Origin of the sequence: Streptomyces sp. NPDC001848 (assembly GCF_042891915.1) — a bacterium.
Taxonomy (GTDB): Bacteria; Actinomycetota; Actinomycetes; order Streptomycetales; family Streptomycetaceae; genus Streptomyces.
In genome coordinates, this window is the sequence record NZ_JBIATP010000002.1 from 599,870 (window position 1) to 656,121 (window position 56,252).

Consider the following 56,252-nt stretch of genomic DNA (forward strand, 5'->3'; position numbering starts at 1 on the left):
CCCGATGCTGTGATTTCCGGGGGCGACTCCCGGACCCCCGGCCGGGGCCTGGCTCAGTTCACGGGCGTGAAGTCCCTCGCCCTGATGCTGTGATTTCCGGGGGCGACCCCCGGACCCCCGGCCGGGGCCTGGCTCAGTTCACGGGCGTGGAGTCCCTCGCCCTGATGCTGTGATTTCCGGGGGCGACCCCCGGACCCCCGGCCGGGGCCTGGCTCACTTCACCGGCGTGAAGTCCCTCGCCCCGATGAACTCGGGCCGCCGGACCGGAGCCGCGAACGGCTCCACCGCCGCGTTCTCCACGCTGTTGAACACGATGAACACGTTGCTGCGCGGGAACGGAGTGATGTTGTCGCCCGAGCCGTGCATGCAGTTGCAGTCGAACCAGGTCGCCGAACCGGCCTTGCCCGTGAACAGCTTGATGCCGTACTCGGAGGCCATCTTCGTCAGCGCCTCGTCGGACGGCGTGCCCGCGTCCTGCATCTGCAGCGACTTCTTGTAGTTGTCCTTCGGCGTGGCGCCGGCGCAGCCGAGGAACGTCCGGTGCGACCCCGGCATGATCATCAGGCCGCCGTTGGTGTCGTAGTTCTCGGTCAGCGCGATCGAGACGGACACCGTGCGCATGTTCGGCAGGCCGTCCTCCGCGTGCCAGGTCTCGAAGTCGGAGTGCCAGTAGAAGCCGCTGGCACCGAAGCCCGGCTTGACGTTGATCCGCGACTGGTGGACGTACACGTCCGAGCCGAGGATCTGCCGCGCACGCCCCACGACCCGCTCGTCGCGCACCAGGTTCGCGAACACCTCGCTGATCTTGTGCACCTCGAAGACGGAGCGGATCTCTTTCGACTTCGGCTCGACGATCGACCGCTCGTCGGCGCGGATCTCCGGATCGGTGACGAGCCGCTCCAGCTCCTGCCGGTAGACGGCGACCTCGTCCTCGGTGATCAGCTCGTCGATGGCCAGGAAGCCGTCGCGCTCATACGCCTGGAGGTCGGCCAGCGAGATCGGCCCCGGCGTACCGGGAGCGCCCCACACGACCGGGTCCTGGCGCGGGACCGACACCTCGGTCGTGCCGCGGCTGGGGTAGAGATCGGTGACGGCTGTGCTGGTGGTCAGGGTCATCGGTGATTCACACCTCCTCGGTGAGCAGGGGGTAGACGCCGTTCTCGTCGTGGTCCTCACGGCCGGTGACGGGCGGGTTGAAGACGCAGAGGCAACGGAAGTCCTCCTTGACCCGCAGCGTGTGCCGCTCGTGCCCGTCCAGCAGGTACATGGTCCCGGGCGTGATCGTGTACGTCTTCCCGGTCTCGCGGTCGGTCAGCTCCGCCTCGCCCTCGACGCACACGACCGCCTCGATGTGGTTCGCGTACCACATCGACGTCTCGGTGCCCGCGTAGAGGATCGTCTCGTGCAGGGAGAAGCCGACCTTCTCCCTGGCGAGGACGATGCGCTTGCTCTCCCAGGTGCCCGACGCGGCTTTCACATGCCGGTCGGTACCTTCGATGTCCTTGAACGAACGGACGATCACGGTACTGTGTGCCTCCTCTTCAGGGGTTTGTCAGGCGGTCTCGCGGACGGCGCGGGCGAGGATGCCCAGACCCTCGTCCAGCTCGTCGGGGGTGATGGTGAGGGCGGGCAGCAGTTTGACGACCTCGCTCTCGGGGCCCGAGGTCTCCACGAGCAGCCCGAGCTCGAAGGCACGGCGCGCGACCCGGGAGGCCCGCTCCTTGTCGTGGAACTCCAGGCCCCACACGAGCCCGCGGCCGCGGTACTCCTTGATGTCGGCGAGGTTCTCCTCGGTGATCGAGATCAGCTCCTGCTCGACCTGCTCGCCGCGCGCCCGGGTCTGCTTCTCCATCGCGGACCCGTCGCTCCAGTAGGTCTCCAGGGCGGCGGTGGCCGTGACGAACGCGGGGTTGTTGCCGCGGAAGGTGCCGTTGTGCTCGCCCGGCTCCCAGACGTCCAGCTCCGGCTTGAACAGGCACAGCGACATCGGCAGCCCGTAGCCGCTGATCGACTTGGACACGGTGACGATGTCCGGCACGATCCCCGCCTCCTCGAAGGAGAAGAAGGCGCCGGTGCGACCGCAGCCCATCTGGATGTCGTCGACGATCAGCAGCATGTCCTGGCGCGCGCACAGGTCGGCGAGGGCCCGCAGCCACTCCGGGCGGGCGACGTTGATGCCGCCCTCACCCTGGACCGTCTCCACGATCACGGCGGCGGGCTTGTTGAGCCCGGAGCCCTGGTCCTCGAGCAGGCGCTCGAACCACAGGAAGTCCTGGACCTTGCCGTCGAAGTAGTTGTCGAAGGGCATCGGGGTGCCGTGCACGAGCGGAATACCCGCGCCGGCCCGCTTGAAGGCGTTGCCGGTCACGGCCAGCGACCCCAGGGACATCCCGTGGAAGGCGTTGGTGAAGGACACGATGGCTTCGCGGCCCTTGACCTTCCGTGCCAGTTTCAGGGCGGACTCGACGGCGTTGGTGCCGGTCGGGCCGGGGAACATCACCTTGTAGGGCAGGTCGCGCGGGCGCAGCACCACGTCCTGGAAGGCCTGCAGGAACGAACGCTTGGCGACGGTGGACATGTCGAGCCCGTGGGTGACGCCGTCCCGCTCCAGATAGTCGATCAACGCCCGTTTCAGTACGGGGTTGTTGTGGCCGTAGTTGAGCGACCCGGCGCCGGCGAAGAAGTCGAGGTACTCGTGCCCGTCCTCGTCGTACATGCGGCTGCCCTGTGCGCGGTCGAAGACGGTGGGCCAGCCGCGGCAGTAGCTGCGCACCTCCGACTCGAGGGTCTCGAAGACGCTGAGGTCCGGCTGGGTGATGGTCACGACGGAAACGCTCCTCGGTGTGTGGGGGAGGGGAGTCGGACTGTGGGTGTGGGTCGGGGTGGGGGGATCAGGCGGTGTGCTGCAGAGGCCCGATGCGGTAGAGGACCTCGGGGTCGTGCGGTCCGTCCGGGAACTGGCGCGTGTCGAAGAGCACCTCGCGCTCGACGGTCGCGCCGTGCCGGGTGGCGAACGAGGTGAACAGCCGCTCGGAGGCGGTGTTGCCCGGGGTGATGGTGGTCTCGATGCCGGTGACGCCGTGCTCGGCGGTGACCCGGGCCGCGACCGCGTCGAGCAGACGGGCGGCGAGGCCGCGCCCGCGGTACGCGCCGTCCACGGCGACCTGCCACACGAGGAGGGTGTGGGGGCGCTCCGGCCGCAGGTACGCGGTGAGGAACCCGACGGGCCGCCCGCCGGGCTCGGCGCGCACCACCGCCGAGGTGCCGGCGAAGTCACGGCACCACAGCAGATAGCTGTAGGAGGAGTTCAGATCGAGGGCTTCGGAGTCCTTGGCGATACGCCAGAGTGCGGCGCCGTCCGCCACCTCAGGACGGTCGATCCGCAGCGCCTCCGGCGTTTCCAGGAATTCCGCTGACAGGTCTGCTTGTGCGGCGGTCATGCGGATTCAATTTACCCGTGGAAATTCGAAAATGCATCGTCGGAGGGGGTTACGGCCGGGCGGTGGATGTGTTATCGCGCGGGCGCGCACATGCGCGCGGATCGGCGGCGCTTGCTGGGGAAATGCCCTGACATTGCAGGGCGAAACGCCCGTCCTGTGGAGTCGATCACACCCCGGCGATCCACACGAGATCTGCCCGAATTACCTCGGACGGCGTTCGCAGAATCTTTGCGTTTAGGTCGGAGCAGAGCGGGCAGAAGAATGCGGGGAGCTACCCTGGAAAGGAATTCCAGAATTACCCGGAAGGAGCCCGGAGGGCAATGCCGATTTCAGGCGCCGGTCACTCCGTCGATGCGTTCCCGAAGGATGTCGGCGTGACCGTTGTGCCGGGCGTACTCCTCGATCATGTGCACATACACCCACCGAAGGCTGACCTCCAGCCCGCCCATGGGTCCGCCATCGGGTATACGCCCCACGTCGTCGAGCGAGAGCCCGGCACACACCTCCCGCCCGCGGGCGATCTCGTCCCGCCACGCCTGGAGGGCCTCGGCGATCCCACGCCCGGGTACGAGCCGGTACCCCGTCTCCTCCTCGAACACCGGAGGCAGTCCCGCATCGCCGAACGCCCGCCGGAACCAGTTCCGCTCCACCTCGGCGAGGTGCTGCACAAGCCCGAGCAGGGTCAACTCCGACGGTTCGGCCGCCGCGAGCCGCACCTGCCGGTCGTCGAGCCCGGCGCACTTCAACTCCAGCGTGGCCCGATGAAAGCCGAGCCAGCTCTCGAGCAGCGGCCGCTCGTCACCGGTCATGAGGGGGACGGGCCGGCCGTCGGGGAGCGTCTGGGGAGCGTCACCGGTCATGGACCGAGCATCCCACCCGGCCGCCAACTCTGGCCGCACCCAAAGGAGTTGAGGCCCGGGCGGGCCCCTGGGACGGAAAGGGGCGGGTCAGGGCCCCGGGGGTGTGAGCCTCCGCGGCACGCGCCCAAGCACGGCTAGCGCCACACCGCCGCCACCGCCGCCCGAGCCGCCTCCACATCCACGTCCGCCCCGGATTCCCCCAGCGCCGCCCCCAGGGCCGCCAGAGCCGCCCCCACGGCCTCCGCCGTCGCATCGGACCCGTAGTGGTTGACCCGGATCATCTCCTTCGCCAGCGCACCCCCGCCCGCCGCCAACGGCACCTCCGGGGCGCACTCCAGTGCCCACGCGACCAGCTCAGCCGCCACCACACCGGACGGTGCCCGCAGCGTCGTGGCCACCGGCGCCGCCTCCGCCGCCTCGTACACCTACGGCTCCAGACCGCCACCGAGCGCGACCGTCCCCACCCGTGTCGCCGCCGCCGCGGACCGGTGCCGGGCCATCACCGTCTCCAGCCCGTCCGCCTCGATCCGCTCCAGGCACGCCTCGAGGGCCAGCATCTCCAGCTGCGCCGGAGCGTGCAGCAGCGCCTTGCGGCCGCCGTCGATCCAGCGCTCCTTCCAGTCGAGAAGGGAGAGGTACGACCGGCGCGGCGCACGCGGGTTCGCCGCCATCCGCGCCCATGCCCGCTCGCTCACCGACACCGCCGACACCCCCGCCGGCCCGCCCAACGCCTTCTGCGCCCCGATCACGCACAGGTCCACCCCCCACGCGTCCGGCAGCACCGGCTCCGCGCCGATGGCGGCCACGGCGTCCAGATAGAACAGTGCGCCGTGCTCCCGCACCACCGCCCCGATCTCCGCCACCGGGTTCGTGTTGCCGGTCGCCGCCTCCGCGTGCACCAGGGACACGAAGTCGATCTCCGGGTGTTCGGCGAGGGCCGCACGGATCTGCGCCGCCGTGACCGCCGTGTGGAACGGCACCGCCAGGTCGTACACCGTCGCCCCGCAGTCCCGCAGCCAGTCGCCGAAGATCTGGCCGTACGGCCCCGTGATCACGTTGAGTGCGGTCGTGCCGGGCCCGGCCGTCCCGCGGATCGCGCCCTCCAGCGGCAGCAGCGCCTCACCCTGCGTGATCACGACGTCCTGCTCGGTGGACAGCAGCCGCGCCACCCGGTCCTCGATCGAGGCGAAGCGGGCGGCGCTCAGCGGGGGGAGGTCCAGGAGGGGGTGGGTCACGGGGGGTGCTCTCTTCGCTCGCGGAGGTCGGCGGTCTCGTGCCGGTGCCGATGTCGATCTCCGTGTCGGTGTCGGTGTCGATTGACGGTCTTGAGGGTAACCGGCAGCCGTCGTCCCCCGTTTGCCGATCACTTCTCAGGCGAGTAGGCCCTCCAGCCATGGGTTCGGTTTGAGCAACCCAAACTTTTCCTTATAATCGGAACCCGCTCCTCCCCGCCCACAGGGGAAGCAGGATTCCCCACAGAGAGGTCCTCCGTGAACACGCTCTTCGGGCGCCGGGCCCGCATCCTGGCCGCCACCACCGCGACGGCCGGAGTGCTGCTCGTGGCCGGCTGCACCTCGAGCGGCAGCGGCGGCGGCGCCGGCAAGTCGGCCGCCGGCGGGGTGGAACTCGTCAAGGCCGGTCAGCTCACCACCTGCACCCACCTGCCGTACCCGCCCTTCCAGTCGGAGATCAACGGCAAGGTGCAGGGCTTCGACGTCTCGATGATCGACCTGGTCGCCAAGGACCTCGGGGTGAAGCAGGCCATCGTCGACACGCCGTTCGAGAACTTCAAGACCGGCGCGTTCCTCAACTCCGGCCAGTGCGACCTGGCCGCGGCCGGCATGACGATCACCGCCGAGCGGAAGAAGCACGTCGACTTCTCCGACCCCTACTTCGACGCCACCCAGGCCGTCCTCGTCGCCAAGAAGAGCGGCATCACCTCGCTGGCCGACATCAAGGCCAAGGGGAAGAAGCTCGGCGCCCAGGCTCAGACCACCGGCGAGGACTACGCGAAGAAGCAGGGCTTCGACCCGATCTCCTTCGAGTCCTCCGACGCGGTCCTCAACGGCCTGCGCACCGGCCAGGTCCAGGCGGTCGTCATCGACTACCCGGTCGTCCAGGGCTGGCTCAAGGACAAGGCCAACGCGGACGCCTTCAAGCTCGTCGGCAACATCAACACCGGTGAGCAGTACGGCTTCACGGTGAAGAAGGGCAACACCAAGCTCCTCGCCGCCATCAACAAGGCGATCAAGGACGCGAAGGCCGACGGCACGTACAAGAAGCTGTACGAGCAGTGGATCGGCCCCTACAACCCGTCCGCCGCCTCGCCGTCCGCCTCATGACCGACACGACGGACACGGCCAGGGCCGAGGTACAGCCCCGCAGGAAGGGGCTGACCCGGTCCCAGAAGCGCAAGGTGTCGCGCGGTGTCCAGTACGCCGTCTTCGTCGTCGCCGTGATCGCCTTCGCGGCCACGGCCGACTGGGGACGGCTGCAGAACCAGTTCGCGCAGGCGGACATCGCCCGGCAGATGTTCCCGGACGTCATCACACTGGCGCTGAAGAACACCGTGCTGTACACCCTGTCCGGCTTCGTCGTCGGCCTGGTGCTCGGCATGCTCCTCGCACTCATGCGGCTGTCGTCCGTCGGCCCGTACCGCTGGCTGGCCGGGATCTACATCGAGATCTTCCGCGGCCTGCCCGCGCTGCTGATCTTCATCTTCGTCGGTGTCGCCGTACCGCTCGCCTTCCCCGGCACGGAGATCATCGGCGGCACGTACGGCAAGGTGGCCCTCGCGCTCGGCCTGGTGTCGGCCGCGTACATGGCGGAGACGATCCGCGCCGGCATCCAGGCCGTGCCCAAGGGCCAGATGGAGGCCGCGCGTTCACTGGGCTTCTCGCCCGCCCGCGCGATGGTCTCCATCATCGTCCCGCAGGCCTTCCGGATCATCCTCCCGCCGCTCACCAACGAACTCGTCCTGCTCTTCAAGGACTCCTCGCTGGTGCTGTTCCTCGGCGTGACGCTGGAGGAGCGCGAACTGTCCAAGTTCGGCCGTGACCTGGCCAGCACGACCGCCAACTCCACGCCGATCCTGGTCGCCGGCCTGTGCTACCTGCTGGTCACCATCCCGCTCGGCTTCGTCGTCCGCCGCATGGAGGCCAAGGCCCAGGGAGCCGCCAAGTGAGCAGCACCCCCGAGATCACGATCCGCGACCTGCACAAGTCCTTCGGTGACAACGAGGTGCTGCGCGGCATCGACCTGGAGATCGGCCAGGGCGAGGTGGTCTGCGTCATCGGCCCGTCCGGCTCCGGCAAGTCCACGCTGCTGCGCTGCGTGAACCTCCTGGAGGAACCCACCAAGGGCCAGGTGTTCGTCGGCGGCACCGAGGTCACCGACCCCGATGTGGACATCGACGCCGTACGCCGCCGTATCGGCATGGTGTTCCAGCAGTTCAACCTCTTCCCGCACCTCACGGTGACCGAGAACCTGACGCTGCCGCAGCGCCGGGTTCTCCGGCGGGACAAGGCCGAGGCGGCGAAGATCGCCGCCGCGAACCTGGAGCGGGTCGGCCTGTCCGAGAAGGCGGACGCCTACCCCTCCTCGCTCTCCGGCGGCCAGCAGCAGCGCGTCGCCATCGCCCGCGCCCTCGCCATGGGTCCCGAGGTGATGCTGTTCGACGAGCCGACCTCGGCGCTCGACCCGGAGCTGGTCGGCGACGTGCTCGCCGTGATGCGCAGGCTGGCGCAGGAGGGCATGACGATGATGGTCGTCACCCACGAGATGACCTTCGCGCGCGAGGTCGCCGACCGCGTCGTCTTCATGGACGGCGGCGTGATCGTCGAGGACGGCACGCCCGAGCAGGTCATCGGCGACCCGAGCCACGAGCGCACCCGGCACTTCCTCTCCCGGCTCCTGGACCCCGCGCGGGCCGAGGTGGAGGAGGAGACCTCGGACCAGGTAGGCCGGAAGCCGTGGCAGGCGAGCGCCAACTAAGGTGCGGGGCATGAGCGATCACGCGGTGCTGCACGTGAGGGGACGGGTTCTGGTCGGACCCGAGGACGTCCGCGACGAGCTGTGGGTGGTCGGCGGCCGGATCTCGTACGACCGCCCCGCCGGCGCCCGAGACGTCCGGACCGTCGAGGGCTGGGCGCTGCCCGGCCTGGTCGACGCGCACTGCCACGTCGGTCTCGACGCGCACGGCCCGGTCCCCGAGGACGTCTCGGAGAAGCAGGCGCTGACCGACCGGGAAGCGGGCACGCTGCTGATCCGGGACGCGGGTTCGCCGTCGGACACCCGCTGGATCGACGACCGGGACGACCTCCCGAAGATCATCCGGTCCGGCCGGCACATCGCGCGCACACGCCGCTACATCCGCAACTACGCCTGGGAGATCGAGCCGGACGAGCTGGTCGCCCACGTCGCCCAGGAGGCGCGGCGCGGCGACGGCTGGGTGAAGCTGGTGGGCGACTGGATCGACCGGGACCTCGGTGACCTGTCGGCCTGCTGGCCGCGCGAGGCGGTGGAAGCGGCGATCGCGGAGGCCCACCGCCTCGGCGCGAGGGTCACCGCGCACTGCTTCGCCGAGGACTCGCTGCGGGACCTGGTGGAGTCGGGCATCGACTGCATCGAGCACGCGACCGGGCTGACGGAGGAGACCATCCCGCTGTTCGCGGAGCGGGGGGTCGCGATCGTGCCGACGCTGGTGAACATCGCGACGTTCCCGAGGCTGGCGGACGGCGGCGAGTCGAAGTTTCCCCGCTGGTCGGCCCATATGCGCCGGCTGCACGAGCGGCGCTACGACACGGTGCGGGCGGCCTACGACGCGGGGATCCCGGTGTACGTGGGGACGGACGCCGGGGGGACGCTGCCGCACGGCCTGGTGGCGGCGGAGGTGGCGGAACTGGTGACGGCGGGCATCCCTGCCGTGGCGGCCCTGTCGGCGGCGACCTGGGCCGCCCACGAGTGGCTGCGCCGGCCGGGGCTGGAGGAGGGCGCGGCCGCGGACCTGGTGGTGTACGAGACGGACCCGCGAGCGGACGTACGGGTCCTGGCGGCACCGAGCCGAGTGATCCTGAACGGCAGGGCGGTCGCCTGACCCCGGGGGTTTCTCGCCCCCGCCGCCCCTGCCCTTCCCGTCCCTGTGCGCCCCGGACCCCCGGAAATCAGCCCCTCCGGTGTTCGAGGAGCGGGATCCAGAGGGCGGAGCCCCTGAGCGGGGTCGAAGGGGCGGAGCCCCTGGAGGACGGGACGGGAAGGGGCGGCGGGGGCGAACCCCCTCACCGCGCGGCCAGCGTCACCGCCCGGTCCAGTGCCTGCAGAAAGCGGTTGACCGTCACCCGGTCCCGTACCGCCACCCGCAACCACTCCTCGTCCAGCCCCGGAAACGTGTCCCCGCGGCGCACCGCGAAGCCCAGGTCCCGCAGATGCCGCCGCACGGCGGCCGCCCGTGCCAGCCGGAGCAGCACGAACGGCCCCTCCGCCGGCTCCGCCACATACAGCCCGTCCGGCCCGAACTCCCGCAGCCCGGCCACCAGATGCGCCCGGTCCGCCGCCCCCCGGTGCGCCGCGTGCGCCGCCTCCGCCAGCGCCCGCGGCGACACGCAGGCCTCAGCCGCCGCGAGCGCCGGCGTCGACACCGGCCACAGCGGCTGTGCCCGCTCGAGTTGCGCGATGGTCTCCGGCGCGGCCAGGACGTAGCCGATGCGCAGCCCCGCCAGACCCCAGGTCTTCGTCAGGCTGCGCAGGACCACCAGGCCCGGCACGTCCGTACGGCCCGCGAGCGCCTCCCGCTCGCCCGGCACCGCGTCCATGAACGCCTCGTCGACCACCAGCACCCGCCCCGGGCGGGCCAGTTCCTCGATCGCCGACGCCGGGTGCAGGACGGACGTGGGGTTCGTCGGGTTGCCGATCACCACCAGGTCCGCGTCCTCCGGCACCAGCGCCGGATCCAGTCGGAAGCCGTCCGCCTGCCGCAGCAGCACCCGCTCCACCGCGTGCCCGGCGGCCCGCAGCGCCGCCTCCGGCTCCGTGAACTGCGGGTGCACCACGACCGGCCGCCGCACCCTCAGGGCGCGGGCGAGCAGTACGAACGCCTCCGCCGCCCCCGCCGTCAGCAGCACCCGCTCGGCCGGCACACCGTGCCGCGCCGCCACCGCCGCCCGTGCCGCCCGCCCGTCGGGATAGGCCGCGAGCCCGCCCAGCGAATCGGCGATCACCTCCCGCAGCCACGCCGGAGGCGTGTCCGCACGCACGTTCACCGCGAGGTCGGTCAGCCCCGCCCCGCCGTCACGGACCTCGGCGTCCCCGTGGTGCCGCAGGTCGTGCTGTGCCCCGTCCCGTTCAGTGCGCATGGGAGTGCGCGTGCCCCCCGTGATGGTGTCCATGACCGTGATGGTGATGTCCGTCGCCGTGACCGTGCACGTGCCCGTCGTCGTCCGGGTGGAAGTGCGGCTGCTGCGGCAACCCCACCTTGTCCTCGAAGCCGGGCAGCGCGATCCGGTACACGCACGAGTCGCAGTTCATCCGCAGGTCGCCCTTCAGCGCCTCCTCGTACCGCTCCATCACCAGATCCAGCAGCTCCGGTTCCGGACCGATGACGTCCGCCGACCGCACCTCGATCTCCGGGTGCGCCGCCGCCCATCCCTCGGCCTGCTGCCGCACCCGGTCCGGCAGGATCCCCGTGAAGAGGAAGTAGGGGAGGACCACGATCCGCTTCGCGCCCAGCTTCGCGCACCGGTCCAGGCCGCTCGGCACGTCCGGCGCCGCCAGCGACACGAACGCCGTCTCCACGCCCGCGTACCCGCGCCCCTCCCACAGCAGCCGCGCCGCCTTGTACACCTCGGCGTTGGCGTCGGGGTCGGTGGAGCCACGGCCCACCAGCAGCACCGTCACCTCGGCGCGCTCCTCCGGCGTCCGGGCCGCCCCGCCCAGCGCCTCGTCCAGCCGCCGCTCCAGGACGGACAGCAGCGCCGGGTGCGGGCCCAGCGGGCGGCCGTAGGTGTACGAGATGCCGGGGTGCCGTTCCTTCTCACGGGCCAGCGCCGCCGGGATGTCGCCCTTGGCATGGCCGGCGGACACCAGCATCAGCGGAACGGCGGCGAACCGTCGTACACCCCGGGCCACCAGTCCGGCGACCACGTCGCCCAGCGGGGGCGCGGACAGCTCGATGAAGCCGCCCGCGACGGGCATCTCGGACCGGAGCTGCAGCTGCCGTACGAAGTCGCGGAACGCCTCGGCTCCGGCCTCGTCCCGGGTGCCGTGGCCGGCGATGAGCAGGGCGGGCGGCGGGGTGGTCACGATGTCTCCTCGAGCTTCGGAACGGGGTGGTACAGCAGGGCGTTGAGCGCGGCGGCGGCGACCGCCGAGCCGCCCTTCTCGGACACGTTGCTCACGGCGGGCAGCCCGCTCTCGCGCAACGCGGCCTTGGACTCGGCCGCGCCGACGAAACCGACGGGCAGACCGATGACGAGCGCGGGGGAGGCGTCCAGCTTCAGCAGCTCCTCCAGGGCGGTCGGCGCGCAGCCGATCACCCACAGGGCGCCCGGGCCGACGTCCTCGTACGCCAGCCGGATCGCGTGTGCCGAGCGCGTCATGCCGGGGGCCGACCTGGCGTCCTTCAGGCGGCAGACCGTCTCGCGGCGCGTGATCCCGGCCGCGACCATCTCCACGTCCACCACCACCGGCGCCCCGGCGTGCAGCGCCGCGTGCGCCTTCTCCAACTCGCCCTCGTCCATGACGAGGTCGGCCGCGTAGTCGAGGTCGGCGGCGGAGTGGATGACCCGCTCCACCACCGCCCGGCTCAGCGGCGGGAAGTGCGAGGTGTCGAGGCGGGCGCGCAGCCGCCGGAAGGACTCCTCCTCGATCGGGTGGACCACACGGTTCACTTGGGCTCCTCCTGCCAGCGGTATCCGCGCGGGGTGACCATGCGGCCCGCGATCTCACGGGTCGCCGTGTTGCCCACGGTCACGACCGTCATCATGTCGACCGTCGCCGGGTCCAGTTCGGCCAGGGTCGTGAGGCGACCGGACTCGTCCGGCCGCGACGCGTTGCGGACGACACCGACCGGTGTCGTCGGCTCCCGGTGCCCGGCGAGGATCGCCAGGGCCTTCGGCAGCTGCCAGTCCCGGCCCCGGGAGCGGGGGTTGTAGAAGGTGACGACGAGGTCGGCCTCGGCCGCCGCCCGCACCCGCCGCTCGATGACCTCCCACGGGGTGTGCAGGTCGGAGAGGCTGATCGACACATGGTCGTGGCCGAGCGGCGCGCCCAGGATCGCCCCGGCCGCGAGCGCCGCCGTGACGCCGGGCACGCCGACCACGTCGATGTCGTCGGACGCCTCGGCGAGCGCGGGCGAGGCCATCGCGTACACGCCGGCGTCGCCGCTGCCGATCAGCGCGACCGCGTGCCCGCGACGGGCCTCGGCGACCGCCGTGCGCGCCCGCTCCTCCTCGGCGCCGAGCCCCGACTCCAGGATCCGGGTGCCGGGGCGCAGCAGGTCCCGGATCTGGTCGACGTACTGGTCGAGTCCGACGAGCACGGACGCCCGCCGCAACTCCTGCTTCGCGCGCGGCGTCAGCAGGTCCCGGGCGCCCGGCCCGAGGCCGACGACCGCGAGCCGCCCGCGCCCCGGCCGGCGTACGACGGCACAGGTGACCATGGCCGACTTCCGCTTGGGTACAAGGAGTTCACCCCCGCGCACCAGTGCGGCGGCCTCCGCCACGGACGGTGTGCCCACGGCGGCGAGCGGCGCCTCGGACGGGTTCGGCACGTCGACCTTCGCCAACTCCTCGGCGGCGTAGGTCACGAGCGGAACGCCGAGCCGCCGCGCCGCCTCGACGATGCCGGGCTCCTCCGCCTTGGCGTCCACGGTGGTCAGCTCGGCGAGCGACTTCACACAGAGACCGGCGTCCCGCAGCGCGCCCTCCACGAGCCCCAGCACCTCCTCGACCGGGGCACCCCTGGACGCGCCGACACCCACGACCAGGGTGGGCGGCCGCAGTACGACCTCCCGTTCGGCGGGCTCGACGGCGCGGTCGGTGACCCGGATCGAGTACGTGCCTGCGGTGGCGACCCGCAGCGGCGGCAGCGGCCAGCTCACCTCCGACTCCAGCGCGACCGGCTCCCCGTCGAGCAACGCCCGCGAGACCGCGGCGACATCGCCCTCCACCGGGAACCCGAGCGTGTCGAGCCCGGGCAGCCCCACGGCGTCCGTGGCGGTCGTCACGACCGGCTCCGCGCCCAGCACCTCGCCCACGGCGCGGGCGAGTTCATTGGCGCCGCCCGCGTGCCCGCCGACCAGGGACACCGCGAACCGCCCGCCCTCGTCGACGCACACCACACCCGGGTCGGCGGCCTTCTCGCCCAGCAGCGGCGCGATCAGCCGTACGACCGCCCCGGTCGCCAGGAAACACACGAGTTGCTCGCACTCCGCGAAGGCGGCCCGTACGGCGTCCTTCACGGGCCCGTCGTACACCCGCGTACGGTCCGGCCACGCCGCGGCCAGCCGGTCCCGCGCAGCCGCCCCCGCCGCGGTGGCGGAAATGAGGCCGATCACTGAGCTACTCCTTCGTGCAGTGCGGGGCCCCGCGTGCCCCACAGCAGGAAAACAGGGTTGGTCGCCGCGAGCCGGGTCACATCGCCCGGCAGCGGCGCGAGGCGCGACGACTGCAGCAGGACGCCGTCGCAGGAGAACCCGGCGGCGACGAGGGCCTCGCGCGCCGCCGGTACGCGGTCCAGGGCGGCCATCGCGATCACCACCGCCCGCCGGGCGCGCCGCGCGCACGCCGTGACGATGGCGGGCAGTTCCCGGCCGCCGCCGCCGACGAACACCGCGTCGGGGTCGTCGAGTCCGTGCAGCGCCTCCGGTGCCGTCCCGTGCACGACCCGCACGTCCACGCCGTGCGCGGACGCGTTGGCGCGGATCCGCCCAACCCCGTCGGCCGTCTTCTCGACGGCGGTGACGGCGGCGCCCAGCCGTGCGCACTCGACGGCGACCGAGCCGGAGCCCGCGCCGACGTCCCAGACCAGATCGCCGAGCCGTGGCCCGAGCCGGGCCAGGGCCAGGGCGCGCACCTCGAACTTGGTGATCATCGAGTCCCGGTGCGCGAACGCGCTCTCGTCCAGGGCCCACGCGGAGGGACCCGCAGGCGCCCCGGCGACCGTGCGCATGGGCCCCAGCGCCCGTGACTCGTCCAGGCACAGCACCACGCTCACCGCAGCCCCCCAGTCGCGCTGCGCCGCCTCCGCGGGCGTCACCCGCTCCACGCGCTCACGCTCCGGGTCGCCGAGCGCGCTCGCCACGACGAGGACCCGGTCGCCGCAGTCGTCGGCGAGCGCCGCCCCCAGTTCGGCGGGACCGGCCCCGGGCCCGGTCAGTACGGCGACCTTCGGGCGCGCCCGGCAGACGTTGACCGCGGTGCGCATCCGTCGCCCGTGCGCGCTCACCACCACCGCGTCGTCCCAGGTCAGCCCCAGCCGCGCGAAGGCACCGGCCACCGACGACACCCCGGGCCGCACATCCAGCCGGTCCGGCCCGAACCGCTCGGCCAGCGCCCGGACGATCCCGAAGAACCCGGGATCACCGGAGGCGAGCACGACGACCCGCCGCTCCTCGTCCCCCTTCTCCAGGGTCCGCTCGACGGCGTCCAGCGCGGGCGCCAGCGGCCCGAGCACGATCCGCTCGGCGCCCGCGGGCAGCCGGGCGGCGTCCAGATGCCGCCGCCCGCCCACGACGAGGTCCGCCCCCGCGAGGAGGTCCTCGGCGAGCGGCGCCCCCGTGCCCGTACCGACGACCGTGATCACGTGCTCGCACCCCGTGCGCGCAGGGCCTTGCGGGCCTCGGGGTCGGCCTTGCGGTAGCCGTGGAAGTGACCGGGGTGGTACAGGTGCGAGCGCGTGCCGTGCGCGTCGAGCGCCGGGCCGACCAGGAAGAGGGTGTGCTTCCAGAGCTTGTGCTCCTTGACGGTCTCCTCCAGCGTGCCGATCGTGCACTTCACGACCAGTTCCTCCGGCCAGGTCGCCTGGTGGGCCACGACGACCGGGGTGTTCGTCGGGTAGCCGCCCTCCAGCAGCTCCCGCACGAGCTGCCCGCTGCGGGCCGCGGACAGGAAGATCGCCATGGTGGTGCCGTGCCGGGCGAACTCGCGCACCTCCTCGCCGGGCGGCATGGGCGTCTTTCCGCCGCCGAGCCGGGTGAGGACGACGGACTGCGCGACCTCGGGGATGGTCAGCTCCCGCCGGGCGAGCGCGGCGACGGCGGAGAAGGAGGAGACACCCGGGACGACCTCGGTCGCGATACCGATCTCCGCGCACCGGTCCAGTTGCTCCTGGGTGCCGCCCCACAGGGCCGGGTCGCCCGAGTGGATCCGGGCGACCTTCAGGCCCTCCGCGTGCGCCCGCCGGTAGACGGCGACCACGTCCTCCAGGGACATCGTGGCCGAGTCGAGGATCTCGGCGTCCTCCCGGGCGTGTTCGAGGACCTCGGCCTGGACGAGGCTGGCCGCCCAGATCACGACGTCGGCCTCGGCGATGGCGCGCGCGGCACGGAACGTCAGCAGGTCGGCGGCGCCGGGGCCGGCACCGACGAAGGTCACCTTGCCGGTGGGGGCATCGGCCATGGGTTCGGGTCCTCTCGTACGGAATGTCACGATGTGTGCGGGCGGAATCGGGGCCTGATGTGCGCGACCGGGGCCCGATCGGATAGCAAGGGCACATGGCGGTCTTCGTCGCGCTCGGCGCGTTCCTGATGACGCTGGCCGGCGGCTGGACGGCACAGCGCGTGACCGACCGTCGCCATCTGGTCCTGGGCCTGGCCGGCGGACTGATGCTCGGGGTGGTCGGCCTGGACCTGCTGCCGGAGGCACTGCGCGCGGCGGGCACCGAGGTGTTCGGCGTGCCGGCCGCCCTGCTGCTGTTCGTGGGCGGCTTCCTGCTGGCCCACCTGGTGGAGCGGCTGCTCGCCGCGCGCCGGGCGGCACACGGGGCGGACGAGCACGACCACCAACGGGCGCCGGAGGTGGGCCTCACGGCGGCGGCCGCCATGGTGGGTCACAGCGCCATGGACGGCGTGGCGATCGGTGCGGCCTTCCAGGTGGGCGGCGGCATGGGCCTGGCGGTGGCGCTGGCCGTCATCGCCCACGACTTCGCGGACGGCTTCAACACGTTCACCCTCACCAGCCTGTACGGCAACGCGCGCCGCAAGGCGGTCGCGATGCTGTTCGCGGACGCGCTGGCGCCCGTGCTGGGCGCGGCCTCGACCGCGTTCGTCGCCATCCCGGAGTGGTTCCTCGGCGGCTACCTCGGCCTCTTCGGCGGCGTACTGCTCTACCTCGCCGCGGCCGAGATCCTGCCCGAGGCCCACCATGAGCACCCCGCCCACTCGACCCTGCTGTGCACGGTCGCGGGCACCGCGTTCATCTGGCTGGTGGTGGGCCTCGCGGGCTGATCCGCCGCCGGTCACAGCTTGCCGCCACGGGTGCCGTCGCGCCGGGCGGGCGCGATCAGGGTGGACAGGTAGGGCAGGGAGCCGCCGTCGAGGTCGGCGGCCGGGCGGATGGACTCCTCCGGAAGCCCGAGCGCGGACCCCCACACGGCGTCCTCGATGCGTCCGGTCTCCCGCAGCGCCTCGGCGACCTCCCGCGCCTGCCGCCCGAACTTGTACGCGACGACGGTCCCGGGCCCGTCGAGAGCCTCCTTCAGCACGGCCGAACCGGCGGTGACGGGCACGAGGGTGAGCGGCTCGGTGCCCTCGGTCAGCACGGCCCCCGACCGGGCGGCGAGGTCCTGCATGGCGGTGATACCGGGCACGGTCTCGACGACGGTCCCGGGCACCAGCTCCTGGACGGTCTGCGCGAGGTACGTGAACGTCGAGTACACGTTCGGGTCGCCGATGGTGGCGAAAGCGACGGCCGTATGCCGCCGAAGCAGCCGGGCGACCCGCTCCCCGGCGGCGTCCCAGGCGACCTCGCGCCGCGCCCGGTCGGTCCGCTCGTTGAGCGCGAAGACGACGCGGACGACCTTGTCCTCGGGCACGTAGTGCAGCACGGTCGCCTCCGCACGCCCCCGCTCCCCGGTATCCATGACCGGTACGACGACGACATCGGCGGCCCGCAGAGCGTTGACGCCCTTGACGGTCACCAGCTCGGGGTCGCCGGGGCCCACCCCGACTCCGATCAGCCTGCTGCTCATGACGTCCGGCACCTCTCCACGAACCGACGGGCCACGCCGGGCGCCGATGCCCAGTGCGTGTGCAGATAACTCGCGTGCACGCCGTGCTGCACGAAACCTTCCAGGCGCCGCTGAGGAGCGCGCACGCCCCAGGCGGGAGCGGCCCCCGCGCCGGGCTCGACGACGGTCCGGTGGAACTCGTGCCCGCGCATCCGGGCCCCGGCCGCGCCGAGGACGCTGTCACCGACGGCCACGGCGTCGCGATAGCCGAGGGTGAGCCGCTCACTCATCCGGGCGGTGGCGTCGAGCACCCCGCACATGGGCTGCCCGTCCAACTCCCGGCACAGGTACAGCAGCCCGGCGCACTCGGCGGCGACGGGCGCACCGCTGAGGGCGAGTTCGCAGACGGCCTTGCGCAACGGCTCGTTGGCGGACAGCTCGGCGGCGTACACCTCGGGGAAGCCGCCGCCGATGACCAGGCCGCGCGTACCGTCGGGCAGTTGCTCGTCACGGAGGGGATCGAAGGTGACGACCTCGGCGCCGGCGGCGGTGAGGAGTTCGGCGTGTTCGGCGTAGGAGAAGGTGAAGGCGGGACCGCCGGCTACGGCGACCACCGGGGACGGGGCGTTCAAGCCCGGTCCAGCACCACTCGGCCCGTCCTGGGGGTACCCCCTGCTCGAAGAGCTTGGGGGAGTTTGAGGACGAGGCCGTTCAGGCCGATAAGGGGGGCCTGGGGGCGCAGCCCCCGGAGTCGGGACGGGAAGGGGCGGCGGGGGCGAAACGCCGAGGACCTCAGCCGCATCCCACGCCGCACCCGGCAACGCACCCGCGCTTCGAGCCAGCGCCACCAGCGCATCCAAGTCGCACCCGGCAGAAACCTGCGCGGCCATCGCCGCAACCGCCCCCATCGCCTCCGCCCGCCGCTCGGCGACCGGAACCAGCCCCAGATGACGCGACGGCGTGTCGACCTGCGGAGCCCGCCGCAGCACCCCCAACACCGGCACCCCGGCCGAATCCAGCGCCTCCCGAAGAAGCTCCTCGTGCCGATCGGACCCGACCTTGTTGAGGATCACGCCGCCGACCCGCACCTCGGGATCCCATGACGCGAACCCGTGCACCAGCGCCGCCACCGACCGCGACTGCGACGACGCGTCGACCACGAGCACCACCGGCGCCCGCAGCAACTTCGCCACGTGAGCGGTGGACGCCAGCTCACCTTCCCCCGCGGCCCCGTCGTACAGCCCCATCACGCCCTCGACGACGGCGAGGTCGCACCCCCGCGCCCCGTGCAGGAACAGCGGAGCGACGAGCTCCGGTCCGCACAGGTACGCGTCGAGGTTGCGCCCCACGCGCCCGGTGGCGAGCGCGTGATACCCGGGATCGATGTAGTCCGGCCCGACCTTGTGCGGGGACACGGCGAGCCCCCGCCCGGCGAAGGCCGCCATCAGCCCCGTGGCAACGGTGGTCTTGCCGCTGCCCGACGCAGGCGCGGCGATGACCAGCCGGGGCACGGACGACGAGGAGGACATCAGCACGAGGTCACCACTCGATGCCCTTCTGGCCCTTCTGGCCCACGTCCATGGGGTGCTTGACCTTGGACATGTCGGTGACGAGGTCGGCGAAGTCGACCAGCTTCTCCGGCGCGTTCCGCCCGGTGATCACCACGTGCTGGGTGCCGGGCCGGTGGCGCAGTACGTCGACGACCTCGTCGGTGTCGACCCAGCCCCAGTGCATCGGGTACGCGAACTCGTCGAGCACGTACAGCCTGTACGTCTCGGCGGCCAGGTCCCGCTTGACCTGCTCCCAGCCCTCACGGGCCTTCTGCTCGTTGTCCATCTGGGCGTCCCGCTGGACCCAGGACCAGCCCTCACCCATCTTGTGCCAGGCCACGGTCCCGCCCTGCCCGGACTCACCGAGCACCCGCAGCGCGTTCTCCTCGCCGACCCTCCACTTCGCCGACTTGACGAACTGGAACACCCCGATGGGCCATCCCTGGTTCCAGGCGCGCAGCGCGAGCCCGAAGGCGGCGGTCGACTTTCCCTTGCCGACACCCGTGTGCACGACGACAAGCGGCCGGTTACGCCGCTGACGGGTCGTCAGCCCGTCGTCCGGTACGACACTCGGCTGTCCCTGCGGCATTACGCGGCCCTCCTCGTGGTCCTCTGCGTCCCCTGCACATCCCTGACCAGCCCGGCGATCGAGTCGGCGCGCAACTCGTCCAGTGTCACAGCCGTTCCGCCCAGCTCACCCGCCAGCTGCCCCGCCAGCCCCAGCCGCACCGGTCCCGACTCGCAGTCCACGACCACGGACGCGACCCCCTCGGCCGCGAACAGCCGCGCCGCACGCGTCGCCAGCGCCAGCGGCTCCGGGCCGCCCGTGGCACGCCCGTCGGTCACCACGACCACCAGTGCCCGCCGCGCCGGATCCCGCAGCCGCTCCACCCGCAGCACGTCGTGCGCCTTGAGCAGCCCGGCCGCCAGCGGCGTACGGCCCCCCGTGGGCAGCGACTCCAGCCGGGCCGCCGCCGCGTCCACCGACGAGGTCGGCGGCAACGCCACGTCGGCCGCCGAGCCCCGGAAGGTCACGAGCCCCACCTTGTCCCGCCGCTGGTAGGCGTCCAGCAGCAGCGACAGCACGGCCCCCTTGACCGCGCTCATCCGCTGCCGGGCCGCCATCGACCCGGAGGCGTCCACCACGAACAGCACGAGGTTCCCCTCGCGCCCCTCCCGGGTCGCCTGCCGCAGATCGTCCCGGCGCACCACCAGCCCGGGCCCCGACCGGCCCCGCGCCCGCTGATGCGGCGCCGCCGCCTGCACGGTGGCCGCCAGGTGCAGCTTGGTCAGCGCGCCCCGGGGCCGTCGGGCTCCGGTGGTCCGCCCGTGCTCCGTGCGCGCCCGCGAACGCCGCCCCGCGGCCCCGTCACCGAGCCCCGGTACGGTCAGCACCTTCGTGCGGAAGGGCTCGGAGGCGCGTGCGGGAGCCTGCTCCGTGGCACCGGAGGTCTGCGTCGGCCCGCCCTCACCGGGCTCGGCCTGCGCGGGCGTGTCGCCGTCGCCCTGCGGACCGTCCTGCGGCGGGCGGCCGCCACCCCCGCCACCCCCGCCGGGCCCGTCCGGATCCGGGTCGTCGTCCTCGCCGGAATCCCCGAACTGCTCCAGGGTCTCGTCGAGCTTGTCCTCGTCGAGGCCCGGCGCGTCGAAGGGGTTCCGCCGCCTGCGGTGCGGCAGCGCGAGCAGCGCGGCCTGCCGGACGTCCTCCGCCAGCACGTCGGTCCGCCCGGCCCAGGCGGCCAGCGCGGTCGCCGTACGCGCCATCACGATGTCGGCACGCATCCCGTCCACCTCGAACGCGGCGCAGGTCGCGGCGATCTGGCGCAGCGCCCCGTCCCCGAGCCGCACGGACGGCAGCAGTTCGCGCGCGGCGACGATACGGGCCCGTACGGCCGCCTCCTCCTCGGCCCAGCGCGCCGCGAAACCAGCGGGGTCGTCGTCGTGGGCGAGCCGCCGCCGGACGACCTCCACACGCTGGTCGGGCTCCCGCGAGGCGGACACCTCCACGGTCAGGCCGAACCGGTCGAGCAACTGCGGCCGCAGCTCCCCCTCTTCGGGGTTCATGGTGCCGACGAGCAGGAAACGCGCGGCGTGCCGCACGGAGACGCCCTCACGCTCGACGTACGAGGCGCCCATCGCGGCGGCGTCCAGGAGCAGGTCGACCAGGTGGTCGTGGAGGAGGTTGACCTCGTCCACGTACAGGATGCCGCGGTGCGCGTCGGCGAGCAGACCCGGCTCGAAGGCCTTCACGCCCTCCGCCAGCGCCCGCTCGATGTCCAGGGCGCCCACGAGCCGGTCCTCGGAGGCCCCGACAGGAAGCTCGACCATGCGGGCCGGACGGGACACCCCCGCCCCGGCCTCGTGCGGGCCGTCCGGGCAGGAGGCATCCGGTGCCGCCGGGTCGCACGAGAAACGGCACCCGGGAACGACCGCCACCTGGGGCAGCAGTGCCGACAGGGCGCGCACGGCCGTCGACTTGGCGGTGCCCTTCTCGCCGCGCACCAGCACACCGCCGACCGCCGGCGAGACCGCGTTCAGCAGCAGCGCCAGCCGCAGGTCGTCCTGGCCGACGACGGCCGTGAACGGAAACGGGGTACTCACTTCTCGTCGCCCTCCAGGTCGCCCTCGAGCTCCAGGTAGGTGGTGCGCAGCCGCTCCAGCGTGTCCGCGTCCGGCTCGGCCCACAGACCGCGGTCGGCGGCCTCCAGGAGCCGCTCCGTGATGCCGCGCAGCGCCCACGGGTTGGACTTCTTCATGAAGTCCCGGTTCTCGGCGTCGAAGACGTACTCGGCGCTGAGCTTCTCGTACATCCAGTCGTCGACGACTCCGGCCGTGGCGTCGTACCCGAACAGGTAGTCGACGGTCGCCGCCATCTCGAAGGCGCCCTTGTAGCCGTGGCGCCGCATGGCCGCCATCCAGCGCGGGTTGACCACGCGGGCGCGGAACACCCGGTGCGTCTCCTCACCCAGGGTCCTGGTCTTCACCTGGTCGGGCACGGCCGAATCACCCACGTACGCCTCCGGGGACGCACCCGTGAGGTGCCGCACCATGGCCACCATGCCGCCGTGGTACTGGAAGTAGTCGTCGGCGTCGACGAGGTCGTGCTCGCGGGTGTCGACGTTCTTCGCGGCGACGGCGATCCGCTTGAACGCCGTCTCCATGTCCCCGCGCGCCGCGCGCCCGTCGAGGCCGCGCCCGTACGCGTAGCCGCCCCAGACGGCGTACACCTCGGCCAGGTCCGCGTCGGACCGCCAGTTGCGGGCGTCGATCAGCGGCAGCAGCCCGGCGCCGTACGCGCCCGGCTTGGAGCCGAAGATACGGGCCGTGGCGCGCCGCCGGTCGCCGTGCTGGGCGGTGTCCTCGTCGGCGTGCGCCTTCACGAAGTTCTTCCCGGCAGGCTCGTCGAGCCCGGCCACCGCCCGCACCGCGTCGTCGAGCAGACCGACGACGTGCGGGAACGCGTCCCGGAAGAACCCGGAGATGCGGACCGTGACGTCGATCCGGGGGCGACCCAGTTCCTCCAGCGGGACCACCTCGAAGCCGGTCACCCGGCGGGAGGCGTCGTCCCATACCGGGCGGCAGCCCAGCAACGCCAGGATCTCGGCGATGTCGTCGCCCTGGGTGCGCATCGCTGAGGTGCCCCAGACCGTCAGGCCGACGGACTTCGGGTACTCGCCCGTGTCCTGGAGGTAGCGTGCGACCAGCGAGTCGGCGAGGGACTGGCCGACCTCCCAGCTCAGGCGGGACGGAATCGCCTTGGGGTCGACCGAGTAGAAGTTGCGGCCGGTCGGCAGGACGTTGACCAGGCCACGGGTGGGGGAGCCGGACGGACCCGCCGGGACGTAGCCGCCGTCCAGCGCCCTGAGGATGTGGCCGATCTCGTCGGTGGTGCGGGCGAGACGCGGGACGACCTCGGTGCACGCGAACTCCAGCACCGCGACCGCCTCCGGGAGTTCGGTGCCCAGCACCTCCCGTACCAGAGCACGGCTCTCGGAGGCCGCCCAGCCGCGCGCCTCCATCCCCTCCGCGATCCGCCGGCACAGCTGCTCCAGCAGGTCGATCGCGTCCGCCGCCGTACGCGACGGCCCGTCCACCAGGTCCGTCAGCTCCACCGGCACCTTCACCGGCGCCCCCGGCTCAGCCAGCAGCTCCTTCTCCACCAGCCCGAAGTGCTCGGCCAGCGACGCCCGCAGACCCGGGAGCGCGTTCGCCTGCCCGCCCCACACCTGCGAGGCACGCAGCACGGCCAGCACGAGGTTCACCCGCGGCTCACCGACCGGGCCGCCACCCAGGATGTGCAGGCCGTCGCGGATCTGCACGTCCTTGATCTCGCACAGATAGCCGTCGATGTGCATGACGAACTCGTCGAACTCGTCGTCGTCCGGCTGCTCGTCCACGTGCAGGTCGTGGTGGAGCTCGGCCGCCTTGACCAGCGTCCAGATCTGGGCGCGCACGGCCGGCGCCTTCGCCGGGTCCAGGTCGGAGACGAGCGCGTACTCGTCGAGGAGCTGCTCCAGCTTCGCCAGGTCACCGTAGGTGTCGGCGCGCGCCATCGGCGGTACGAGGTGGTCGACGACGGTGGCGTGGCCGCGCCGCTTGGCCTGGGTGCCCTCGCCGGGGTCGTTGACGATGAACGGGTAGATCAGGGGCAGGTCGCCGAGGACCGCGTCCGGGGCGCAGCCGGCGCTCAGCCCGAGCCCCTTGCCCGGCAGCCACTCCATCGTGCCGTGCTTGCCCATGTGGACGATCGCGTCGGCGCCGAAGCTGTTCTCCAGCCAGCGGTAGGCCGCCATGTAGTGGTGGGACGGCGGCATGTCGGGGTCGTGGTAGATCGCGATCGGGTTCTCGCCGAAGCCGCGCGGCGGCTGGATCATGACCACGACGTTCCCGAACTGCAGCGAGGCGAGCACGATGTCGTCGCCGTCCACGTACAGCGAGCCCGGCGGCTCGCCCCACGCCTCGACCATCGCGTCCCGCAGCTCCGGGTCCAGCTTGTCGAACCACGCCCGGTAGTCGGCGAGCGGCACGCGCGCGGGGGCGGCGGCCAGCTGCTCCTCGGTCAGCCACTCGACGTCGTGACCGCCGGCCTCGATGAGACGGTGGATCAGCTCGTCACCGGTGTCCGGGTACTCGGTGACGCCGTACCCCGCGTCCCGCAGTGCGTCCAGCACCCGTACCGCCGAGGCGGGCGTGTCCAGGCCGACCGCGTTGCCGACCCGCGAGTGCTTCGTCGGGTACGCGGTGAAGACCAGCGCGATCCTCTTCTCCGCGTTCGGCTTGTGCTTGAGCCGCGCGTGGCGTACGGCGATCCCGGCGACCCGCGCGGCCCGCTCCGGGTCGGCGACGTACACCGGGACGTCGTCCGGGCCCTGCTCCTTGAAGGAGAACGGGACGGTGATCAGCCGGCCGTCGAACTCCGGGATGGCGACCTGCATCGCCGCGTCCATGGGGGACAGGGCCGCGTCGGACTCCTCCCACGCGGCACGCGAGGAGGTCAGGCACAGGCCCTGGAGAACCGGGATGTTCATCTCGGCCAGCGCGCCGATGTCCCAGGACTCCTCGTCACCACCCGCCGATGCCTGCGAGGCGTGCGTGCCACCGGCCGCGAGGACCGTGGCCACCAGGGCGTCGGCCCGTCCGAGGATCTCGTACAGCCCGGCGTCGCCGCCCCGCAGCGAACCGCAGTACACCGGGAGGGCGTTGGCGCCGTGCGCCTCGATCGCGTCGCACAGGGTGTCCACGAAGGCGGTGTTGCCGCTGAGTTCGTGGGCCCGGTAGAAGAGCACGCCGACGGTCGGACGGCCTTCGGCGAACGGGCGTTCGCCGTGGATGCCGTACTCGGGCATCTTCCGCGGCTCGTCGAAGCCCTCGCCGGTCAGCAGCACCGTGTCGGACAGGAACCGGGCGAGTTCGGTGAAGTTGGCGGGGCCGCCCTCGACGAGGTACTTCAGCGCCTCCGCGACGACGCCGGCCGGTACCGACGACTCGGCCATCAGTTCGGCGTCGGGGACGGCCTCCCCGCCGAGCAGCACGGTCGGGATGCCGGACGCTTTCAGCCGGGCCAGCCCCTCCTCCCATGCGCGCTTGCCGCCGAGCAGGCGTACGACGGCGATGTCCGCGCCCTCGATCAGCGCGGGAAGCTCCTCGGCGACGTCCACCCGGGTCGGGTTGCCGATCCGGTACGGCGCGCCGGAGGCACGGGCCGCCAGCAGATCGGTGTCGGCGGTCGACAACAACAACACTGTGCTCATGCGGGCGCTCCCGGTGGAATGAAAGGCAGTCCTTGCGGCGCGCCCGACTCGATGAGCCGCCACAGCGCGTCCGTGTCCGCGTGCTGTTCGATCAGGTCGCCGAGCCGGTCGAGCTGCTCCTCGCGCAGCGCGGCGAACGAGGTGTCGGGGGCCGGCACGAAGCGGCGGCCCGCGGCGGCGGCCACCTCGCGCAGGAAGGCCCGCCGGAAACCGTCCGACTCCAGGGACCCATGCCAGTGGGTGCCCCACGTCTGCCCGACCCGGCAACCGTCCAGGAAGGTCTCGCCGCCCAGGACTTCGGCGACCCCGTGGTGGATCTCGTACCCCTCGACCCGCTCGCCGAGGGCCTCCCCGGCCGGCCGGGTGAGGGTCTTCTCGCGCGCGAAGCGCACCCGCACGGGCAGTACCCCGAGCCCGTCCACCTGCCCCTTGCGGCTCTCCACCTCGTCCTCGATGTGCTCGCCGAGGATCTGGAAACCGCCGCAGACGCCGAGCATCGGCCGCCCTTCCGCGGCCCTCCTCACCAGGGCGTCCGCGAGACCGCGCTCGCGCAGCCACTCCAGGGCGCGGACGGTGCCCCGGGTCCCGGGGATCACCACGAGGTCGGCGTCGGCCAGCTCCTCCGGCCGGTCCACGAACCGGACCACCACGCCGGGTTCGGCGGCCAGCGCGTCCACGTCCGTGAAGTTGGACATCAGGGGGATGGCGCACACGGCGACGCGCAGCACGTCCTCGCCGACGGGCGCGGTCACCTCGGACTCGCGGACCGCGCCGCGCAGGGACACCCTGAGTCCGTCCTCCTCGTCGATCCCGAGGCCGTGCCGGAAGGGCAGGACACCGTACGTGCGCCGCCCCGTGACGTCCTGCAGCATGTCCAGCCCCGGTGCGAGCAGGGAGACGTCGCCACGGAACTTGTTCACGAGGAACCCGGCGACGAGTTCCTGGTCCTCGGGGGAGAGCAGCGCCACCGTCCCGAAGAAGGAGGCGAAGACGCCGCCCCGGTCGATGTCACCGACGACGAGGACGGGGAGCCGGGCGTTCCGGGCGATTCCCATGTTCACGATGTCGGTCCGCCGGAGATTGATTTCGGCCGGACTGCCCGCCCCTTCGCAGATCACCGCGTCATACGTGCCCCGCAACTCGGCGAGGCAGTCGAGCACCGTGCCGAGGAGCTGCTGCTGCCGCCCCCCGTGGTACCCGCGCGCGCTCAGTTCACCGACCGGCTTGCCGAGCAGCACGACCTGGCTGCTCTGCTCGCCGCCCGGCTTGAGCAGCACGGGGTTCATCAGCGCGGTCGGTTCGATGCGGCACGCCTGGGCCTGCATGGCCTGCGCCCGGCCGATCTCGGCGCCCTCGCGCGTGACGAAGGAGTTCAGGGACATGTTCTGCGCCTTGAAGGGCGCGACCTTCACCCCCTGCCGGACCAGCCAGCGGCAGATCCCGGCGGTGACGACGCTCTTGCCGGCGTCGGAGGTGGTACCGGCGACGAGCAGTCCGCCGCTCATGAGGTCCGTCCCTTCGCGAGAAGCCTTCGTGCCACCAGGCGCCCGGCGACCGTGATGCCGAGCGCGAGCCCGCTCACGCGCCGGGACAGCCGTACGGTCCGCTCGATGTCGTCCGTGCGCACGGCGCGCCCGGCGCGGTTGAGTACCGGCCGGTGCTCCACACGCCCCCCGTACGACAGCGTTCCGCCCAGCCGGACGCCCAGGGCCCCCGCGAACGAGGCCTCCACGGGCCCGGCGTTGGGGCTCGGGTGCTTCGCGGCATCGGCGCGCCAGGCGCGCAGGGCGCCTCGCCGGTCGGGGCCCGTCGCTGCCGCGAGGACGGCGGTGAGCCGCGCACCCGGCCACCCGGCGAGGTCGTCGAGCCGTGCGGAGGCCCATCCGTAGCGCCGGTAACGGGGCGACTTGTGCCCGACCATGGCGTCGAGCGTGTTGACGGCGCGGAATCCCACGAGACCCGGCACCCCGGCCACGGCCCCCCAGGTGAGCGCGCCCACCACGGCGTCGGAGGTGTTCTCGGCGACGGACTCGACGACCGCCCGCGCGATCCCGTCCGCGTCGAGCGCCCGCGGATCCCGCCCGCAGAGATGGGGCAGGCGGGCGCGTGCGGCCTCCACGTCCCCCGCCTCCAGGGCGCGTCCGATGGCCCGTGCCTCCCGGGCGAGCGACGTGCCGCCGACCACGGCCCAGGTGGCGGCGGCGGTCAGGGCCACCGAGGCGGCAGGGGAGGTACGTACGGAGCGTGCGGCGACGGCCCCGAGCGCCACGGCACCTCCGGCGCACACGGCGGTGTGCAGCGCGCCCCACCCGCGGTGGTCCCGCCACAACACCCGTTCCACGGCCGCCGCGGCCCGCCCGAACGCGGCGACCGGATGCCCACGGCGAGGATCGCCCAGCAGGAGGTCACCGAGGAGGCCGGCGGCGGCGCCGTACGCGAAGACACGATCGGCACCCATCGGCTCAGCCGACCGTGTGGTCGGAAGGGGCCCGGTGACACAACCTCAATCGGCAGCCGCGCATGGCGATATGTCCTCACTCAGGGTGTCCACGCCCTGGTTCGACGAGACCGGCGGTGAGAGTTCCTGGCTCCCGGGAAGGTCCTCCCCGGTGACAGTGGCGGGACCGCGCCGGACTCGCACCGGCTTCCTCTCCTGCCGCCGTACTGGCTCCGGCAGTCCACCACGCGCCCAGAACAGCCGTCAACTTGCTCTTGACCTGCGGTGCTGTGGTGTGCCGAGTCCCACACCGCTGAAATCACGTCAGTTACGCGAATCGGTGCTTTTCGGAGTGAAGTGGCGGTCGAGGGGCGCGCGTTCCGGCGCGTGACTCGAAACGGCGCACCGGCCCGGTCCTCGCCTTTCGCCGTGCGGCGGGGTGTGCTTTGCTGGCCGAACTCGAGAAACCCGGCAGCGGACGGCGTCCGAGGGAACCGTCCGAGCGACCGTCCGGAGGACGGGAGGGACCCACATGGGGGACAGGGCCAAGGAATTCTCGGCGGGCGCGGGAGATCCCCACGCGCCGCATCCTTCGCCGGCGGCGGTGCTGGCACTCTTCTCCCTGACGACGGGGATGTTCGCGGTCGGAATCGGTGCGCTGGCCGCGCTGCTGGTGCCCGGAACCCCGGCGCGGGCCCTCGTGTGGCTGGTGGTCACCATCGTGGCCGCCGCCTGCGCGGGACTGTGGTGGGGCCTCACCCCGGTCACGGAGCGCCTCCGTGTCCTGGGCCGGGCGACGGCGGCGGTACGGCCACGCGACTCGCGCACCCCCTGACCCCGGGCATGAGAAACCCCCGCAGCGACACCGCTGCGGGGGTGACTCGTAGCGACACGGGTACGGGGGCCGAAGCGCTCCCGCCGTCAGACGACGATCAGATGGATCCCGTACGCGACCGCCGCCGCGCACGCCGCGAAACAGGCGTACGCGCCGGTGGCCGCCAGGGCGGCCGCGCCGCCCCGGGCCGATTCCTTCTTGGTGAGGCCCACGACGCCCAGGGTGAACAGGCCCACCAGGGCCACGGTGACCCCGAGGCTGACGCCGAAGACGGAGCCGAGGGCTGCCCAGTCGATCTTCATGAGTGGTGATTCCTTAAACCGTGGCGGCGGGGGCCGGCTCCGTGGCGGGGCCGGCGTCCGGGGCCGGGATGGTGGCCTGCAGGTCGGTGTCGGCGTCCGTGTCCGCCGGGGCGGTGCCGGGCACCGCGCTGTCGGCCACGGCGGCGTCGGCCGTGACGACGGGCCCCGCCGGGGGCGGGGTCACCGCGGCGATCGCCGCCGTGACGACACCCGCGGGCTCCGTCTCGACGTCGTTGACGTTGTCCACGGTGACCGGCTTGCGGCGGGACAGGGTCCAGATGACGCCGGCGCCGGCGACCAGCAGCACACCGGTGGCGACCGTGCCCCAGGTGCCCTGCTTGGTGAGGAGTTCGGCGCCCGCGCCGACCAGCCCGGCCGCCGGGAGCGTCAGAACCCACGCGATGAGCATCCGGGTCGCGGTGGACCAGCGGACCACGCCTCCCTTGCGGCCGAGGCCCGCGCCCATGACGGCGCCGGAGCAGACCTGGGTGGTGGAGAGCGAGAAGCCGAGGTGCGAGGAGGCGAGGATCGCGGTCGCCGCGCTGGTCTGGGCGGCGAAGCCCTGCTGCGGCGCCAGGTCCGTCAGGCCCTTGCCGAGGGTGCGGATGATGCGCCAGCCGCCCAGGTAGGTGCCGAGCGCGATGGCCAGACCGGCCGAGACGATGACCCAGGTGGGAGGGTTCGAGCCGGGGGCGATGACACCGCCGGTGACCAGAGCCAGCGTGATGATGCCCATCGTCTTCTGCGCGTCGTTCGTGCCGTGGGCCAGGGAGACCAGGCCGGCCGAGGCGATCGACCCGGCGCGGTAGCCCTTCGCGGTCGCCTTCTCGTCGGCGCGGCTGCCGATCACGTACGACAGGCGGGTGGCGAGCATCGAGGCGAGGCCCGCCACGACCGGCGCGGCCACCGCGGGGATGAGGACCTTGGTGACGATCGTCGAACCGTTCACCGCGGACCAGCCGGCCGAGGTGACGGCGGCGCCGATCAGACCGCCGAAGAGGGCGTGGGAGGAACTGGAGGGCAGCCCCAGGAGCCAGGTGAGCAGGTTCCACAGGATCGCGCCCACCAGGGCCGCGAAGATCACTTCGACGCGAATGCCCTGTTCGTTGATGATGCCGCCGGAGATCGTCTTGGCGACCTCCACGGACAGGAAGGCGCCGAGGAGGTTCAGCGCGGCGGACATCGCCACCGCCGTCTTGGGCCTCAGGGCGCCGGTCGAGATGGTCGTCGCCATCGCGTTGGCTGTGTCGTGGAAACCGTTCGTGAAATCAAACACGAGAGCGGTGACGATCACGATTCCGAGGAGGAGCGTGATGTGTTCCATTTACCCAGGCTTCTGTGGGAGGTCAGTGGCTGTTGGACCGTAGGCAACCTGGGTGAACGGAAGGTGAACTGGGGCGGGCTGGAGGGTGTATCGATCGGCGTGTCGACGTTCCGCTTGTGGCGGGGTGGCGGCGGCCGCCCCCTCAACTGCGGCCTGCGGCGGTCACGAGGGCCCGGCCGACCCCGCGCACGCCCGCTTCGGCCGCTCCCGCGGGGCCCGGCGAAGAGATTCTCGTCACCCCCTGGCAGGATCGCCGCATGGCGGATCAGCGACGCGACACGGGGGACCCGAAACAGGACACACCGGGCGGGCGGGGGCCGGGTGCGCCGGCCGCGGAGGGAGAGGTGGCGCGGGCCTGGGAGCAGCTCGTCGCCACGGCCCGCCGCACGGTCGCCGACGGACTGGTCGTCGGCACCTCCGGCAACGTCTCCGTACGCGTCGGCGACACCGTGCTGGTCACCCCCACCGGAGTGCCGTACGAGCGGCTGACGCCGGGCGACGTGGTCGGAGTCGACCTCGACGGCCGGCAGGTGCTCGGCAGGCTGCGCCCGACCAGCGAGCTGCCCATGCACCTGGCCGTCTACCGCAGGACGGACGCCCGGGCCGTCGTGCACACCCACGCCCCCAACGCGACGGCCGTCTCCACGCTGGTGCGGGAGCTGCCACTGATCCACTACATGGCCGCAGCGATGGGAGGCGCGGTACGGGTCGCCCCGTACGCGACCTACGGCACCCCCGAGTTGGCCGAGAACATGCTGCGCGCCCTGACCGGCCGCAGCGCCTGCCTGCTGCAGAACCACGGCACGGTCGCCCACGGTGCCTCGCTGGACCAGGCCTACGACCGCACCGCCCAGCTGGAGTGGATGTGCCGCGTATGGCTGACGGCGTCGTCCGTACCGGGCCGCACCCCGCACCTGCTCAGCCGCGAGCAGGTGGCGGAGGTAGAGGAGCGGTTGCGGGGGTACGGGCAGGGCTAGGGGTTCTTCTCGGACCGGCCTCACCGGCACCGAAACCCCGTGGTGGACCGGCCGGCCGGGGTCGTCTCGCGGCGCGCCCCGTGGGTCATACCGCGCCCTTCCCCCACTGGCCGGGGGCGGGCTCCGACGGGAGACTGGGTGGATGCGCACTGTCAAAGCGGCGGCCGCAGCCGTCACCGTAGCCATCGCCGCGGGCGCCGTCGGCGTCGCCGCGGGCCGCTTCGCCAGCGACGCCGCGCTGAAGGCACCGCCGGGCCGCCCGCTGCCCACGGAACCCCGCCTCACGGTGCACTCCCTGGCGGCCGGCCGGATCACCCTCACCCGCGACCTGGCCTCCCAGCGGCCCGGCACCTACGGGCTGACCGGTGACGGCTCGCACGCGGTCGTCGGGCCGGTCCTGAACTCGGCCCCGCACACCGTCGACACCGTCGTACGCCGTCTGGAACGCGTCACCCACGGCACGCTCGAGCCCGGTGACAAGGTCTGGCTCACCCCCGCCCTGTACACCGGCGATCCCCGCAGTGCCCTCGGCCTCGACCACACCGACGTCGAGGTGCCCGGCGAACTCGGGGACCTGCCCGCCTGGTTCCTGCCGGGCGCCCGTGACACCTGGGTGATCACCGTGCACGGGCTCGGCACCACCCGGGAACACCCCATGAACGTCATGGAGTTCCTGCAGCGCCACCACTTCCCGGTCCTCGACATCGCCTACCGCGGTGACCCAGGGGCGCCCCGCTCCCCGGACGGCCTGAACCACCTCGGCGAGACCGAGTGGCGCGACGTGGACGCCGCGGTCCGCCACGCGGTGCGGTCCGGGGCCGAGCGGGTCGTGCTGCACGGCTGGTCCACCGGCGCCGCCATGGCGCTGCACGCCGCCGCCCACTCGGCGGTGCGCGAGCGGATCTCCGGGCTTGTCCTGGACTCGCCCGTCCTCAGCTGGGAGGCCACGCTGCGCGCCCTGGCCGCCGCCCGGCGCACCCCGGGAGCCCTGCTGCCGCTGGCCGTCCGCGCCGCACAGGGCCGCACCGGCCTGCACGGTGACCGCACCCGGAAGGCGGCCGACCCGCAGCACCTCAAGGTGCCGGTGCTGATCTTCCACGGGCCCGACGACACGATCGCCCCCTGGGGACCCTCCCGCCGCCTCGCCGAGCGCCGCGCGAACCTGGTCACCCTGCACACGGTGGAGAACGCCCCGCACGGTGCCATGTGGAACGCCGATCCCGAGGCCTACGAGGAGGCCATGCGGCGCTTCCTCACGCCGTTGATGTGACGCCGTTGATGTGACGCCGTTGATGTGGCGGCAGTCGATGCGACGCCGATGTTCTGACGGCAGTCGATCTGACGCCGTTGTGGTGACGGCACAGATGTGACCCCGTTGCCGGGTGGCGTCGATCCGACGGCACGCGTCGACGGACACAGAGTTGCCGCGCCCTCTCGCGCCCTCTTCCGCTTAGCCCTCCCGACCAGCACTGTCCCCCTTCCCAGGCCCTCTGAGACATCCCCCGACGGCTGCCATCGGCGCCCCTCGCGGCATTCCGTTTGGGTTTTCGGACCGTCAACCGGAAGACTGCACCCGTGACGTCCCGTACTCCGCGCGACTCCAGGCTCCGACTCGTCCGACCGCGGCCGCTGGCCGCCGCCCCCCGAGCGGTGACCCAGCGCCGCACGCGCCGCCCCGCACCCCGGCCGCCGGAGGGCACGCCCCCGCCCGCGGAACTGGCGCGAATGGCCCGCGCCCGCCTGGCCGGCGCGGCCCGTGTCGCCCACTGGGCCGACGCCGCGCTCGGGCCCGGCCGCGCGGGCGCTTCCCCCGACGGCCGGGGCACCCTCTCCGACGCCACCGCGCAACGGGCCGCCGCCGACCTCGGCCTGACCGTCGCTCAGGTGCGCGCCGACTGGGACACCGCACGTCTGGCCGGTCTCGTCGAGGTGCACGGTGACAGCGCCCGCCCCGGCTGGCGGCTGCGCGCCTGGGACCGGGACGACTCCGCCGTGCTGCGCGGCTGGGTTGCCCTCTTCGACGCCTGGTCGCTCGCCTACCCCGAGCCGGCGGACCGCGAACACGCCGCGGTCGCCGAGGTCGTCTCGGCCATGCCCCAGGTGCTCTCCTTCCTCCAGCTGTCCGCCGGGCCCGTCCCCTTCGAGCAGCTCCTCGACCTGCTTCAGCAGCGGGTCACCGAACTGCGCACCGAGCGCTGCGAGGTCCCCTACGGACCCCGGCCCGAGCCTGTCGTGCCGCCGGTCCCGGAGTCCGCCGACGACACCGAGCTCGCCCCCCTGCTCGACTGGGCCCTCGACGCGCTCGCCTACGTCGGCGCCCTCACCTGCGCCGACGGGCAGGCCACCCTCACCCCGCTGGGCAGCTGGGCGGTCTGGGTCAAGCTGGAGCAGATCTGCGTCGCCGCGCAGAGCCCCGCCGGGAACATCGAGCAGAACGCCGAGGCCATGCTCCGCGGCTGCGCCCAGCTCCGCCCGAACGCGGCCCGCGCCGAATACCGCGCCTGGCTTGCCGCCCGCCCCGTCGGCAGTGCCGTCACCGAACTCCTCGACGCCGCCCGCGGCGAGGACGCCCTGCTGCGCGGCCTGGCCTTCGAGGCGCTGCGGGTGGTCGGCGCTCCCGCCGAGCCCGAGGTGCGCCGCGCCGCCGAGGAGACCACGCTGCGCCCCTACGCCCTCCTCTGGCTCGCCGAACACGACGGCGTCGACCCGGAGGACGCCCACGACGTGCTCACCCGCGAGGAGGCCACCTGGCTGTGGGTCGACACCGCCGCCGCCGTCGCCGACCACGGTGAGGCCCCGCTGCTGGTCCGCCACCTGGAGTCCGCGGTGCAGGCCACCGTGCCCGCGCTGCTCGACGAGGTGCGCGCGGTCGGACACCCCCGTACCGTCCAGGTCCTGGTCGCGCTCGCCGCCGCCCACCCGGACCCGGCGCTGGCCAAGGCCGTGCGCCGAGCTGCCTTCCAGGTCCACACCGGAGGCCGCTGACCCCTCGGGGCGGCGGTCGTCAGGCGGCCGTCTCGGGGGCGTACGTGCCGAAACTCCAGATGTTGCCCTCGGCGTCCCGCGCCATGTAGTCCCGCGACCCGTAGTCCTGGTCCGTCGGGGGCATCAGGATCTCCGCGCCGTGCTCCACGGCCCGCTGGTGGTGTGCGTCGACGTCGTCCACCACGACGTACACCCCGCAGGGCCCCGCCCCCTTCATCGCCTCGTCGAAGGGGCCGCCGCGGCCCTTCGAGCCCAGCATCACCACGCCGTTGCCCTGCACCAGCTCGGCGTGCAGCACCGAGCCGTCCTCACCCTCGTACACCGACAGCTCCGTGAAACCGAAGGCCTCCGTGAGCTGCCTGATCGCCGCTTTCGCGTCCGCGTACAACAGCGTCGGGCAGATGCTCGGTCGCCTGCCGTCGATGCCCGCCATCACCGTCACTCCCTCCGGTGTCCGGCCGCGATCCCGGCCTGCAGTTCAGTCTGGCACCGGCCACTGACAACGCCTCGGCGACGCCACGACGCCCCTTTGACGCCGCCTCACGCGCCGGAAGCGCCATCCTCGTACCGCCCCGCGGCGCGACACCGGGTCGAGGCCCGAACGGGGGACACAACGGCCGCGTCACGCCTCCGCGCACCGCGCCCGGGCGTATTCTCCGCGCCGCGTGGCGGGCGTCACACCGCCGCCGTCGAGCTGCTGCGAAGTCGAACGTCACAGCCCGGGCCGCCCTCGTACGGAAAAAGCGCTTGCACCGCCCCGTTAGACTGTGGCCCATGGCCATTCTCCTCGCGCATTAGACGGCGGGAACGTCCTCAGCCGTCCATCCCGCCACCCTCCCCCAAGCCCTCGACCCCGTTCGAGCCGGGGGACCCCAGCCCAGGAGTCTGTCCGTGATCTCCGCCTCCGGCATCGAGCTGCGCGCCGGTGCCCGCATCCTCATCGAGAACGCCACCTTCCGCGTCACCAAGGGCGACCGCATCGGCCTCGTCGGCCGCAACGGCGCCGGGAAGACCACCCTCACCAAGGTCCTCGCCGGCGAGGGCATCCCCGCGGCGGGCACCGTCACCCGCTCCGGCGAGGTCGGCTACCTCCCGCAGGACCCGCGCACCGGCGACCTCGACGTCCTCGCCCGCGACCGCATCCTGTCCGCGCGCGGCCTCGACGTCCTGATCCGCAAGATGCGTGAGAACGAACAGCGCATCGCCACCGGCACGGGCGCCACCCGGGAGAAGGCCCTTCGGCAGTACGAGCGCCAGGAAACCGAGTTCCTCACCAAGGGCGGGTACTCCGCGGAGGCCGAGGCCGCCACCATCGCCGCCGCGCTCAACCTGCCCGACCGGGTGCTGTCCCAGCCCCTGCACACGCTCTCCGGCGGTCAGCGCCGCCGTATCGAGCTGGCCCGCATCCTGTTCTCCGACGCGGACACCCTGCTGCTCGACGAGCCGACCAACCACCTCGACGCGGACTCGATCATCTGGCTGCGGGACTACCTGAAGACCTACCGCGGCGGCTTCATCGTCATCTCGCACGACGTCGACCTCGTCGAGACGGTCGTCAACAAGGTGTTCTACCTGGACGCCAACCGCGCCCAGATCGACATCTACAACATGGGCTGGAAGCTGTACCAGCAGCAGCGCGAGGCCGACGAGAAGCGCCGCAAGCGGGAGCGCGCCAACGCCGAGAAGAAGGCCGCAGCGCTCAACGCCCAGGCCGACAAGATGCGCGCCAAGGCCACCAAGACGGTCGCCGCGCAGAACATGGCCCGCCGGGCCGAGAAGCTGCTGGCCGGGCTGGACGAGGTCCGTCAGCAGGACAAGGTGGCCAAGCTCCGCTTCCCCGAGCCGGCCCCCTGCGGCAGGACCCCGCTGATGGCCGAGGGGCTGTCGAAGTCGTACGGCTCGCTGGAGATCTTCACCGACGTCGACCTGGCCATCGACAAGGGCTCCCGCGTCGTCATCCTGGGCCTGAACGGCGCGGGCAAGACCACCCTGCTGCGCCTGCTGGCGGGCGTCGAGCAGCCGGACACCGGCAAGGTCGTCCCCGGTCACGGCCTCAAGCTCGGCTACTACGCCCAGGAGCACGAGACCCTCGACCCGGACCGCACGGTGCTGGAGAACATGCGCTCCGCCGCGCCCGACATGGACCTCGTGGAGGTCCGCAAGGTGCTCGGCTCGTTCCTGTTCTCCGGCGACGACGTCGACAAGCCCGCCGGCGTTCTCTCCGGCGGCGAGAAGACCCGTCTCGCCCTCGCCACCCTCGTGGTGTCGTCCGCGAACGTGCTGCTCCTCGACGAGCCGACCAACAACCTCGACCCGGCCAGCCGTGAGGAGATCCTCGGCGCGCTGCGCACCTACAAGGGCGCGGTCGTGCTCGTCACCCACGACGAGGGCGCCGTCGAGGCGCTTCAGCCGGAGCGGATCATCCTGCTGCCGGACGGTGTCGAGGACCTGTGGGGCGCGGAGTACGCCGACCTGGTCGCGCTCGCCTGACCGCCCCGCGCCGGGCGGTCAGGCCCGCTTGATCGAACGAATGATCCACTGAGTATGGATCATTCGGCCGATCCGTGATCCATCATCTGTGTGAGATCTCCTCGTACCCAGGTGTGTCCTGCACCGATTCGACGGCCGACCCGCTCCGCCGCACGGGCTCGGCCGTCGCGCTTCGCTGACCTGGCGATTCCTCGGTGAACCCGTTCGGGTGTACGGACGCGACCGGTCGGAATCCCGGATTCCGCTCGTGGGGATGTGCTCCTGTCGTCACAACCTTGTCGCACGGACCTTGCCGAATGGGTGGCCATCACGCCCCGGAGGGGTGATCATGAGGAGACCAGAGCGCACTTCCCATGAGGAGGCACGGGTGGCCGAGACTCTGAAGAAGGGCAGCCGGGTGACCGGCGCCGCGCGCGACAAGCTCGCGGCAGACCTGAAGAAGAAGTACGACTCCGGTGCGAGCATCCGGGCACTGGCCGAGGAGACCGGCCGCTCGTATGGCTTCGTTCACCGGATGCTCAGCGAGTCGGGCGTCACGCTGCGAGGGCGTGGCGGGGCGACGCGGGGCAAGAAGGCCCAGTCGGCCTGACGCCGGGCGGCCCATCGGCTTCGGTGGTGGCCACCCGGTCGGTCCGGCGACCGGCCGGGTGGTTACTGTGCAGTCACTTAGGGATGCCGTCCCACGGTATCCGCTGCTGACCGCACCCATCGGAGGCGCCGCATGGCTTCGCTCGACCCGGTACTCGACAAGGACGGCGTACGGCTCACCGTCGACGAGGCGATCGCCACGGTGACGTTGACCAACCCGGCCAAGCGCAACGCGCAGAGCCCCGCTCTGTGGCGGGCGCTCACGGAGGCCGGCCGTGCGCTGCCCGGTTCCGTCCGCGTGGTCGTGCTGCGCGCCGAGGGTCAGTCGTTCTCGGCCGGGCTGGACCGTCAGATGTTCACGCCCGAGGGGATCGAGGGCGAACCGACCTTCATCGACCTCGCGCGCAGCAGCGACGCGGAGCTGGACGCCACCATCGCCGGGTACCAGGAGGCGTTCACCTGGTGGCGGCAGAGCGACATCGTGTCCGTCGCCGCCGTCCAGGGGCATGCGATCGGCGCGGGGTTCCAGCTCGCCCTCGCCTGTGACCTGCGCGTCGTCGCGGACGACGTGCAGTTCGCCATGCGTGAGACCAGCCTGGGTCTGGTCCCGGACCTCACCGGCACACACCCGCTGGTGGGCCTGGTCGGCTACGCCCGCGCGCTGGAGATCTGCGTGACGGGCCGCTCCGTCGGGGCCGAGGAAGCCGTGACCACCGGGCTCGCGAATGTCGCCGTACCGCGTGACCAGCTCGACGAGACGGTACGGGACCTGGCGACCGCTCTGCTCGCGGCGCCCCGCGACGCCGTGATCGAGACCAAGGCACTGCTGCGCGGGGCGCAGGAGCGGACCTACGAGGCCCAGCGCGCGGCGGAACGGGCCGCCCAGGCCCGGCGACTTCGGGATCTGGCGGGGGTCGGCGAGTAGACGTACCCCGGCCGGGCCCGCCACCGGCGGGCCCGGCGAGTCTGCCTGCCCGGACGGGCCCGGGCCCGGGTACGCCGCCGCGGGGCGACCGCACGCGGCTCAGAAGCCGTGTCGTGCCCCGCCGTCCACCGGCACCATGATGCCGGTCAGGTACGACGCCGCCGGGGACAGCAGGAACGCCGCCGTGCGGCCGAACTCCTCGGGAGTGCCGTAGCGGCGCAGCGGGATGCGGGACTCGTTCGCCGCGCGGGCCGCCCCCGGGTCCGCGGACAGGGCGTCCAGCTCGCGCACCCGGTCGGTGTCGATACGGGACGGGAGCAGGCCGACGACCCGGATGCCACGCGGGCCCAGCTCGTCCGCGATCGACTTGGCGAAGCCCGCGAGGCCGGGGCGCAGCCCGTTGGAGATGGTCAGGCCCGGGATCGGCTCGTGCACGGAACCGGACAGCACGAACCCGATGACACCACCCTCGGTCAGCTCCGCGGCGGCTGCGCGCGCCAGCCGCACCGCGCCCAGGAACACCGACTCGAACGCCGCCGTCCACTGCTCGTCCGTGTTGCCGGCGACCCCTCCGGCCGGCGGCCCGCCGACGCTGATGAGGATGCCGTCGAAGCCGCCGAAGTGCTCACGGGCCGCCGCGATCAGCCGGGCCGCCGCCTGCGGGTCGGAGTTGTCGGCGGCGACGCCCACCGCGTTCGCGCCCAGCTCTGCCGCCGCGTCCTCGGCCCGCTTCCCGTCGCGGCCGGTGATCACCACCTTCGCCCCGTCGGCGACGAGTTCCCGCGCGGCCGCGTTGCCCAGCCCGCGGGTCGCCCCGGTGACGACGTACACCCGGTCCTTCAGTCCAAGATCCATGGCCTCTATCCTGCCTTCCCGCCGCCGTGCAGGGCGAGGGCGGTCCCCACCAGGCCGAGATGGCTGAACGCCTGCGGGAAGTTGCCGAGCTGTCGGCCGGTCGCCGGGTCGTACTCCTCGGCGAGCAGACCGACGTCGTTGCACAGCCCCACCAGCCGTTCGAACAGCTCCCGGGCCTCGCCGGTACGGCCCGTGAGGTGCAGGGCGTCCGCGAGCCAGAACGAGCACGCGAGGAACGCGCCCTCCCTGCCCGGCAGCGGATCCACGTCCGTGGCCCGCAGGTCGTACCGGAGCAGGAAGCCGTCGCAGGACAGCTCCGCGCGCACCGCGTCGATCGTGCCGGTCACCCGCGGGTCGTCCGGCGGCAGGAAGCCGACGAGCGGGATCTGCAGCAGCGAGGCGTCCAGCGCCCGTGAGCCGTAGTACTGGGTGAACGTGTTCCGCTCGGGGTCGTAGCCCCGCTCGCACACCTCCCGGTGCACCTCCTCCCGCATGGCCCGCCAGCCGTCGAGGTCGCCGTCGAGGTGCGGATGCTCCTCCAGGGCGCGCACGGCACGGTCGGCGGCCACCCACGCCATCACCTTGGAGTACACGAAGTGGCGGCGCCGCCCGCGTACCTCCCACAGTCCCGCGTCCGGCCGCCGCCAGGCCGTCCGCAGGAACTCCAGCAGCGCGCACTGCACCCGCCACATGTGCGGCCTGACCGGCAGCCCGGCGCTGCGGGCCACCGACAGGGAGTCGATCACCTCGCCGTACACGTCCAGCTGGAACTGCTTCACGGCGTCGTTGCCCACCCTGACCGGCGCCGAGCTGTGGAAGCCGGGCAGCCAGGGCAGCTCGTACTCGGGCAGCCGCCGCTCGCCCGAGATGCCGTACATGATCTGCAGGTCCGCCGGGTTGCCGGCGACCGCGCGCAGCAGCCAGTCACGCCAGGCCTCGGCCTCCTCGTGGTAGCCGGCCGCGAGCAGGGCCTGAAGGGTGAGCGTGGAGTCGCGCAGCCAGCTGTAGCGGTAGTCCCAGTTGCGCACACCGCCCAGCGACTCCGGCAGCGAGGTCGTGGGCGCCGCGACGATACCGCCGGTGGGCGCGTAGGTGAGCGCCTTCAGCGTGATCAGGGAGCGGACCACCACATCCCGGTGCGGGCCGTGGTAACGGCACCGCGCCGCCCATCCGCGCCAGTCCTCGACGCTGCTGTCCAGCGCCTCGAACGGGTCGACGAGGGCGGGGCGGGGCTCGTGGGAGGGATGCCAGGTGAGGACGAAGGCGACCCTGTCCCCGGCCCCGACCGTGAACTCGGAGTGGGTGGCGAAGTCCTCGCCCCAGGTGCGCACCGGGGGCTCACTGCGCAACCAGACCGAGTCGGGTCCCGCCACGGCCACCCGGTGACCGTCGGTCCGCCGCATCCACGGCACGATCGAGCCGTAGTCGAAGCGCAGCCGGAGCTCACCGCGCACGGTGACCCGGCCGTCCAGGCCCTCGACGACGCGTACGACGTCGGGGGCGCGGTCACGCTGGGGCATGAAGTCGGTGACGCGGACCGTGCCGTCCGGGGTGTCCCACTCGGAGTCGAGGACGAGGGTGTCGGGACGGTAGGCGCGCCGCGTGCACCGGCGGGCGCCCCGGGGCGCGATCCTCCAGTGGCCGTGCTCCTCGGTGCCGAGCAGCCTGGCGAAGCAGGCGGGCGAGTCGAAGCGGGGCAGGCACAACCAGTCGATGGACCCGTCCCGGCCGACCAGGGCGGCGGTCTGTTCGTCGCCGATGAGTGCGTAGTCCTCGATCCGCGGGTGCACGGGGTGCGGGTTCCCGGCGCGCCTACGGCACAATCAGGGGGTGGGCCGGGGGAGTGACGGGCGGTGGGGAGCCGAGGCCGGAGAAGATCACGCCCGGGTGTGAGGGGGTCTGGTTGAGGACCCACAGGCCGATCAGCGTGGCCAGGGTGAACACGACCGCGACCAGCACGGTCAGCATGAGCCGGCGCCGGCGCTCCCGGCGCAGCCACTCCCCGCGCGCCGTCCGGTAGGCGTCGGGGGAGGCGTGCACCCCGTCCGCCAGTGCGGCGAGGGCCTCGCTCAGTTCCCGTTCCGTACGGTCCGGACCGGTGCCACGCGACGGAGTCGCATCTCGATGCGTCATCGCCGGGCCTCCATCGCCTGGGTCAGGGCGGCCAGGCCGCGCGCCGTGTGCGTCTTGACGGATCCGCAGGAGATCCCCATCGCCGCGGCGATCTCCCGCTCCTTCAGACCGAGCCAGTGCCGCAGCACGAGCGCCTCCCGCTGCCGGGCGGGCAGCTGCTGCAGGGCGCGGATCAGCATCCGCCGGTCGTCCTGGAGGAGTGCGGTGCTCTCGGCTGAGGCGACGACCTCCTCCGAGGGCTTCTCCTCGTGCCTACGGGCCACTTGGAGGTGGCGTATGCGCATCCGCGTCAGATTGCAGACGGTGGAGCGCAGATACGCCTCCGCCGCCTCGGTGTCCTTCAGGCGCCGCCACTTCCGGTAGATCTGGTAGTAGGCCTCGGCCACCACGTTCTCCGGGTCGTCGGCTCCGAGCAGCACCGCCAGGCGCAGCATCGAGGCGTAGTGCCGCTCGAACAGCCGGGCCACACCGGCCTCGCGTTCCAGTTCGGCCGGGTCGCTCACCGGGGCGGTGAGGGGCCCGGCCGGGCCGGCGGGCTGGGGCACCGGGGTCAGTGTGACGGGGGTCTGCTGTCTGCGTCTCACGGGTTGTTCGCTCCCGTCTCGGGGCGCCGCCTGACGGTCAGGCGCGACGGCAGGTCGGTCGCGTCGGCGCCGCGCGGGACGCCGAGGCGTTCGAGCGCCGTGGTCCCGGCCACGGCGACGATCAGGTTGAGGACCCACCCGAAGGGCCGCTGCTGCTGACGGCCGCGGGAGTGGACCGCGGGGCGGGCGCGCCGTCCCGCCCTGACGCCCGCGCGCCGGCCCCGCCCCTTCTCTTCCGGCGCGACCGCCCGGCTCCACCTGCGCGACCGCCCGGCCGACCGCCACCGGACCCGAGGGGACCCGGCCCGCGTCATACCGTGGCCGGTGCCGGCTCCTCGCTCGTCTCCTCGGCGGCCGCCTTCGCCCGCTCCCGGGCCTCGCGGCGGGCCAGGATCAACCAGCCGAGGGGGACGCCCGCCGCGAAGAGCCACCACTGGACCGCGTACGGCAGGTTGATGTCACCGAGCCCGATCCAGCTGGTGTCCTCCTTGGGCGACGGGATCAGCTCGGGGCTGCCGCCCTCGGGGGCGGGGGAGACCAGCTCGACGTAGCCGCCGAGGATCTCCTTCGCGGAGGTGTCGCCCGCCTCGCGCAGCAGCGTGCCGATCTGCTTGCTGTTGATCAGCATGATCTGGCGGTCCGGCAACCCCTTGAGGTTCTTGATGCCGCTCGCGGCCGTCGTCTCGTCCTGCATCAGCCGTCCCGTGACCGTGATCTCGCCCCGGACGGGTGCCGGGATCTTCGGGAAGACGGTCTGCGAGGCGGGGGAGTCGATCCAGCCCCGGTTGACGAGGAGCGTCCTGCCGTCGTTCAGCACGAACGGGGTCAGGACGTGGTAGCCGACCTCGTTGGCCGCGTTCGTACGGCGGCGCACGACCAGTTCGTGCGCCGTGTCGAAGTGGCCCTTCGCGGTCACCCGGCGGTAGAGGTCCTCGTGCCGGACGGTCCCGCCGACCGACGTGAGCGACTCGGCGGGCACGGGCGGCGCGGCCAGCGATTCGTTGATCAGCTTGTTCAGCGCCTGCCTGTGGTCGTGGCGGTGCAGCTGCCAGAAACCCAGCCAGATCATCGTCGGGATGAGCAGGAGAGCCACGAGGGTGAGGATCACCCACTGCCGGGACAACAGGAAGCGGTACACCCCACGACGGTACATCTCGGACCGGACCGCGCCCGCACGGGGGTGCCTCAGACCCGGTCGACGATGCCCACCTGCCCCTCCGCGCGGGCGCAGTGCGCGCCGCAGTACCAGTGGCCGTCGACGTCGACGCCCTGGCCGATGATCTGGACGCGACAGTGTTCGCAGATGGGCGCCATGCGGTGGATGGCGCAGGCGAAACAGTCGAAGACGTGCACCGCGCCCTGCGCGTGCACCTCGAACGTCATGCCGTAGTCGTTTCCGCAGACCTCGCAACGTGCCATGCGCCACAGCGTGAGCCGTCGCCGCGGCGCGGGCGAGCGGGCGCCGGGCGAGTCGCGGCGCAATCACCCGTCCGCACGGGTCCCGCCTTCCGACGCGGGCTCGACGTCCCGCAGCAGCTGCCCGAACGCCGCCTCGTCGATCACCGGTGTGCCGTACTGTCGCGCCTTCACCGTCTTGGACGTGCCCGAGTCGGGGTCGTTGGTGACGAGCAGGCTGGTGAGCCGGGACAGGCTCGTCGCCACGTGCAGCCCGGCCTCGACGGCACGGTCCTCCAGCAGCTCCCGGTCGACCGAGGTGTCCCCGGAGAACGCCACCCGCATGCCCTGCTTGAGCCGCTTGCCCTCCTCGTACCGCCCCGGGTTGGGGTAGGGGCAGGCGGGGCGCCTGCGGGAGGGGCGCCAACTGCTCGGGCGGTACCCCCCGGAGGACTGGCGGGGCACCGTGGGGCCGGCGGACCACTCGGTCAGCGGGCGGCACTCCAGCAGCGGCAGCCGGACGCCCTCCCGGGCGGCCGCGTGCAGACTCGGCCGGAACGCCTCGGCCAGCACGCGCGCGTCGTCCAGTGCGTGGTGCGCCCGCTGCTGGACCACCCCGAAGTGCGCGGCCAGCGTCTCCAGCTTGTGGTTGGCCAGCGGCAGCCGCAGCTCCTTCGACAGCGCGATCGTGCACAGCCGCTGACGGACCGGCGCCTCGCGCTCCGCGCGCGCGTACTCCCGGGCGATCATCTGCCAGTCGAAGACCGCGTTGTGCGCGACGAGGACGCGGCCGTCGAGCCGGGCGGCGAACTCCTCGGCGATGTCCCGGAACAGGGGCGCCGCTTCGAGGGTCTCGCTCGTCAGACCGTGGATCCACACCGGCCCCGGGTCGCGCTCCGGGTTGACCAGCGTGTACCAGTGGTCCTCGACCTCACCGCGCGCGTCCAGCCGGTAGACGGCGGCCGAGATGATCCGGTCGTCCCGGGCCAGTCCGGTGGTCTCCACGTCGACGACCGCGTACCCCTCCGGATACGCGGCCGGCCAGGCGGTCGGCGACGCTGCGGTCGTGCGGTCTTCGAGCATGGTCACTGAGGATACGGGCCACCACCGACAGCCCCGCGACCCCCACCCGCGGGCCGCGGTCCGCACGCGCCGGGCGCACAACCGTCGAGTCGGTTCACGCCAGTTGACGACACCGTGGCTGAGGGCCTGTCAGGGCAGCTGGTGACGGGCGCGCCCGTGGTGCCATCCGCCTCCTGTGGTGCCATCCTCCCCATGTGATGGAACCCACGCACGACGAGGCACACGGCGGCGCGCTCGGCTCGCGGCTCAACTGGCTGCGCGCGGCGGTCCTCGGCGCCAACGACGGCATCGTCTCCACCGCGGGCCTGGTGGTCGGCGTCGCCGGGGCGACGACCGACCGCGGCACGCTGCTGACGGCGGGACTCGCCGGGCTGCTGGCCGGCTCCCTGTCGATGGCGGCGGGGGAGTACGTCTCGGTGTCGACCCAGCGGGACTCCGAGAAGGCGGCCCTGGCCCTGGAGCGGCGGGAACTGAGGGAGCAGCCGGAGGCCGAACTCCAGGAACTCACCGAGATACTTCAGCAGCGCGGGCTGTCCCGGGACGTGGCCCGCGAGGCGGCGGTGCAGTTGACGGCGCGCGACGCCCTGCGCGCCCACGCGCGCGTGGAACTCGGCATCGACCCCGACGAGCTGACGAACCCGTGGCACGCGGCCTGGGCGAGCTTCCTGGCGTTCACGGTGGGCGCCCTGCTCCCGCTGCTGGCGATCGTGCTGCCACCGGCCGCGGTGCGCCTGCCGGTGACGGTCGTGTCCGTCCTGGCCGCACTCGTCATCACCGGCTGGACGAGCGCCCGCCTGGGCGCGGCGAAGCCGGGCCGGGCCGTGGCCCGCAACGTCCTGGGTGGCGCGTTGGCGATGGGGATCACCTATGCCGCCGGGACGTTGCTGGGGGCGGCGGGTGTATGACCCGCGCATCGGGGAAGACCGCCTCGCCACCGCTGTCCGGTCAAGACCAGCGGATCGGCAGCGGCAGCGCCGTCAACAGGCCCGAGACCGCGACCACCAGGCCCAGCACCACCAGCTCCGCCCGCGCGGGCACACAGGCGCCGAGCGGGTCGGTGGCGCGCCGCAGCCGCAGCCGGGCGGCCAGGGCGAGCGCGGCGACGACGGCCACCAGCAGCAGCTTGGCGAGCAGCGTGCGGCCGTACGCGGTCGTCGTCAACTGGTCGAGGACGGTGTCCGGCGGCATACGGCGCAAGGAACTCCACACTCCGGTCGCGGTGATCGCGGTGAGCAGAACGGCCGCCACGCGCGCGTAGCGGCCCAGCAGGGCGGCGCCCGCTCCGGGAGCCGTACGCCAGTGCCGCAGCAGCCGCAGGGCGTGCAGCAGACCGCCCGACCACAGCGCCGCACAGCCGAGGTGAACCAGGGTCAGGCCGGAGCCGACCAGGGGGGAGTGCTCGGTGGTGGGGTGGGCGCGCAGCGCCTCCGCGACGGCCACCGCGGTCAGCGGCCACACCTGGAGGGACGGTCGCCGCGACAGGGCGCACAGCCCGGCCACGAGGAACGCGTTCACCTCCAGCAGGGCCAGCGAGCCGTCCCGGGTCCGGTACAGCCCGCCGACGTCGATCTGCGCGAGCCGCCGTGGGACCAGGTTGCCGGTGGCCACGACGGAGGCGAGTCCCAGGGCCGCGACGAAACCCGCAGCGGCCGCCCAGGGCGCCCAACTGCGCGGCCCGTCCGCCATGGGCGCACCCGGCGTGCGACGCGCCAGGCGGGCGACGAACAACTCGCCCACGGGTATGCACAGCGCCGCGAACAGCACCGCACGCAGCAGGCCGATGCCACCGGCCCCCGGCGCGGCCGCCTCACCCGTGCCGTGCAGCGCGGCCGAGGGGCCGAGGAGCGGTATCAGGGCGCCGGCCGCCACCAGGACGAGCGCGGCGACGGCCCGGCGGGCCGGGGGATGCGGGACGGGCTCGGTGACCGGGGCGGGCACGGGTGCCGTCTCGGAGGCGGGGTCCGAGCCGTCGGGCTGGGCTGCGGGACGTGTCGAGGCCACGTCAGAATCTTCGCCAGTCAGTACAGAACCGGGCAACCGAAGTCAATCAACTGAGGGAACGCATTCCGCCCAGGGGCACGTTCCTGCCGTCGGTGACTCAGCTCCCGAAGGGTCCCGGCTGCCACCGCGCCGGGTCCTGCCCCCACCGCCCCGCCGGACGCGCCCAGTCGACGGGCCCGCCCGCGAAGCGGACCGGCGACAGGGCGTACCGCAGCCGGCCCAGCGGGCTGTCGGTCTCCGTGAGCCAGGGACGCGGGCCGGCGTACACCTGCTCGGCGCCCCCGGCGTCCCGGACCGTCCCGTCCGTCAGCCAGGCCGCCGTCCGTGCCAGCGCCAGCCGTACCAGCCGCGTCCCGCCCTCCTCGGTCTGCTCGGTGAGGGACCGCAGGACCGCACCGGCCAGCAGGTACCCCGTGCCGTGGTCCAGGGCCTGAGCGGGCAGCGCGCCCGGCCGCTCGGGCGACCCCTCCGCCACCGCGATGCCGGTGGCGACCTGCACCAGGCTGTCGAAGCCCCGCCGTCCGCCCCACGGCCCGTACGCGCCCCACGCCGACAACTGGGCCACCACAAGACCGGGCCGTCGCCCGGCCAGTTCCTCGGGGGAGAGCCCGAACCGGTCGAGCGCGCCCGGCCGGTAGCCCGTCACGACGACGTCCGCCCGCGCCAGAAGCTCCTCGAAGGTTCGCCGGTCCGCGGACGCCGTCAGGTCCAGGGCGGCGGACCGCTTTCCGATGTCCATGTCGGCGTGCTGGTCGGGGAGTTCGGGCAGACGGGGGCTGTCGACACGCAGGACGTCCGCGCCGAGGAGCGCCAGCGTGCGGGTGGCCACGGGGCCCGAGATGACCCGCGTGAGGTCCAGGACGCGGAGGTCCGCCAGAGGCAGCAGCGGGTCACCGTCCAGCGACACGAGGGGACGTACGGGCGCCTTGTCCAGCCGCTCACGGCTCACCAGCGGGTGCCCGGCGATGGCACGCTCCTGTTCGTGCGCCGCCCACTCCGCAGGCGTGCGCAGCGCCACCGCGAGCCCGCCGGCCGCGTACACGCTCTCCTCCACCTCGACGGCCGGCCGCTCGGCGAGCGCGGCGGCCATGGTGTCCACGGACGCGTCCGCCGCCAGTCCCAGGGCGGAGAGCAGACGCTCCCGGTGGTGCGGGTAGTTCGCATGCGTGCGCACCCAGCCGTCCGCCGTGGGCCAGAACCGGGACAGCGGTGCGAAGTTGACCGGTTCCCGGCCGTCGACCAGCAAATGCCGCTCGCTGTGGAAGGCGGTCGCCACAGCCCCGTCGTCGACCCGCACCCGCGGCACCTCCGGCAGCCCCGCCCGCCGCGCCGCCCACTCGGCGGCGGCCAGCGCGCACGCCCCCACACAGGCCCGCGCGACCTCACGTACGGGCAGACGCGAGGGCAGCGCGCCTTCCCGTACGACCGTCGTGATCCTCGGCAGCAGTGCGGGATCGCCGCCCAGCGCCGCCCACGCCACTTCTGTGTCCGTCATGGTGGGCACTATGCCGTGTGGACAGGATCAACACGGCAAAGGGGCCGTGCGTCGGCCCGGCCCCATCTGCGCGGCTTCGGGAACGGTCCGACCGTCGGCGACTACGCGGTCCGACCGTCGGCGATCACGCGGACTGACCGTCGGCGACTACTTCACCGCACGCAGGGCGTTGACGATGCCGAAGCCGTAGAACCCGTTCACCCGCTCGCCGCCCACGCAGGTCGCGTCGACGACCCCGTCGCCGTTGCCGTCGTAGGGGGCGGTCGGGCAGCCCGGGTTGTCCGCCTGCGCCTTGAGGAGCGCCTGCAGCTGGGCCGGGGTCGCCCACGGGTGCGTGGACTTCAGCAGCGCGGCCACGCCCGCGACGTGCGGCGACGCCATCGACGTGCCCTGCAGGAAGCCGTACTGGCCGTTCGGCATCGTGGAGAGGATGCGGCCGTTCTTCGACGGGGTGTCCGGGATCTGGTACTTGTCTCCGCCCGGGCCCGCGACGTCGATCACACCGTCGCCGTAACTCGAGTAGTACGACTTGGCGTTGGCGACGCCCGTCGCGCTGACCGTGACGACGCCGGGCAGCTGGGTCGGCACGTCGAAGCACTCGTGCGGGTCGACCGTGCGGGTCACCGCGGTGGAGTCGTCGGGGCTGGAGGCGTCGACCAGGGCGTGCGAGTCCAGGTCGTCGTTGGAGTTGCCCGCCGAGGCGACGTTGAGGGTGCCCTTGCGCTGGGCGTACAGCTGGGCGCGGTTGACCGCGTCGACGATGGCCCGCTGGTCCGGGTCGTCCATGCAGTTGTACAGCCACGGGTCCACGTAGTAGCTGTTGTTCGTGATCGCGACGCCGTGGTCGGCGGCGAACACGAACGCGCAGACGACGCTCTCGGGGTAGAAGAGCTCGTTGACCGGGTCGGCCACCTTGATGGCGGAGACCTTGACGTTCGGGGCGACACCGGCGACGCCGATGCCGTTGCGGGCCGCCGCGATCTCGCCGGCGACGTGGGTGCCGTGGTAGTGCTCGGGCTTCGCCGGCCGCCAGGCGCCGTAGGAGGTGTCCGCCTTGCCGCCGACGCAGTTCGCGGACTGTGACGCGGAGAAGTTCGGCGCGAGGTCCGGGTGCGTGTCGTCGACGCCGGTGTCGATGACGGCGACCGTGACGTTGCGGCTGCCCGGGTTGATCTTCGCGGCCTTGTCCGCGCCTATCGCGCGCAGGTCCCACTGGTCGGCCTCGAGGGGCTCGCTTCCGTCCGTGGTCGCCGAGGCCTTCGTGATCTTCGCCGCCTCCGCCTTCGTCAGGTACTGCGCGGCGCCCTCGTCCGTCGTGCCCGCGGCCGTCAGCGGCGCGGTCCGGGTCGCGCCCGCGGACTGCACTCCGCGGACGGCACGGAGGGTCCGCGCGAAGTCGGGATTCGCGGAGTGCGCGACGATCACACCGATCTTGTCGTACGTCACCACGATCGTGCCGCCGGCCGCGGCTATCGCCTGCTGGACCGTCGACAGCGTGTGACGGTCCGTCCGGGTGTTGACGACGTAGACGAGTTCCGGTCCCTCGGCGGTCTGTGCGGTGGTGGCGGTGCGCGGCGCGGCGGACGCGGCACTGGGCAGGAAGCCGAGCGAGGCGGTGAGCGACAGCACGACCGGTACGGCGAGGGCGAGCCGGCGTCTGGAACGGCGATGAGCCATGGGGTCTCCACATCGTCCGGATACGTGAACCGGCCGGAACACGGGTGATGTCCGGCAGGTACATGACGGGTGGTGCAGGGTGAAGCTATCCGTCGCCCCATCGGACCGGCAACAAGTTCAAGCGAAAGAAAAAAGGGGAGTTGAACCGGCCCCCGCGCGGCGCCGTGACCCAGGACAGGGAGCCCGAGCACGGTCGAGGGCGCCCTGTCGGATCACGTTCCGGCGCGCTACGGTCGCATTCGGTTACGTGATCGCCGTCACCCCACCCGCTACGCGAGGAGACCCCGTGGCCACCGACGCACCTCCCCCCTCGAAGGCCGAACACGTCCTGCCGTCCGCCGAGCAGTTCGGCGCGGTCCAGCAAAGCGCCGAGTTCGCCGAACTGCGCCGCTCCCACCGCTCGTTCGCCTTCCCGCTGACCGTGGCGTTCATCGCCTGGTACCTCGTCTACGTCCTGCTGTCGAACTACGCCGGCGACTTCATGGGCACCAAGCTCTTCGGCAACGTCAACGTCGCCCTGGTGCTCGGCCTCGCCCAGTTCCTCACCACGTTCCTGATCGCCTGGTGGTACGCGCGGCACGCCGCCGCCGAACTCGACCCCAAGGCCGAGGCCATCAAGTCCCGGATGGAGGGCGACGCATGAGCCCCGCACTCGTCCTGGCCGCCGGTGAGGCGAGCAAGCACCGGCCACTGATCATCACCCTGTTCGCGGTGTTCGTCGCCGCGACCCTCGTCATCACCGTCTGGGCGGGCCGCCAGACGAAGAACGCCGCCGACTTCTACGCGGGCGGCCGCCAGTTCACCGCCTTCCAGAACGGCCTCGCCGTCTCCGGCGACTACATGTCCGCCGCGTCCTTCCTCGGCATCGCGGGCGCCATCGCCCTCTTCGGCTACGACGGCTTCCTGTACTCCATCGGCTTCCTGGTGGCCTGGCTGGTCGCCCTGCTCCTGGTCGCCGAGCCGCTGCGCAACTCCGGCCGCTACACCATGGGTGACGTCCTCGCCTACCGCATGCGCCAGCGCCCGGTCCGCACGGCGGCCGGCACCTCCACGATCGTCGTGTCGATCTTCTATCTGCTGGCGCAGATGGCGGGCGCGGGCGTCCTGGTCTCGCTGCTGCTCGGCATCACCAGCGACGGCGGCAAGATCGGCATCGTCGCCCTGGTCGGCGTGCTGATGATCGTGTACGTCACCATCGGCGGCATGAAGGGCACCACCTGGGTGCAGATGGTCAAGGCGGTCCTGCTGATCGCGGGTGCCCTGCTGCTGACCTTCCTGGTGCTGCTGAAGTTCCACTTCAACATCTCCGATTTGCTCGGCAAGGCCGCCGACAACAGCGGCAAGGGATCCGCCTTCCTGGAGCCCGGCTTGAAGTACGGCGCCACCGGCACCACCAAACTGGACTTCATCTCGCTCGGCATCGCCCTGGTCCTGGGCACCGCCGGTCTGCCGCACATCCTGATCCGCTTCTACACCGTGCCCACCGCCAAGGCCGCCCGGAAGTCCGTGAACTGGGCGATCGGCCTCATCGGCGCCTTCTACCTGATGACCCTCGCCCTCGGCTTCGGCGCCGCCGCGCTGATCAAGCCGGACGAGATCATCGCCTCCAACAAGGCGGGCAACACGGCGGCCCCGCTGCTGGCCCTCCACCTCGGCGGGGTGGACTCCAACTGGGGCGCGATCCTGCTCGCCACCATCTCGGCGGTCGCCTTCGCCACGATCCTCGCCGTCGTCGCGGGCCTGACCCTGGCTTCCTCGTCGTCCTTCGCGCACGACATCTACGCCAACGTCATCAAGAAGGGCACCGCCACGGAGAAGCAGGAGGTGAGCGCGGCCCGCTGGGCGACGGTCGGCATCGGTGCCGTCTCCATCGTGCTCGGTGCCCTGGCCCGTGACCTGAACGTCGCCGGTCTGGTCGCCCTGGCCTTCGCGGTCGCCGCCTCCGCCAACCTGCCGACGATCCTCTACAGCCTGTTCTGGAAGCGGTTCACCACGTCCGGCGCCCTGTGGTCGATCTACGGCGGCCTGGTCACCGCCGTCGGCCTGGTGCTGTTCTCGCCGGTGGTCTCCGGCAAGGAGACGTCGATGTTCCCGAAGGTCGACTTCCACTGGTTTCCGCTGGACAACCCGGGCATCATCTCCATCCCGGTCGGCTTCCTGCTGGGCTGGCTCGGCACGTTGCTGTCGAAGGAGGAGCCGGACGCCGGCAAGTACGCCGAACTGGAGGTGCGGTCGCTGACCGGCGCCGGGGCGCACTGAGCTCCGCCACTCCCGAGATCCACCTCTCGCCGACGGCCGCGTCGCCCAGGATCGTAGGGTCCTACGACGCGGCCGCGTCGTTCCTCGGGGGATCGGGCTGCTGCCGTTGTCAGTGGTGTCACGTAGGCTCGCAGAGGACGGTTCGGGTGACGCAGAATGGCTGATCCACGACGAGGGAGGGGGCCGACGTGCTCATCGACACCTACGGCCGGGTGGCCACCGACCTCAGGGTCTCGCTGACCGACCGGTGCAATCTGCGCTGCACGTACTGCATGCCCGAGGAGGGCCTGCAGTGGCTGGCCAAGCCCGACCTGCTCACGGACGACGAGATCGTCCGCCTGATCGACATCGCGGTCACGTCGCTGGGCATCGAGGAGGTCCGCTTCACCGGCGGCGAGCCGCTGCTGCGCCCCGGCCTGGTCGGCATCGTGGAGCGGGTCGCGGCCCTGCGGCCCCGCCCCCAGATGTCCCTCACCACCAACGGCATCGGCCTTCGACGCACGGCGGCGGCCCTGAAGGCGGCGGGCCTGGACCGGGTGAACGTCTCGCTGGACACCCTGCGCCCGGACGTCTTCAAGACCCTCACCCGCAGGGACCGCCACCAGGACGTTCTCGACGGCCTGACGGCCGCCAGGGAGGCCGGCCTGGCCCCGGTCAAGGTCAACGCGGTCCTCATGCCGGACCTGAACGCCGAGGAGGCCCCGGACCTGCTCGCCTGGGCGATCGAGCACGACTACGAACTGCGCTTCATCGAGCAGATGCCGCTGGACGCCCAGCACGGCTGGAAGCGCGAGGGCATGGTCACCGCCGGGGACATCCTCGCCTCGCTGCGCACCCGCTTCCGGCTGACCCCGGAGGGCGCCGGGGAGCGCGGCTCGGCCCCGGCCGAACGCTGGCTGGTCGACGGCGGCCCGCACCGCGTCGGCGTCATCGCCTCCGTCACCCGCCCGTTCTGCGCGGCCTGCGACCGCACCCGCCTGACGGCCGACGGCCAGATACGCACCTGCCTGTTCGCCACCGAGGAGACCGACCTGCGCGGCGCACTCCGCTCCGGCGCCCCGGACGAGGAGATCGCCCGCATCTGGCGGCTCGCGATGTGGGGCAAGAAGGCGGGCGCGGGCCTGGACGACCCGTCATTCGTCCAGCCCGACCGGCCGATGTCGGCGATCGGGGGGTAGGGGGCACCCCCGGAACGGCCGCTGGAGCGTCAGGCGCCTTCGGGCGCTTCCCAGTCCTCCAGCTTGACGACGTCCTTCAGGAACCCCCGCACACCGAGGAACTGCGACAGATGCTCCCGGTGCTCCTCGCACGCCAGCCACGTCTTGCGGCGCTCCGGCGTGTGGATCTTCGGGTTGTTCCACGCCAGCACCCACACGGCGTCGGCACGGCATCCCTTGGCGGAGCAGATCGGATTCTCTTCAGTCACAGCTTCGTCTCACAGCCACGGCACAAAAGGCGACGCCGAGCAGCCACGGGGGGAGCTGCCCGGCGTCGGTCTGTCGCTCCGACGGGGGATGCGGAGCGCGTACGAAGTATGTCACGGGTAACCCACTACCCGGCACCGGAACAACATGATTGATCTGAGCTTTTCCTGAGCTTGGTGCTGGGTGCGATTCCGCTTCCCGGGCATCCGCCGTGGTCAGGTCCGCTCGCGCGGTTCGCCCGGGACTCCGGCCACCGGCTCCGCCGGGGCGCCGTTCTGGCCGGATTCCTTCGAGTCGTCCGCCGGCGGCGGCGCGATCATCGGACGTACCGGGACATCGATGAACGTCGACGGCAGCGACGGCGCGTTCTCACGTCCCGCGTTCGCGATGACGACGGCGACGTAGGGCAGTACAGCGCCGAGCACGAGCGCGATGATGGCGACGGGCCGCTCCACGTTCCACAGGGTGGCCGCGAGTATCACCGACACCGTACGGATGCTCATCGACACGACATAGCGGCGCTGCCGACCGCGCACGTCCGCCTCGAGCCCCTGCCGGGCGCCCGTGATCCGGAACACCTGGCCGCCGCCGCTCCGCTTCCGCATCACACCGCACCACCCCGTCTGTCCCGGACCCTCCTCGGCCCGTACCTGCCGTATAGCCGGTCAGGACCCGAGCCCGAACACTCACCACGTTACGCCGCGCCCCGTCCGCCATCGAGACCGGGGCGCCTGCTGCCTGCGCGAACGCGTCGTGCTCCCGGCGCACGGGTGATCCCGACATGCGCCGTACGGCGGGCGGCCCGAGACTGGGCGTACCGCTCACGTCTCACGTCGAGCCGTACGACCGTACGAGGAGCCGAGGAGGCAGCCATGGGCTGGTTGTGGGCGATCATCGTCGGATTCGTGCTGGGCCTGCTGGCCAAGGTCATCCTGCCGGGCAAGCAGCACAGCCCGCTGTGGCTGACCACCCTCATGGGCACGATGGGCGGCCTCGTCGGCAACGCCGTCGCCCGCGCCATCGGCATCGCCGCCACTCCGGGCATCGACTGGGGCCGCCACGGCCTCCAGCTCGCCGCCGCGGTCCTCCTCGTCTTCGTCGGCGAGATGGCGTACATGACACGCAGGGGCAGCAGACAGGGGGCATGACGTACGGGAAGGGGCGGCCCACCACGGGACCGCCCCTCCTTCCTGCGCCGTGCCCTACGGGGTCACACGCCCTGGCTGACCGAGCTCATGTTGAAGTCCGGCACCCGCACCGGCGGCATGGCAGCCCGGGTGAACCAGTCGCTCCACTCGCGCGGCAGCGTCTTCTCCGTACGGCCCGCCTCGGTGGCGCGGCCCAGCAGGCCGACCGGGGACTCGTTGAACCGGAAATTGTTGACCTCCCCGGTGACCTCGCCGTTCTCCACGAGATAGACACCGTCCCGGGTCAGTCCGGTGAGCAGCAGGGTCGCCGGATCGACCTCGCGGATGTACCACAGGCAGGTCAGCAGCAGCCCGCGCTCGGTGTCCGCGACCATCTCCTGCAGGGAGCGGTCGGAGCCCCCGTCCAGGATCAGGTTTCCGATCGCGGGCGCGAGCGGCAGCCCGGTCAGGGCCGCGGTGTGCCGGGTGGTCGTCAGGTGCTTCAGCTCTCCGCCGCCGATCCACTCGGTGGCCTGCAGCGGCAGCCCGTTGTCGAACACCGACATGTCGTCTCCGGAGGAGTGCGCGACGACGAACGGTGGTGTCTCCAGGCCCGGCTCATTCGGATCGCTGCGCAGGGTCAGCGGCAGTTCGGAGAGCTTCTCGCCGACGCGGGTCCCGCCGCCGGGCTTGCTGAAGACCGTGCGGCCCTCGGCCGCGTCCCGGGCCGATGCCGACCACAGCTGGTAGATCAGCAGGTCCGCGACCGCCGTCGGCGGCAGCAGCGTCTCGTAGCGGCCCGCGGGCAGCTCGATCCTGCGCTGCGCCCACGCCAGCCGCTGGGCCAGCTCCGCGTCCAGCGCCGCCGGGTCGACGTCCTTGAAGTCCCGCGTCGAACGCCCCGCCCACGCCGAACGCGTACGGTCGGGGGACTTCGCGTTCAGCTCCAGAGTGCCGTTCGGCTGGTCGTGGCGCAGGCGCAGCCCGGTCGACGTGCCCAGGTACGTGGAGACGAGTTCATGGTTGGCGAAGCCGTACAGCTCACGGCCGCCCGCACGCGCGCGGGCGAACGACTCGCCGAGCGCCGGCGCGAAGTCCGCGAACACGGCGGAGGAGGTCTCGGCGGGCGCGTCCGTGAAGTCCGCCGACTCGGCCACGCCCGTGACCAGCGGTTGCGCGTCCTCGGCCGGTCCGGCGCCGCGCGCGGCGGCCTCCGCCGCCCGTACCACCGACTCCAGCTCGTCCACGGTGACCGCCGAGCGGGAGACGACCCCGGAGGCGGTGCCCTCCTTGCCGTCGACGGTCGCGATGACGGTGAGGGTGCGCCCCCGCGTGACCCCGTTCGTGGTCAGCGCGTTGCCCGCCCACCGCAGGTTGGCGGTGGAGTGCTCGTCGGCGATGACGACACACCCGTCCGCGCGGGACAGCTCGAGGGTGCGCTCGACGATCTCGTGCGGCTTGTTCGTACGGGCGCTCATCGACCGGCCTCCTGCGTGGTGTTGAGGATGTTGACTCCCCTGAAGAGGGCTGACGGGCAGCCGTGCGAGACGGCCGCCACCTGGCCCGGCTGGGCCTTGCCGCAGTTGAAGGCGCCGCCGAGGACGTACGTCTGCGGACCGCCGACGGCCGCCATGGAGCCCCAGAAGTCCGTCGTGGTCGCCTGGTAGGCGACATCCCGCAGCTGCCCGGTGATCCGCCCGCTCTCGATCCTGAAGAAGCGCTGCCCGGTGAACTGGAAGTTGTAGCGCTGCATGTCGATGGACCAGGACCGGTCCCCGACGACGTAGATCCCGCGGTCCACGCCCCCGATGAGATCCTCCGTCGACAGCCCGGCCGGATCCGGCTGCAACGACACGTTGGCCATCCGCTGCACCGGCACGTGCGCGGGGGAGTCGGCGTACGCGCACCCGTTGGACCGCTCGAAGCCCGTGAGCCGCGCGATGCGCCGGTCCAGCTGATAGCCGACCAGCGTCCCGTCCTTGACCAGGTCCCAGGACTGCGCCTCGACGCCCTCGTCGTCGTAACCGATCGTGGCGAGCCCGTGCTCGGCGGTGCGGTCACCGGTGACGTTCATCAGCTCGGAGCCGTACCTCA

General features: G+C 72.4%; 52 protein-coding genes, 1 pseudogene and 1 riboswitch (1 of these 54 cut by a window edge). Of the genes and pseudogenes, 17 read left to right on the forward strand and 36 right to left on the reverse strand.

The window, feature by feature from the left end:
- Positions 1-213: 213 nt before the first annotated feature.
- From thpD to ACFYZJ_RS05795, 6 genes and pseudogenes are all read right to left on the reverse strand, one after another.
- Positions 214-1,116, reverse strand: a complete 903-nt coding sequence (gene thpD / locus ACFYZJ_RS05770) for an ectoine hydroxylase (RefSeq protein ID WP_388563206.1) — start codon at positions 1,114-1,116, stop codon at positions 214-216.
- Positions 1,117-1,123: 7 nt separating this feature from the next.
- Entirely contained in the window at positions 1,124-1,522 is a 399-nt protein-coding gene (locus ACFYZJ_RS05775; protein WP_388563208.1) for an ectoine synthase, read from the reverse strand.
- A gap of 30 nt (positions 1,523-1,552) precedes the next feature.
- Positions 1,553-2,824 (reverse strand): diaminobutyrate--2-oxoglutarate transaminase, encoded by a 1,272-nt coding sequence (gene ectB, locus ACFYZJ_RS05780; RefSeq protein ID WP_388563210.1) that lies wholly within the window; start codon positions 2,822-2,824, stop codon positions 1,553-1,555.
- A 67-nt stretch (positions 2,825-2,891) separates the two neighbouring features.
- On the reverse strand, positions 2,892-3,440 hold the full coding sequence (gene ectA / locus ACFYZJ_RS05785) for a diaminobutyrate acetyltransferase (RefSeq protein WP_388563212.1): 549 nt from the start codon (positions 3,438-3,440) through the stop codon (positions 2,892-2,894).
- Between the two features lie 329 nt (positions 3,441-3,769).
- On the reverse strand, positions 3,770-4,300 hold the full coding sequence (locus tag ACFYZJ_RS05790; RefSeq protein ID WP_388563214.1) for a DinB family protein: 531 nt from the start codon (positions 4,298-4,300) through the stop codon (positions 3,770-3,772).
- A gap of 134 nt (positions 4,301-4,434) precedes the next feature.
- Positions 4,435-5,535 (reverse strand): annotated as a pseudogene (locus ACFYZJ_RS05795) (pyridoxal-phosphate-dependent aminotransferase family protein).
- 255 nt (positions 5,536-5,790) lie between these two features.
- On the opposite strand from ACFYZJ_RS05795, the gene ACFYZJ_RS05800 reads away from it, so the two are divergent.
- The 4 genes from ACFYZJ_RS05800 to ACFYZJ_RS05815 are packed head-to-tail and all read left to right on the forward strand — an operon-like array spanning position 5,791 to position 9,395.
- The gene (locus ACFYZJ_RS05800; protein ID WP_388563216.1) at positions 5,791-6,642 is read left to right on the forward strand and encodes a transporter substrate-binding domain-containing protein; all 852 of its coding nucleotides are present in this window, start codon (positions 5,791-5,793) and stop codon (positions 6,640-6,642) included.
- On the forward strand, positions 6,639-7,484 hold the full coding sequence (locus ACFYZJ_RS05805; RefSeq protein WP_388563218.1) for an amino acid ABC transporter permease: 846 nt from the start codon (positions 6,639-6,641) through the stop codon (positions 7,482-7,484). Before ACFYZJ_RS05800 ends, ACFYZJ_RS05805 begins: the two co-directional genes overlap by 4 nt.
- Positions 7,481-8,293 carry an amino acid ABC transporter ATP-binding protein gene (locus ACFYZJ_RS05810; protein ID WP_388563220.1) on the forward strand — a complete coding sequence of 271 codons (813 nt, stop codon included), beginning with the start codon at positions 7,481-7,483 and terminating at the stop codon, positions 8,291-8,293. Before ACFYZJ_RS05805 ends, ACFYZJ_RS05810 begins: the two co-directional genes overlap by 4 nt.
- Positions 8,294-8,303: 10 nt before the next feature.
- The gene (locus ACFYZJ_RS05815; protein ID WP_388563222.1) at positions 8,304-9,395 is read left to right on the forward strand and encodes an amidohydrolase family protein; all 1,092 of its coding nucleotides are present in this window, start codon (positions 8,304-8,306) and stop codon (positions 9,393-9,395) included.
- A 181-nt stretch (positions 9,396-9,576) separates the two neighbouring features.
- On the opposite strand, the gene cobC is transcribed toward ACFYZJ_RS05815, so the two are convergent.
- The 6 genes from cobC to cobM are packed head-to-tail and all read right to left on the reverse strand — an operon-like array spanning position 9,577 to position 15,912.
- Entirely contained in the window at positions 9,577-10,683 is a 1,107-nt protein-coding gene (cobC, locus tag ACFYZJ_RS05820; RefSeq protein WP_388563224.1) for an Rv2231c family pyridoxal phosphate-dependent protein CobC, read from the reverse strand.
- Positions 10,640-11,596 (reverse strand): sirohydrochlorin chelatase, encoded by a 957-nt coding sequence (locus ACFYZJ_RS05825; RefSeq protein WP_388563226.1) that lies wholly within the window; start codon positions 11,594-11,596, stop codon positions 10,640-10,642. The genes cobC and ACFYZJ_RS05825 overlap by 44 nt, the downstream gene beginning before the upstream one ends.
- Positions 11,593-12,183, reverse strand: a complete 591-nt coding sequence (locus ACFYZJ_RS05830) for a precorrin-8X methylmutase (RefSeq protein ID WP_388563227.1) — start codon at positions 12,181-12,183, stop codon at positions 11,593-11,595. Before ACFYZJ_RS05830 ends, ACFYZJ_RS05825 begins: the two co-directional genes overlap by 4 nt.
- Entirely contained in the window at positions 12,180-13,850 is a 1,671-nt protein-coding gene (gene cobJ / locus ACFYZJ_RS05835) for a precorrin-3B C(17)-methyltransferase (RefSeq protein WP_388563229.1), read from the reverse strand. The genes ACFYZJ_RS05830 and cobJ overlap by 4 nt, the downstream gene beginning before the upstream one ends.
- On the reverse strand, positions 13,847-15,097 hold the full coding sequence (gene cbiE / locus ACFYZJ_RS05840; protein WP_388563231.1) for a precorrin-6y C5,15-methyltransferase (decarboxylating) subunit CbiE: 1,251 nt from the start codon (positions 15,095-15,097) through the stop codon (positions 13,847-13,849). Before cbiE ends, cobJ begins: the two co-directional genes overlap by 4 nt.
- Positions 15,094-15,912 (reverse strand): precorrin-4 C(11)-methyltransferase, encoded by an 819-nt coding sequence (cobM, locus tag ACFYZJ_RS05845; RefSeq protein ID WP_388563233.1) that lies wholly within the window; start codon positions 15,910-15,912, stop codon positions 15,094-15,096. Before cobM ends, cbiE begins: the two co-directional genes overlap by 4 nt.
- A 95-nt stretch (positions 15,913-16,007) precedes the next feature.
- On the opposite strand from cobM, the gene ACFYZJ_RS05850 reads away from it, so the two are divergent.
- Positions 16,008-16,739 carry a ZIP family metal transporter gene (locus tag ACFYZJ_RS05850; protein WP_388563235.1) on the forward strand — a complete coding sequence of 244 codons (732 nt, stop codon included), beginning with the start codon at positions 16,008-16,010 and terminating at the stop codon, positions 16,737-16,739.
- 11 nt (positions 16,740-16,750) lie between these two features.
- On the opposite strand, the gene cobI is transcribed toward ACFYZJ_RS05850, so the two are convergent.
- Genes cobI through ACFYZJ_RS05885 form a run of 7 tightly spaced genes read right to left on the reverse strand, consistent with a single transcriptional unit; the run spans position 16,751 to position 27,720 of the window.
- A complete protein-coding gene (gene cobI, locus ACFYZJ_RS05855) occupies positions 16,751-17,482 on the reverse strand; it encodes a precorrin-2 C(20)-methyltransferase (RefSeq protein WP_388563237.1) in 732 nt (243 codons plus the stop codon).
- Positions 17,479-18,990 (reverse strand): cobyrinate a,c-diamide synthase, encoded by a 1,512-nt coding sequence (locus ACFYZJ_RS05860; protein ID WP_388563398.1) that lies wholly within the window; start codon positions 18,988-18,990, stop codon positions 17,479-17,481. Before ACFYZJ_RS05860 ends, cobI begins: the two co-directional genes overlap by 4 nt.
- A 10-nt stretch (positions 18,991-19,000) precedes the next feature.
- Complete coding sequence (cobO, locus tag ACFYZJ_RS05865; protein WP_388563239.1) at positions 19,001-19,600, reverse strand: cob(I)yrinic acid a,c-diamide adenosyltransferase; 600 nt, start codon at positions 19,598-19,600, stop codon at positions 19,001-19,003.
- Entirely contained in the window at positions 19,600-21,612 is a 2,013-nt protein-coding gene (locus tag ACFYZJ_RS05870; RefSeq protein WP_388563241.1) for a putative cobaltochelatase, read from the reverse strand. The genes cobO and ACFYZJ_RS05870 overlap by 1 nt, the downstream gene beginning before the upstream one ends.
- Positions 21,609-25,262, reverse strand: a complete 3,654-nt coding sequence (gene cobN / locus ACFYZJ_RS05875; RefSeq protein ID WP_388563243.1) for a cobaltochelatase subunit CobN — start codon at positions 25,260-25,262, stop codon at positions 21,609-21,611. Before cobN ends, ACFYZJ_RS05870 begins: the two co-directional genes overlap by 4 nt.
- A complete protein-coding gene (locus ACFYZJ_RS05880) occupies positions 25,259-26,767 on the reverse strand; it encodes a cobyric acid synthase (RefSeq protein ID WP_388563245.1) in 1,509 nt (502 codons plus the stop codon). Before ACFYZJ_RS05880 ends, cobN begins: the two co-directional genes overlap by 4 nt.
- Positions 26,764-27,720, reverse strand: coding sequence for a cobalamin biosynthesis protein (locus ACFYZJ_RS05885; RefSeq protein WP_388563247.1), 957 nt, complete (start codon positions 27,718-27,720; stop codon positions 26,764-26,766). Before ACFYZJ_RS05885 ends, ACFYZJ_RS05880 begins: the two co-directional genes overlap by 4 nt.
- 99 nt (positions 27,721-27,819) lie before the next feature.
- Positions 27,820-27,961, reverse strand: a riboswitch (cobalamin riboswitch).
- Positions 27,962-28,231: 270 nt separating this feature from the next.
- Here ACFYZJ_RS05885 and ACFYZJ_RS05890 point away from each other — a divergent pair.
- Entirely contained in the window at positions 28,232-28,534 is a 303-nt protein-coding gene (locus tag ACFYZJ_RS05890) for a hypothetical protein (protein ID WP_388563249.1), read from the forward strand.
- 86 nt (positions 28,535-28,620) lie between these two features.
- On the opposite strand, the gene ACFYZJ_RS05895 is transcribed toward ACFYZJ_RS05890, so the two are convergent.
- Entirely contained in the window at positions 28,621-28,836 is a 216-nt protein-coding gene (locus tag ACFYZJ_RS05895; RefSeq protein WP_388563251.1) for a hypothetical protein, read from the reverse strand.
- 13 nt (positions 28,837-28,849) lie between these two features.
- Complete coding sequence (locus tag ACFYZJ_RS05900; RefSeq protein WP_388563252.1) at positions 28,850-30,160, reverse strand: anion permease; 1,311 nt, start codon at positions 30,158-30,160, stop codon at positions 28,850-28,852.
- Between the two features lie 257 nt (positions 30,161-30,417).
- Here ACFYZJ_RS05900 and ACFYZJ_RS05905 point away from each other — a divergent pair, with 257 nt between their 5' ends.
- From ACFYZJ_RS05905 to ACFYZJ_RS05915, 3 genes are all read left to right on the forward strand, one after another.
- The gene (locus tag ACFYZJ_RS05905; protein WP_388563253.1) at positions 30,418-31,137 is read left to right on the forward strand and encodes a class II aldolase/adducin family protein; all 720 of its coding nucleotides are present in this window, start codon (positions 30,418-30,420) and stop codon (positions 31,135-31,137) included.
- A 142-nt stretch (positions 31,138-31,279) separates the two neighbouring features.
- The gene (locus ACFYZJ_RS05910; RefSeq protein WP_388563255.1) at positions 31,280-32,407 is read left to right on the forward strand and encodes an alpha/beta hydrolase; all 1,128 of its coding nucleotides are present in this window, start codon (positions 31,280-31,282) and stop codon (positions 32,405-32,407) included.
- A gap of 305 nt (positions 32,408-32,712) precedes the next feature.
- A complete protein-coding gene (locus tag ACFYZJ_RS05915; RefSeq protein WP_388563257.1) occupies positions 32,713-34,122 on the forward strand; it encodes a hypothetical protein in 1,410 nt (469 codons plus the stop codon).
- A gap of 19 nt (positions 34,123-34,141) precedes the next feature.
- On the opposite strand, the gene ACFYZJ_RS05920 is transcribed toward ACFYZJ_RS05915, so the two are convergent.
- Complete coding sequence (locus ACFYZJ_RS05920; RefSeq protein ID WP_388563259.1) at positions 34,142-34,555, reverse strand: VOC family protein; 414 nt, start codon at positions 34,553-34,555, stop codon at positions 34,142-34,144.
- 458 nt (positions 34,556-35,013) lie between these two features.
- Here ACFYZJ_RS05920 and abc-f point away from each other — a divergent pair, with 458 nt between their 5' ends.
- The 3 genes from abc-f (at position 35,014) to ACFYZJ_RS05935 (ending at position 38,125) form a co-directional block, all read left to right on the forward strand.
- The gene (abc-f, locus tag ACFYZJ_RS05925; RefSeq protein ID WP_388563261.1) at positions 35,014-36,612 is read left to right on the forward strand and encodes a ribosomal protection-like ABC-F family protein; all 1,599 of its coding nucleotides are present in this window, start codon (positions 35,014-35,016) and stop codon (positions 36,610-36,612) included.
- Positions 36,613-36,979: 367 nt separating this feature from the next.
- A complete protein-coding gene (locus ACFYZJ_RS05930) occupies positions 36,980-37,201 on the forward strand; it encodes a helix-turn-helix domain-containing protein (RefSeq protein WP_030578326.1) in 222 nt (73 codons plus the stop codon).
- A 132-nt stretch (positions 37,202-37,333) separates the two neighbouring features.
- Positions 37,334-38,125: an enoyl-CoA hydratase/isomerase family protein gene (locus ACFYZJ_RS05935; protein WP_388563263.1), complete on the forward strand. Its 792-nt coding sequence runs from the start codon at positions 37,334-37,336 to the stop codon at positions 38,123-38,125.
- Positions 38,126-38,224: 99 nt separating this feature from the next.
- Here the strand turns inward: ACFYZJ_RS05935 and ACFYZJ_RS05940 are convergent, their stop codons facing one another.
- The 7 genes from ACFYZJ_RS05940 to ACFYZJ_RS05970 all read right to left on the reverse strand — a co-directional run bounded on the left by ACFYZJ_RS05940 (position 38,225) and on the right by ACFYZJ_RS05970 (position 44,175).
- Complete coding sequence (locus ACFYZJ_RS05940) at positions 38,225-38,980, reverse strand: SDR family oxidoreductase (RefSeq protein WP_388563265.1); 756 nt, start codon at positions 38,978-38,980, stop codon at positions 38,225-38,227.
- 5 nt (positions 38,981-38,985) lie between these two features.
- Positions 38,986-40,770, reverse strand: a complete 1,785-nt coding sequence (locus ACFYZJ_RS05945; RefSeq protein WP_388563267.1) for a glycoside hydrolase family 15 protein — start codon at positions 40,768-40,770, stop codon at positions 38,986-38,988.
- 22 nt (positions 40,771-40,792) lie between these two features.
- Positions 40,793-41,113: a hypothetical protein gene (locus tag ACFYZJ_RS05950; RefSeq protein WP_388563269.1), complete on the reverse strand. Its 321-nt coding sequence runs from the start codon at positions 41,111-41,113 to the stop codon at positions 40,793-40,795.
- Positions 41,110-41,697, reverse strand: a complete 588-nt coding sequence (locus tag ACFYZJ_RS05955; RefSeq protein ID WP_388563270.1) for a sigma-70 family RNA polymerase sigma factor — start codon at positions 41,695-41,697, stop codon at positions 41,110-41,112. Before ACFYZJ_RS05955 ends, ACFYZJ_RS05950 begins: the two co-directional genes overlap by 4 nt.
- A 310-nt stretch (positions 41,698-42,007) precedes the next feature.
- Positions 42,008-42,835: an SURF1 family protein gene (locus ACFYZJ_RS05960; RefSeq protein WP_388563272.1), complete on the reverse strand. Its 828-nt coding sequence runs from the start codon at positions 42,833-42,835 to the stop codon at positions 42,008-42,010.
- A 47-nt stretch (positions 42,836-42,882) separates the two neighbouring features.
- Positions 42,883-43,116: a hypothetical protein gene (locus ACFYZJ_RS05965; protein ID WP_103845200.1), complete on the reverse strand. Its 234-nt coding sequence runs from the start codon at positions 43,114-43,116 to the stop codon at positions 42,883-42,885.
- Between the two features lie 63 nt (positions 43,117-43,179).
- Positions 43,180-44,175, reverse strand: a complete 996-nt coding sequence (locus tag ACFYZJ_RS05970; protein ID WP_388563274.1) for a DEDDh family exonuclease — start codon at positions 44,173-44,175, stop codon at positions 43,180-43,182.
- A gap of 194 nt (positions 44,176-44,369) precedes the next feature.
- Between ACFYZJ_RS05970 and ACFYZJ_RS05975 the strand changes: the two genes are divergently transcribed.
- Entirely contained in the window at positions 44,370-45,080 is a 711-nt protein-coding gene (locus ACFYZJ_RS05975) for a VIT family protein (RefSeq protein ID WP_388563276.1), read from the forward strand.
- Positions 45,081-45,120: 40 nt separating this feature from the next.
- Here ACFYZJ_RS05975 and ACFYZJ_RS05980 read toward each other — a convergent pair whose 3' ends face one another.
- The 3 genes from ACFYZJ_RS05980 to ACFYZJ_RS05990 all read right to left on the reverse strand — a co-directional run bounded on the left by ACFYZJ_RS05980 (position 45,121) and on the right by ACFYZJ_RS05990 (position 49,348).
- Positions 45,121-46,113: a CopD family protein gene (locus ACFYZJ_RS05980; protein WP_388563399.1), complete on the reverse strand. Its 993-nt coding sequence runs from the start codon at positions 46,111-46,113 to the stop codon at positions 45,121-45,123.
- A 160-nt stretch (positions 46,114-46,273) separates the two neighbouring features.
- Positions 46,274-47,671, reverse strand: coding sequence for a CoA transferase (locus tag ACFYZJ_RS05985; RefSeq protein WP_388563278.1), 1,398 nt, complete (start codon positions 47,669-47,671; stop codon positions 46,274-46,276).
- Between the two features lie 147 nt (positions 47,672-47,818).
- Entirely contained in the window at positions 47,819-49,348 is a 1,530-nt protein-coding gene (locus ACFYZJ_RS05990) for a S8 family serine peptidase (protein ID WP_388563280.1), read from the reverse strand.
- A gap of 286 nt (positions 49,349-49,634) precedes the next feature.
- Here ACFYZJ_RS05990 and ACFYZJ_RS05995 point away from each other — a divergent pair, with 286 nt between their 5' ends.
- The 3 genes from ACFYZJ_RS05995 (at position 49,635) to moaA (ending at position 52,785) form a co-directional block, all read left to right on the forward strand.
- Complete coding sequence (locus ACFYZJ_RS05995; protein WP_388563282.1) at positions 49,635-49,991, forward strand: DUF485 domain-containing protein; 357 nt, start codon at positions 49,635-49,637, stop codon at positions 49,989-49,991.
- The gene (locus tag ACFYZJ_RS06000; RefSeq protein WP_388563284.1) at positions 49,988-51,607 is read left to right on the forward strand and encodes a cation acetate symporter; all 1,620 of its coding nucleotides are present in this window, start codon (positions 49,988-49,990) and stop codon (positions 51,605-51,607) included. Before ACFYZJ_RS05995 ends, ACFYZJ_RS06000 begins: the two co-directional genes overlap by 4 nt.
- Positions 51,608-51,795: 188 nt before the next feature.
- On the forward strand, positions 51,796-52,785 hold the full coding sequence (gene moaA, locus ACFYZJ_RS06005) for a GTP 3',8-cyclase MoaA (protein WP_388563286.1): 990 nt from the start codon (positions 51,796-51,798) through the stop codon (positions 52,783-52,785).
- Between the two features lie 29 nt (positions 52,786-52,814).
- On the opposite strand, the gene ACFYZJ_RS06010 is transcribed toward moaA, so the two are convergent.
- The gene (locus ACFYZJ_RS06010; protein WP_388563288.1) at positions 52,815-53,033 is read right to left on the reverse strand and encodes a hypothetical protein; all 219 of its coding nucleotides are present in this window, start codon (positions 53,031-53,033) and stop codon (positions 52,815-52,817) included.
- Positions 53,034-53,246: 213 nt separating this feature from the next.
- Positions 53,247-53,636 (reverse strand): DUF3099 domain-containing protein, encoded by a 390-nt coding sequence (locus ACFYZJ_RS06015; RefSeq protein WP_388563290.1) that lies wholly within the window; start codon positions 53,634-53,636, stop codon positions 53,247-53,249.
- A gap of 267 nt (positions 53,637-53,903) precedes the next feature.
- Between ACFYZJ_RS06015 and ACFYZJ_RS06020 the strand changes: the two genes are divergently transcribed.
- The gene (locus ACFYZJ_RS06020; RefSeq protein WP_388563292.1) at positions 53,904-54,179 is read left to right on the forward strand and encodes a GlsB/YeaQ/YmgE family stress response membrane protein; all 276 of its coding nucleotides are present in this window, start codon (positions 53,904-53,906) and stop codon (positions 54,177-54,179) included.
- A gap of 62 nt (positions 54,180-54,241) precedes the next feature.
- Here the strand turns inward: ACFYZJ_RS06020 and ACFYZJ_RS06025 are convergent, their stop codons facing one another.
- Positions 54,242-55,636 (reverse strand): metallopeptidase TldD-related protein, encoded by a 1,395-nt coding sequence (locus tag ACFYZJ_RS06025; protein WP_388563294.1) that lies wholly within the window; start codon positions 55,634-55,636, stop codon positions 54,242-54,244.
- Positions 55,633-56,252, reverse strand: the final stretch of a protein-coding gene (locus ACFYZJ_RS06030; RefSeq protein WP_388563296.1) for a TldD/PmbA family protein. The gene runs 904 nt beyond the window's last position; the window shows 620 of its 1,524 coding nt (coding positions 905-1,524); its start codon lies beyond the right edge, outside the window; the stop codon is at positions 55,633-55,635. Before ACFYZJ_RS06030 ends, ACFYZJ_RS06025 begins: the two co-directional genes overlap by 4 nt.

Excerpts from the sequence above, each read along its gene's own strand:
- thpD (WP_388563206.1), bottom strand. The coding sequence starts at position 1,116 with ATGACCCTGACCACCAGCACAGCCGTCACCGATCTCTACCCCAGCCGC.
- ectA (WP_388563212.1), bottom strand. The coding sequence starts at position 3,440 with ATGACCGCCGCACAAGCAGACCTGTCAGCGGAATTCCTGGAAACGCCG.
- ACFYZJ_RS05790 (WP_388563214.1), bottom strand. The coding sequence starts at position 4,300 with ATGACCGGTGACGCTCCCCAGACGCTCCCCGACGGCCGGCCCGTCCCC.
- ACFYZJ_RS05805 (WP_388563218.1), top strand. The coding sequence starts at position 6,639 with ATGACCGACACGACGGACACGGCCAGGGCCGAGGTACAGCCCCGCAGG.
- ACFYZJ_RS05815 (WP_388563222.1), top strand. The coding sequence starts at position 8,304 with ATGAGCGATCACGCGGTGCTGCACGTGAGGGGACGGGTTCTGGTCGGA.
- cobC (WP_388563224.1), bottom strand. The coding sequence starts at position 10,683 with ATGGACACCATCACGGGGGGCACGCGCACTCCCATGCGCACTGAACGG.
- cobM (WP_388563233.1), bottom strand. The coding sequence starts at position 15,912 with ATGGCCGATGCCCCCACCGGCAAGGTGACCTTCGTCGGTGCCGGCCCC.
- ACFYZJ_RS05850 (WP_388563235.1), top strand. The coding sequence starts at position 16,008 with ATGGCGGTCTTCGTCGCGCTCGGCGCGTTCCTGATGACGCTGGCCGGC.
- cobI (WP_388563237.1), bottom strand. The coding sequence starts at position 17,482 with ATGAGCAGCAGGCTGATCGGAGTCGGGGTGGGCCCCGGCGACCCCGAG.
- ACFYZJ_RS05860 (WP_388563398.1), bottom strand. The coding sequence starts at position 18,990 with ATGTCCTCCTCGTCGTCCGTGCCCCGGCTGGTCATCGCCGCGCCTGCG.
- cobO (WP_388563239.1), bottom strand. The coding sequence starts at position 19,600 with ATGCCGCAGGGACAGCCGAGTGTCGTACCGGACGACGGGCTGACGACC.
- cobN (WP_388563243.1), bottom strand. The coding sequence starts at position 25,262 with ATGAGCACAGTGTTGTTGTTGTCGACCGCCGACACCGATCTGCTGGCG.
- ACFYZJ_RS05880 (WP_388563245.1), bottom strand. The coding sequence starts at position 26,767 with ATGAGCGGCGGACTGCTCGTCGCCGGTACCACCTCCGACGCCGGCAAG.
- ACFYZJ_RS05885 (WP_388563247.1), bottom strand. The coding sequence starts at position 27,720 with ATGGGTGCCGATCGTGTCTTCGCGTACGGCGCCGCCGCCGGCCTCCTC.
- ACFYZJ_RS05890 (WP_388563249.1), top strand. The coding sequence starts at position 28,232 with ATGGGGGACAGGGCCAAGGAATTCTCGGCGGGCGCGGGAGATCCCCAC.
- ACFYZJ_RS05895 (WP_388563251.1), bottom strand. The coding sequence starts at position 28,836 with ATGAAGATCGACTGGGCAGCCCTCGGCTCCGTCTTCGGCGTCAGCCTC.
- ACFYZJ_RS05900 (WP_388563252.1), bottom strand. The coding sequence starts at position 30,160 with ATGGAACACATCACGCTCCTCCTCGGAATCGTGATCGTCACCGCTCTC.
- ACFYZJ_RS05905 (WP_388563253.1), top strand. The coding sequence starts at position 30,418 with ATGGCGGATCAGCGACGCGACACGGGGGACCCGAAACAGGACACACCG.
- ACFYZJ_RS05910 (WP_388563255.1), top strand. The coding sequence starts at position 31,280 with ATGCGCACTGTCAAAGCGGCGGCCGCAGCCGTCACCGTAGCCATCGCC.
- ACFYZJ_RS05920 (WP_388563259.1), bottom strand. The coding sequence starts at position 34,555 with ATGGCGGGCATCGACGGCAGGCGACCGAGCATCTGCCCGACGCTGTTG.
- ACFYZJ_RS05935 (WP_388563263.1), top strand. The coding sequence starts at position 37,334 with ATGGCTTCGCTCGACCCGGTACTCGACAAGGACGGCGTACGGCTCACC.
- ACFYZJ_RS05940 (WP_388563265.1), bottom strand. The coding sequence starts at position 38,980 with ATGGATCTTGGACTGAAGGACCGGGTGTACGTCGTCACCGGGGCGACC.
- ACFYZJ_RS05950 (WP_388563269.1), bottom strand. The coding sequence starts at position 41,113 with ATGACGCATCGAGATGCGACTCCGTCGCGTGGCACCGGTCCGGACCGT.
- ACFYZJ_RS05965 (WP_103845200.1), bottom strand. The coding sequence starts at position 43,116 with ATGGCACGTTGCGAGGTCTGCGGAAACGACTACGGCATGACGTTCGAG.
- ACFYZJ_RS05970 (WP_388563274.1), bottom strand. The coding sequence starts at position 44,175 with ATGCTCGAAGACCGCACGACCGCAGCGTCGCCGACCGCCTGGCCGGCC.
- ACFYZJ_RS05985 (WP_388563278.1), bottom strand. The coding sequence starts at position 47,671 with ATGACGGACACAGAAGTGGCGTGGGCGGCGCTGGGCGGCGATCCCGCA.
- ACFYZJ_RS05990 (WP_388563280.1), bottom strand. The coding sequence starts at position 49,348 with ATGGCTCATCGCCGTTCCAGACGCCGGCTCGCCCTCGCCGTACCGGTC.
- ACFYZJ_RS06000 (WP_388563284.1), top strand. The coding sequence starts at position 49,988 with ATGAGCCCCGCACTCGTCCTGGCCGCCGGTGAGGCGAGCAAGCACCGG.
- ACFYZJ_RS06015 (WP_388563290.1), bottom strand. The coding sequence starts at position 53,636 with ATGCGGAAGCGGAGCGGCGGCGGCCAGGTGTTCCGGATCACGGGCGCC.
- ACFYZJ_RS06020 (WP_388563292.1), top strand. The coding sequence starts at position 53,904 with ATGGGCTGGTTGTGGGCGATCATCGTCGGATTCGTGCTGGGCCTGCTG.
- ACFYZJ_RS06025 (WP_388563294.1), bottom strand. The coding sequence starts at position 55,636 with ATGAGCGCCCGTACGAACAAGCCGCACGAGATCGTCGAGCGCACCCTC.